The sequence below is a fragment of the Corynebacterium sp. c7Ub_26 genome (assembly GCF_053760365.1).
On record NZ_JBSNBL010000002.1, the window covers coordinates 173,014 to 230,684 of the forward strand.

Consider the following 57,671-nt stretch of genomic DNA (forward strand, 5'->3'; position numbering starts at 1 on the left):
CCAAGGGATATACACCACCGAAAGGCCACGCCACACCTAAACGCAATGACGTCGAACGCCAAAAGGGTGTGCGCAAAACGGCCTATAAGGCGCCTGAGACTCCTGCGGAAGCGCGTAAACAGCGCAAAGAGTTGAAGAACTCAATGAGCAAAGAAGAGTACAAGGCACTCAAGCGCAAGCAGCGCGACGAACGCGCACGGGAACGCGAGCGGAACCGTGAACGCATGATGAGCGGCGATGAACGCTACCTCATGGACCGGGACCGTGGCCCCGAGCGGCGATTGATCCGCGACTGGGTTGATTCCCGCCGTCTCTTTGCCAATACGTTCATGCCCATCGTAGTCGTGCTGCTTATTCTGATGTTCGTCACGACCGCAACGCGCAGCTATCTGCTTAATAATCTGCTCTCCATGGTGGGGATGATTCTGCTCATCCTGATCGTCCTCGACGGTGTTCTATCGGGCCGTCGGGTGTCTCGTTTCGTCCGTGAACGTCACCCGGATACTGCTCTATCGACCTGGTCAATGGGCTTCTACGCCTTCTCCCGCGCGTCGATGATCCGACGGTTCCGTACCCCGCGCCCGCAGGTCAACATCGGCGATAACATTTAACGCCCACTTATAAAACGCACGCACTGCATAGAATCGTAAGCACTGCCCAAGATGAAAACTTTGGTTCTTGGTGGAGCCCGGTCAGGTAAATCTGAATGGGCGGAGCACCTGGTGACACCCTCAGATTCCGCGGCGCCTCACGACGATGTCCATGTCACTTACGTCGCGACTGCACGGCCCTGGGGTTCCACCTTCGACGCCGACTTCGCTCGCCGGATCGAGCGCCATCGTGCACGCCGCCCATCTTGGTGGCACACCGAGGATTCACGGGACCTCGTCGACGTCCTCACCGAATCATCCGACCAGCCAGCAGCCCCTCACACTACTATCCTTGTCGACGATCTTGGCACGTGGTTGACCCACGAACTTGCTGAGGTAGGCATGTGGGATGCGGAGTTCGGGTTGGACGACTGGAACAAAGGATTACACGCCATCGGTGCCCGGCGCGACCGACTAATCACCGCTTTGCGCCACGTTCCGGCGGATGGCCCTAATCTTGTTGTTGTTAGCCCTGAGGTTGGAATGGGCATTGTCCCCAGCTATCCATCTGGCGGTGTCTTCCGGGACGAGCTCGGACGGCTCAATGCTGATGTTGCATCGGTATGCGATCGAGTTGTCCTTGTGGTCGCTGGGTGTGCTCTCGATCTCCGGTCCTGAATACTCCGATGGCAATGCTTAGCACCGACAATAAATAGAGAGAAGCAACAGTGAGCGATTCCTCTTTTCCCCTCATCTCTCCTCCCGACGAACACGTGTATGCGCGGGCTCGTCAGCGGCAGGCGGAACTGACTAAACCCGCAGGCTCACTGGGGCGATTAGAAGACTTGGGCTGCTGGATTGCGGCTTGCCAGGGGCAGTGTCCACCCCAACCGCTTAACGACGTCACCACGGTGGTTTTCGCCGGCGATCATGGAATTGCTTCGAATGGAGTCAGCGCTTATCCGACGGATGTCAGCGTGCAGATGGCGTCGAATATCGAGTCCGGAGGCGCAGCGGTGTCCGTTCTCGCGAAACGCGCAGGCACCTCGGTTCGTGTAATTGATGTCAGCCTGAATAGCGGCTCTGAAGCCGATACCCATATCTGTGACGGCAGCGGGTCGATTGATCGGGAAGACGCCATGAGCCGCGATGAGTACCGACGCGCGCTTCAGGTTGGGATCGACGCTGCTGATCGCGAGATTGACTCCGGGGTTGATCTGCTTATTGCCGGCGATTTAGGCATCGGAAATACGACGCCCGCCGCAGCGCTGATTGGTGCCCTAACCAACACCGAGCCCGTCGTCGTCGTTGGACGTGGCACCGGAATCGACGACAACGGATGGAAACGGAAAACTGCGGCGATTCGTGATGCGATGTATCGCGTCCACAATATTCATGATGAACCCGCCAGCGTGCTCCAGTTCATTAGCTCACCAGATATCACGGCGATGGTTGGCTTCCTTGCACAGGCAGCTGTGCGCCGCACACCGGTTATTCTCGACGGGATCGTTGTGTGTGCGGCCGCCCTTGTCGCCGAAAAGCTTGCGCCGGGCGCGAAGCAATGGTGGGTCGCCGGCCACCGGAGTGTTGAGCCCGCCCAGAAGATTGCGCTGCGCGAGCTAGAGCTGACCCCGGTCGTTGATTTGGGGATGCGGCTCGGCGAGGGTTCGGGGGCAGTCGTTACGCTCATGATCGTCAACGCAGCCGTGGACATCATCCGCAACATGGCGACGTTCGACGAGGCTGGTGTGTCGACGGCCGCGGATGCTGAAGATTCCGGCGCCGAAGACTCCCCTGCCGAAGCCCCTGGCGCCGAAGAATAATGTCTGGTAAAGCAGGATTTTCGAGTGAGCAGCCCGACAACCCCACCCATGGCCACGCTATTCCCGACGGAATATCGACAGCATTTAGTTGGTTAACGGTGCTGCCTTTCCGTGGCTCACGCGTTTTCGACCGCACGACGGGCCGTCGGGCAATGCTGGCGATGCCGCTGGTGGGGGTATTCCACGGACTCGTCGCGGGGTACGTGTTCACACTGACGTGGCTCCTCCAGGTGAACTTCGGCCATAACCTGGACCTCTGGGTCGTTGCGTTCGTAATCGTCGCCCTGTGGGAATTCGGCACCCGACTTATGCATCTCGACGGTTTGAGCGACGTTGCCGACGCGCTCGGCAGCTACGCCCCGCCGCCGAAAGCTCGGGCCATTCTTTCGGACACGAACGCGGGCCCCATGGGCGTTGCAGCCGTCGTGTTTTCCGTGGCAGCCCAGATCATCGGTGTTCACGCGATCATGCAGGGGGCGGGATCAACGAGTCTCAGCGATGCAGGCTCCTCCACCACTTCGGACTTCCCTCCATCCACCGTCATCGGACTCATCCTCGTGCCAACAGTCGCGCGAATCAGCGCCTTGATTCTTTGCACAGAGGGATACCGCCCAGCAAATCCCTCGGGTTTCGGCGCGCTCGTCATCGGAACCGTTCCGAAGCTCGGGACAGCCGCATGGGTTATAGGAGCAGCCATCGCCACATTCGTCGGCGGAGGAATCCTCTGGACGCTGATGGCACTGGCGGTCATCGCCTTAGCGATACCGTGGGCACGTCATTGCAGCCGGCGGTTCGACGGCCTGGCCGGAGACTGCCTCGGGGCGACCATCGAGCTCGCGACCGCAGCAACTGTCGTTCTCTTCAGCCTGACTTCCTAATCAATATGCATAAAGCCCCGCTCACTCATACGTGGGCGGGGCTAGCGCTATAAACGCAAATTGCTTTTTACTTCACCAGGTTTTACTTCACCAGGGTGTAGCGCCAACCGTGGGAATCGTCGACAGAGCCGTGCTGGATCCCCGTCAAGGTTTCACGCAGTTCCATCGAGATCGGGCCTGCTTGTCCACCGTTGATCGTGAACTCCCCTTCGTTGGACTTCACGGTTCCGACTGGGGTGATAACGGCGGCGGTACCGCAGGCGAAGGCCTCACTCATCTCTCCGGACTTCGCGGCTTCACGCCACTCGGCCGTCGAGATCTTCCGTTCTTCCACGGCCATTCCGCGATCTTCAGCCAGCTTCAGCAACGAATCGCGGGTGACACCGGGCAGCAAGGAACCGGACAATGCGGGAGTAACCAGCTTCGCGTCGTCGCCAGTGCCGTAGATGAAGGCGAGGTTCATGCCGCCCATTTCCTCGACATAGTTGCGCTCGATGGCGTCCAACCAGACAACCTGGTCGCAGCCCTTTTCCTCTGCTTGCGACTGGGCAGCCAAAGAGGCCGCGTAGTTACCGGCGAACTTTGCAGCTCCTGTGCCACCGGGGCAGGCGCGGACGTAGTCCTCACACAGCCAAACAGTCACCGGTTTGATGCCGCCACTGAAGTACGACCCAGCCGGCGATGCGATCAAGTAAAAGCGGTACGTCGACGACGGGTGAACTCCCAGGCCCTTCTCGGTCGCGATCATAAACGGGCGCAGGTACAGCGCTGCTTCGCTTCCCGCTTCAGGAACCCAGTCTGCGTCGATCTCCACCAGCTGATGGAGCGATTCCATAAATAATTCTTCCGGCAGTCCGGGCATTGCCAGCCGCTTGGCCGAGTTCTGCATCCGTCGGCAATTTTGGTCTGGACGGAATGTGGCTATGGAACCATCTGGCTGACGGTATGCTTTGAGTCCCTCGAAGATCTCCTGACCGTAATGGAACAGTGTCGTTGCTGGATCCAAGGTGATCGGGCCGTAGGGGACGACGCGAGGATCATGCCATCCTTGCTCCCCATACCAGTCGATAATCACCATGTGGTCGGTAAAGTTCGCTCCGAAGCCTGGGTTCGCGAGCACCTTGGCGATAGCCTCGGGGGATGTCGGGTGTGGATTTTTTTCTACGGTGAAAGTCTTATCGGCCATGGTTCCTACTGTAGACCCTCCCCCATATCCAGGTAACTTTAGCCAGATTTTGACGGCCAAGGCGCGTCTGAGGAGAAGCCACGGTATTGTGGGAGCACGTAAAGTCATGCCGTAATCAGATCCTCATGACACGTTTCAACGATCAGCGTCACAGATCTGCGTTGACTTCTTAACTATCGCTTATTTTAGAGGAGACTTCCACCATGGCGTTCTCTGTTGAGATGCCCGAACTCGGCGAATCCGTCACCGAAGGCACGGTCACCACGTGGCTCAAACAAGTAGGTGACACCGTCGCTGTCGACGAACCGCTTTTGGAGGTTTCGACTGACAAGGTCGACACCGAGATTCCTTCACCCGTTGCTGGTGTGTTGACAAAAATTATTGCCAACGAAGACGACACTGTCGAGGTCGGCGAGGTCATCGCAGAGATTGGTGAAAAGGGCGACGACACCAGCAGCGACGACAGTGGTGCGTTGGAGTCCGCCGATTCTGGCTCTGGTGATTCCGGCGCTGAGGAGAAGAGCTCTTCGAAGGGCGAGCAGGCGGAGAAGTCCTCTAGCTCTGGTTCGGGTGGTGCTGCTTCTGGCGAGGCCACCGACGTTGAAATGCCCGAGCTCGGCGAGTCCGTCACCGAGGGAACCATCACCCAGTGGCTGAAGAGCGTCGGCGACGAGGTTAAGGTCGACGAACCACTTCTGGAAGTGTCCACCGACAAGGTCGACACCGAAATCCCCTCACCTGTGGGCGGAACTCTCGTCGAAGTGCTCGCTGAGGAAGACGACACCGTCGACGTCGGATCCGTTATCGCCCGCATCGGCGACGCCAACGCCGCCTCCAGCAGCTCCTCCGACGACAAGGCCGACAAGAAGTCTGAGGAAACCAAGCCTGAGGAGAAGGCCGAGCCTGACCCCCCTAAGAGCGAGAAGACTGAGGAGACCAAGGACACCTCGGACTCCGCCACCAGCTCCGAAACGGCATCGCCTAAGGCATCGTCCGCCAGCGCGCCCGATCGGGAGGAACCTGCTACTCGCCCGTCGACCAAGGTCAACACCGGTGGCAAGCTCCCGTACGTGACCCCTCTGGTACGAAAGCTGGCGGAGAAGCACGGCGTTGATCTCACCACAGTTGAAGGCTCCGGCGTCGGTGGACGAATCCGCAAGCAGGACGTTCTTGCCGAAGCCGAGAAGGCGAAGGCCGCACCGGACACGTCGTCGACAAGCGGAAAAGCAGACGAGAAGCCGGCGCAGGACGGTCCGCGTGCAGCGTGGTCCACCAAGCGCGTCGATCCGAAGAAGGCAGAGCTGATCGGTACGACCCAAAAGGTCAACCGCATTCGCTCGCTGACCGCATCGAAGACGCTGGAATCTCTCCACTCCTCCGCGCAGCTAACGCAGGTCCACGAGGTCGATATGACCGACGTCGCTGCACTGCGCAAGGCGTCGAAACCCGCGTTCAAGGAGAAGTATGGCGTCAACCTCACGTACCTCCCCTTCTTCGCAAAGGCCGTTGTCGAAGCGCTCATTTCCCACCCGAATGTCAATGCGTCCTACAACGCTGAGACCAAGGAAATGACCTACCACGACAAGGTCAACCTGGGGATCGCCGTCGATACGGAAGCTGGCCTTCTCTCGCCGGTCATTCACAACGCTCAGGACATGACATTGCCGGAACTGGCTGCAGCAATTGCTGACATCGCCGACCGGGCACGGACCAACAAGCTGAAGCCGAACGATCTCACCGGCGGCACCTTCACCATCACCAACATTGGTTCAGAAGGCGCGCTGACCGACACCCCGATCCTTGTACCGCCGCAGGCAGCCATGATGGGGACCGGCGCGATCGTGAAGCGGCCGTCCGTCGTCCCGACATCCGACGGCTCAGAAGCGATTGCCATCCGTCAGATGGTGCTGCTGCCTCTCACCTACGATCACCAGATCGTCGACGGTGCAGACGCAGGGCGGTTCATGACCACCGTCCGCGATCGCCTCGAGACAGCTAATTTCGAGGGGGATCTTGACCTCTAAATCCTGAATGCCGCGACACACGGGTCCGCTCTAACTCTGCGCGACACCGTGTGACCAGCATGTCAGCGTCAACGTGTGGCCGGCCTCATTGGGGGCCGGCCACACGCGTACGATCAACCACATGGGTTATCAGCAAGGATCCATTCGAGCTGTTGACACCGACTACGACGTCGAATGGCTCGGACAAGTTGACTATATGGAGATGTGGCATCGGCAGGCCGAATACGCTCAACAACGGGCTGATGCGGCTGGGGCCACACGTGACGAACCCGACCGTGGCGTCGACAAGTTGTTGTTCCTCGAACACCCCGCGACGTACACAGCGGGTAAACGAACACAACCCGAAGACCTCCCTGACAATGACGACACACCGCTCATCCGCATCGACCGTGGCGGACGCATCACCTGGCACGGGCCAGGGCAGCTGGTGGGGTACCCGATCATTCGGTTAGCTCAGCCGCTCGATGTCGTCGATTATGTGCGACGCCTGGAAGAAGCACTCATCACGACGTGCCACACACTTGGCGTGACCAGTGCTGAGCGCGTTGAGGGCCGGTCGGGAGTATGGCTCCCCACCGACGTCGTCCGCGGGGAAATACGCCCTGAGCGGAAAATTGCGGCCATCGGACTGCGAGTGACGCGCGGAGTCACCATGCACGGCTTCGCTCTGAACTGCGATAACTCGCTCGAGCCCTATAACCACATCGTTCCTTGCGGCATCAGTGATGCCGGGGTGACAACGCTGACAGAAGAACTTGGACGCGATATCCACCCCCATGACATCGTCGGCCTCATGCGGGACTCTCTTATCGCGGCGCTGGATGGGACACAACCGATCACTACCAGCACAATTCCCGACGATGGACATAAGCGCATCAAAGTTCAGTAGGATGTGTACGACGACACACTCAAAAACAAGGTAGAAGACATGGCAGTTGCACCGAACGGACGACGACTTCTCCGCATCGAAGCACGGAACGCCCAAACCCCCATTGAAGCGAAACCGCGGTGGATCCGGACTACCGCAACCATGGGCCCCGAATTCCGCGACATGAAGAAACGCGTCAAAGGCGCTGGTCTTCACACCGTCTGCCAGGAAGCAGGATGCCCCAACATCCACGAGTGCTGGGAAGACCGTGAGGCCACCTTCCTTATCGGTGGCGATACGTGTTCCCGCCGTTGCGACTTCTGCGACATTAAATCCGGTCGCCCTGAGCCACTCGATGAGGACGAACCTCGTCGCGTTGCAGAAAATGTCCGTGAGATTGGGTTGCGCTACTCCACCATTACCGGGGTCACCCGTGATGATCTGCCCGACGAGGGCGCGTGGTTATACGCCGAGGTTGTTCGGCAAATCCACAAGCTCAACCCCAACACCGGCGTCGAGAACCTCACTCCCGATTTTTCGGGGAAGCCCGATCTTCTTCAGACCGTATTTGAGGCTCGGCCGGAAGTGTTTGCCCACAACTTGGAGACCGTGCCTCGCATTTTTAAGCGCATCCGCCCTGCGTTCCGTTATGAGCGAAGCCTGGATGTTATCCGCCAGGCGCGTGATTTCGGCTTAGTCACCAAATCAAACTTGATCCTTGGGATGGGTGAAACGGTTGACGAGGTGAAATCCGCCATGCGCGACCTTCGCGATGCCGGTTGCGACATCTTGACGGTGACCCAGTATCTCCGCCCGTCTAACCTGCACCACCCCATCGAAAGGTGGGTAAAACCCGAAGAGTTCGTCATGTACCGCGATTATGGGCATGACATTGGGTTCGCTAGTGTGATGGCCGGGCCGTTGGTGCGGTCCTCCTACCGCGCAGGCCGGCTGTATGCGCAGGCGATCAAGGCACGCGGCGAAGAACTCCCCGCTAATCTGCGTCACCTGGGTGAGGGAATCGACGACACTGCCTCTCAGGAGGCTTCCACCCTGCTGTCCAAGTACGGGGCCAGCCGCGAGACACCAGTTGACGCTCGTTAACGCTCACTGATTCCACCGACCGGACGTCCATCGCCTATCCTGAACGTATGGCGAAGAACGACCGCGCAAAGGAAGAAAAGAAGGCTCAGCGCTCCGCTAAACGGGCACAGCGTAAACAAACACGCAGCCAGATGTGGCAGGCTTTCAACATCCAGCGCAAGCAGGACAATAAGCTCATCCCCTACATGCTGTTGGCTCTCCTGCTGCCCGCTGTCCTACTTTTCCTACTCGGCTTCGTGTGGGGCAACAAGTGGCTGTGGTTAATCATCGGCCTCATTCTCGGCGCCACACTTGCGATGCTTGTTTTCAGCCGACGCTTACAGCGGTCGGTTTACGATCGCGCATCTGGTCAAGCCGGTGCTGCGGGATGGGCGCTAGACAACATGCGTGATGGCGTTGGCATGAAATGGGTCACCAAACAGGGCGTCCAAGTCAACAACCACATGGATCTTGTTCACCGCGTTGTCGGCACACCCGGTGTTGTCCTCGTCGGTGAAGGGGAGAAGCAACGGATCAAGCTCATGATGGATAACGAACGTCGTCGCCTGGCCCGCATTGTCGGCGATACCCCCATCTACGAAGTGGTGTCGGGCGAGGGTGAGGACGAAGTCCCCATTAAGAAGCTGCAGCGCCATTTGATGAAGTTGCCACGCAACATCAAGAAGCAAGAAGTGGATTCATTGACTAGCCGGATCGAGTCCCTGGACAATGTGCGCGGAAATATGGGAATGCCGAAGGGCCCCGTCCCGAACCAGGCCAAGGTGCAAAAGGGAATGAACCGCCGAGCACGTCGGGCTGCGCAGCGAAACAAGCACTAGGTGCTACGTATTAGGCGCTACGCCCTAATCACCACCGTCCCCGTCGCACGGTCATGCATGCCTCTTAAGTCTGAGTCGCAGATCGCTGCCGGGAGGATAAAGATTGTCAAGAGGGTGCGGACAACGGCACGCCACAAGCCGACGCGAGCATCGCGCTGGTCTACTCGCGCAACTCCCATTCCTAGCATCAGTTGGCCCGGGGTGCGCGCAAAAAGCCATACTGAAACGATCCCTACAACGACATAGACGATGATGTTCGTCGTCGCGGCAAAATTGCCCCACACTAATTCGGTTTGTTTTCCGTCGCTCGAAGTGGGTCCCACGATATAAAACAAGATGCCGGTGATGGCCATGGAAACGAGCCAATCCAGGACAACTCCCCCGCACCGTCGCATAATCGACGCTTGAGACCCAGAGCCTGACTTTGTCAGCCCCAGTTTTTCACCAGGCCATCGCGATTGAACAAGCCCATCGTTTTCGCCGGGGATTTGTGGCCCTTCAAGCCAACTCGTGCGTTCTGATCGCTGGTTTTGTTTCCGCTCGCGTGCCCGATCCTTTGCCATAGAACGCACTTTACCTGCCACATGTTCTCGACGGCAGGTGGCTCGTCGTACGTTCGCCGTTGTAGACGCCCCATTTGGGGGCACAACCGTGCCAGCACCGCCACTTTTGTGGAGGAGATCGCGTCTGTCCAGGACGTAACATTAACGAAACATATCTTTATCCCCAGAGCAACACCTTTACTTTAAAGTGGAAAGTAATGCTCGGTCACTTACAGATATTCCCGACCGACCGAGAGAAATCTGCGAGGAGTCACAGTGGCTTTCACTAATGCTGAAGATGTCACCAAGTACATCAAAGATAACGACGTCGAGTTCGTCGACATTCGCTTCACGGATGTCCCCGGCGTCGAGCAGCACTTCACCATTCCGGCCGATGCTTTCGATGAAGACGTCATCAACGAGGGACTCGCTTTCGATGGTTCGTCCGTCCGAGGGTTCACCACTATCGACGAATCCGACATGGCTCTCATGCCAGACCTGGCGACGGCCCAGCTCGATCCGTTTCGCAAGGCGAAGACGCTGAACATGAAGTTCTTCGTCCACGATCCGCTGACTGGCGAAGCCTTCTCCCGTGACCCACGTAACGTTGCCCGTAAGGCAGAGGAATACCTCGCCTCCACCGGCATCGCTGACACCTGCTTCTTCGGGGCTGAAGCTGAATTCTATATCTTCGATTCCGTCCGGTACAGCACCGACATCAACAACGCTTTCTACGAAGTTGATTCCGTCGAGGGCTGGTGGAACCGAGGCGCGGAAGAAGAGCGTGACGGGTCCGAGAACCTCGGCTACAAGACCCGCATCAAGGGTGGCTACTTCCCCGTCGCTCCGTACGATCACTTCCAGGATCTCCGCGACGACATGTCCCGCAACCTGATCAACGCTGGTTTTGAGCTTGAGCGTGCTCACCACGAAGTCGGTACCGGTGGACAGCAGGAAATCAACTACAAGTTCAATACGCTGCTTCACGCTGCCGATGACCTGCAGACATTCAAGTACATCATCAAGAACACCGCATGGCAGGAAGGCAAGTCCGCCACCTTCATGGCGAAGCCCCTCGCCGGCGACAACGGTTCCGGTATGCACGCTCACCAGTCACTCTGGAAGGACGGCTCGCCGCTGTTCTACGACGAGGCTGGCTACGGCGGACTGTCCGACACCGCCCGCTACTACATCGGCGGCATCCTGAAGCACGCTGGTTCAGTGTTGGCCTTCACCAACCCCACGCTGAACTCCTACCACCGCCTGGTTCCTGGCTTCGAGGCCCCCATCAACCTGGTGTACTCGCAGCGCAACCGCTCGGCAGCGATCCGCATTCCGATCTCTGGATCCAACCCGAAGGCAAAACGCGTCGAATTCCGTGCACCGGACCCGACGGGTAACCCCTACTTCGGTTTCGCCGCGATGATGATGGCCGGCTTGGACGGCATTAAGAACCGCATCGAGCCGCACGCTCCGGTTGACAAAGACCTCTACGAGCTTCCGCCCGAGGAGGCCGCTGACATTCCGCAGGCTCCCACCAGCCTCGAGGCAGCTCTGGCTTCCCTGGAGAAGGATCACGACTTCCTCACCGAGGGCGACGTCTTCACCGAGGATCTGCTGGATACGTACCTCAAGTACAAGTTCGACAACGAAATTACGCCGGTCCGCCTGCGCCCAACCCCGCAAGAATTTGAAATGTACTACGACTGCTAAATAGCAAGGGCATATAGCCAGCTAGCACGCAAAAACCCGTTGTTCTCGCATATCAACGAGGGCAACGGGTTTTCTATGTCTTGCAGGCGATCATCCAATCCCAGCCGTGAGGCTAATTCGTCACATCAGAGTTGGCTATGGACTCGCGAATGAAGTCCTTCACCGCATTAGCGTCATTGGGCAGATCAGCCACATGCCGACCACCCTGCATGATGTCCGCAAAGCGGTCTGGTGTTTCCGGCTCCTCGCCTAAAGCCTCCCGCATTGTGTCAGCAAACTTCACCGGTAACGCTGTCTCCAGGCAGACAATCGGCGTGTGGACCGCCTCTCTCTGCTGCCACGCCACGGTCACGCCATCAGCAGTGTGCGGGTCAATATCGACGCCGTAGTCATCGTGCACGCGTTTGATCGTCGCTAAGCGATCAGCATGGGTCGACTTCCCGGAGCGGAAACCAAATTTCTCCGCCAGCGACGGGAACGCAGGATCGCCTGCGAGATCGAACCCGCCCTCACGCACTCTCTTGCCGAACAGGTCCGCGGTGCGGGCAACGTCGCGCCCCAGAACGTCGAAAATAAATCGCTCGAAGTTGGACGCCCGAGAAATATCCATCGAAGGGCTCGACGTCGCTAAAGTCTCACGCGCTGACCGCACCCGGTAGCTACCCGTGCGGAAGAATTCATCTAAGACATCGTTCTCATTTGTCGCGACAATGAGTTGGTCGATGGGCAGACCCATGCTCCGCGCGATATGGCCGGCGCAAATGTCCCCGAAATTGCCCGTGGGCACGCAGAAGCTGACTTTGCTCTCATTCGACTCGGTGGCGCGAATCCAACACGCCACATAGTAGACAACCTGCGCCATGAGCCTGGCCCAGTTGATCGAATTGACGGCTCCGATATGGAATTCGGCCTTGAAATCAGCATCTGATGAAATTTCTTTCACCACATCCTGACAATCATCGAATACACCATCTAAAGCAATATTAAAGATATTGGGATCATCCAAGTTAAACATTTGCGCTTGCTGGAATGGTGTCATCCGCCCGCGCGGAGTCAACATAAACACACGAATTCCACGGCGGCCGCGCATCGCATATTCCGCCGACGAACCTGTATCCCCCGAGGTCGCGCCCACAATATTCAAAGTGCTGGAGCGTCGCGATAATTCATATTCAAACAGTTCACCCAGCAACTGCATGGCCATATCTTTAAACGCGGCAGTCGGGCCTTCAGACAAATGGCCGATGAACAGGCCATCCTCCAGCTTACTGACCGGCACAATATCCGGGTTCGCAAACCGAGGAACACGATAAGCCCGCTGAGTCATCTGCTCGATATCATCGCGCGGAATATCGTCGACAAAATAGGAAATGATTTCCGCAGCTAAGGATGGATATCCCTGGTCATGAAGAAGGGACCGGAATCGGGATAAATCGGATGAATTCCACTGCGGGTAGGAATCGGGGACATAAAGGCCCCCATCGGGTGCAAGACCGCGGAGCAGAATATCGGAAAACGCCACAGGCGACTGGTGTGGATCACGGGTGGAGATGTATTTCACCCGATCCAGCCTAGCCGACTGTGGCGTTAAACCATGCCCCGATGCAGATTCATCGGGAAATTAACCGAAATGTAGCCAATTTCGTGACTAGCCAATTCCCTTAAATCCGGAAGGACGAGGAATATTACGCAGGTTGGAGTTCGCGATGTTAATCATCTTGCCGACGCCACCGTCGAGCACAGTGCGAACAGCAGCCTTAGTGAAGCCGCTGACCTGCTCCAGGGAGATGTCTGGCGGGATCGACAGCGCGTTCGGATCGGTCTGAACATCGATCAACACCGGGCCTGGGTGGGCCAGCGCCTCTTGGAGCGTCGAGCGGACGTCCTTCGGGTCCTCCACACGGTAGGACTTGATTCCCACCGCGCGAGCAATGTCAGCGTAATTGAACTTCGCGTGGTCGGTCCCGAAATCGGGAATACCCTGGACCATCATTTCGAGCTTGACCATGCCCAGCGTGGAGTTGTTGAAAACCACCATCTTGATGGGCAGCTGGTGGAGCTTCACCGTCAGCAGCTCACCCATCAGCATGGAGAGCCCGCCATCGCCGGACATCGAAATGACCTGGCGCTTACGGTCAGCAGCTTGTGCGCCGATCGCCTGCGGCAAAGCATTCGCCATGGTCCCGTGGCGGTAGGACGCCAGCAGACGACGGTTCGGGCCGGCCATGATGTAGCGCGCGTGCCACACGTTGCACATACCGGTGTCGGCCGTGAAGATGGCGTCGTCGTCGGCCAAGTCGTCCAGGTTGTATGCCAGGAATTCAGGGTGAATCGGCGTGTGCTTGGAGACGTTCTTGGTGTACGCCGAGATGACGTGCTTCAGGTTCCGCTGCTGCTTCTTGAGCATGGAATCAAGGAAGCTGCGGTCGGTCTTTTCCTTCAACAGGGGGAGCAGCTCCGCCATGGTGGACTTCACGTCACCAACAACCGGGTATTCGACGTGGGTGCGTCGGCCGATGTGAGCACCGTTAATGTCGATCTGCGCAGTGGGCGTCGTCGGCAAGAAGTCGGTGTAGGGGAAGTCGGTACCGACCAAGATCAAGAGGTCAGCATTGTCGAATGCTGCAGTACATGCACCGTAACCGAGGAGGCCGGACATACCGACGTCATACGGGTTGTCGTAGTGCAGAACTTCCTTACCGGCGTACGAGTGGCCGACAGGCGACTTAATCTTCTCCGCGACGGCGAAGAGCTCATCGCGAGCACCGGCGCAACCGATACCGCCGAACATTGTCACCTTGTCAGCCTTGTTGATGGCGTCGGCAAGGTCGCGGAGCTGCTTCCGGCTGGGGTGTACTTCCCCGTTCTGAACAGAGAAGTTGCCTTCCAGCGACGGGGTCTCCACGGCCTCCTGCATGGAGATGTCACCAGGGAAGGACACGACAGACACACCGTGACCAGCCAAGGTCGACTGGATGGCGGCGTGAATACAGCGGCCGGCCTGAGCAGCTGAGTTCACCAATTCGCAGTACCCAGAGCATTCTTCGAAAAGCTTCTCGGGGTGCGTTTCCTGGAAGAAACCGGAACCGATTTCCTTCGACGGGATCTGGCTAGCGAGGGCCAAGACCTTGCCACCGTTGCGGTGAGCGTCGTACAGCCCCTGAATCATGTGTGTATTACCCGGACCACACGATCCAGCGCACACGGAGAGCTCGCCGGTAACAACGGAGTGAGCACCGGCCGCGAAAGCAGCAGACTCCTCGTTATAGCAGTGAACCCACTCGATTGAACTTTGCCGGATAGCGTCAACAATCGGGTTAAGACTGTCGCCCACCAAGCCGAACACTCTGCTAACACCCTGCTTTTCTAGGGCATCTACTAGCTGTTCTGCGACATTACGTGCCATTAATTACCTTCCTAAGGTTCTTAACACTTTCTGAGGTACCACAAGCTTGAGGTCTCCAAGGGTCTCCATGGAGGATGTATCGAAAGATCAGCCCGGGTAAACCGTTCGCGATACTGTGTCTACTCCCCTTGCCACATAGAGAGCAACGCGCTTCACCGCGCGTACACACCGCTATTTATGATACATCAACTAACAAAGGTGCACTTTACCTATCTACCTGCGCGAATAACATTCAATTGAGACCTACCTAACATGGCTATATTCAATGTGACTTTCACCGAGAGACATCGCGCGGACCCTAGCCCAGACTTACACAGCGAACGCCACCTACTACACCGTATGATGACAACATGTCCGATTCTTCCGCGATCTGGCTGAGCCCGCAGCAACAACACGTCTGGCGATCGTTCTTACGATTTCATGATGAACTCAACACGGTGATCGCCCGGCAACTACATAACGAGGGCGATCTGTCCCTCGCAGACTTTGAGGTCCTCGTCAATTTAAGCGAAGCCCCCGACGGGGAACTCCGTGTCACACTTCTGGCCGACCGTATGCTGTGGGAGCGCAGCCGACTGTCACATCAGGTCAGCAGAATGCAGAAACGTGGTCTCGTTATTCGTAACGACGACCCCCACGACGGGCGCGCTTCTGTCGTCTCTGTCACCGATAAGGGCCGAAAAGCTATTGAGCACGTCGCTCCCGGTCACGTCGACACTGTGCGCAGGAACCTTTTCGCACAATTAGAGGATGGCGACGTCGACTATCTCTCGGGTGTTTTCGATCGGCTTCTGAACGCTATCCACACCAACAATCCCGAGATACCCACGTGTGCATGCCCGCCAGCGGAGACTACGCGGACTTAGCCTTTGCGGGATAGCTCCCGATCACGGAGTTGTTTTTCGGTCAACAATTCGTACTTGTCGGGCACGCGGGAGACGCGGACAGCTTTGAATGTCCACAGTTTGTTGACCACAAAGTTCACGGGCATGGCCACAAAAATGCCGATCAGGTTGGCCCAGTACAGTTGGTTTCGGACCCCGGTGGAGCTGTCGAAAATGCGGGGTGAGAGTTCCAGCGGGGAGGTCGGGTTCATCAGTAGAGTCATCACGATTTGCGAGACCACCCAGCTCAGCAGGCCGACAGCGAAGAAGGCCAGGAATTCACGGAGCCAGCGGCCGTGGCCATGAGACTTGAACGTCCACCAACGGTTGATTTGGAAATTCCAGGTGTTTGCCACGACGAACGCGATGGTTGCGAAAATGTGGTACCAGCGCAGGTGGAAGCGGGTTCCTAGAAGGTTGAGCACGGTGTCATGTGGTGTGACATCAAACCCCCAGCCGAAGAGCTTGTTCGCGATCACCAAAGCCACCATGTTCACGATGACTCCTGAGCCGCCGACCAGCCCAAACTTGGTGAACTGGATAAGTGTGTTCCCGTACCGGGAAATCACGATCGATGATCGCTCGCCCACATTAACTCCGTACTGTTTTGTCACTCATGTCCTGCATGCGCCGGCCAGGCCCGGCCAGACATGGATACTCTAACGAATCCGCGACACCTGTCGACAACTCCACGCGTGACATTTATCGCTCCTACGATTCCTCTGACGGGGACTCAGCGATGCATAAACTCATCCTCCCCCCAGAAGACCCGATCGATTACTTTCCTCGCTTGGCGGGTAACTTTCAAGTAGTTGTCCAAAAACTCCTGGTAGTGCTCGGGTTCCCACCCCGCGGCGCCAGCTGTGTGCGCCAGCGCAGCACCTGGCTCGGGTAGCTGATCGGTCCGCTTTCCGCGCACCAAGACAAGGGCGTTGCGCGCTTTCGTCGCTGTTTGCCATGCGGTGCGCAAAGTTTCACAGTCCTCAGGATCGAGGAGCCCGACGTTTTCGATAGCGCGGAGGGTCGCCATCGTTGATGTATTGTGCAGCTCCGGGTACTCGTGCGCGTGTTGGAGCGTCAGCAGCTGCACTGTCCATTCAATGTCGGTCAATGCACCGCGGCCCAGTTTCGTGTGGGTGTTGCGGTTGGCCCCACGGGGCAGGCGCTCTTCATCGACGCGGGCTTTCATGCGACGTACTTCCCGTACCGTCGCATCGCTCACACCGCCCTCCGGGTAGCGGAACTTGTCGATCATGTGGAGGAAGCGGCGGCCTAAGTCTTCATCGCCGGCGATCCACGTTGCACGCAGCAGCGCCTGTACTTCCCAGGTTTCGCCCCACCGTTCGTAGTACGCGTGGTACGAGTTCAGTGTCCGCACGGTCGGGCCGTTACGGCCCTCGGGGCGAAGATCAAGGTCGACATCCAACCGTGGGTCCTGCGAGGGCTTCGCTAGCCGACGTCGCACAGCGTCGCCGATGCCGATGGCCCATTTCACGGCGTCTGCCTCGCTCACGTGATCGTGGGCGGGTTCGCAGACAAACAGCACGTCGGCGTCCGATCCATAGCCCAGCTCGCCCCCACCGAGGCGCCCCATGCCTATCACGGTCATCCTCGCCGGGATTGGTTCGTCGGGGTGTGTGGCCGTCCACCCGTGGATCTCCGCGTAGAGGGCTGCTTCCAGGACCGCGTCCCACACGAGAGACAAGCTGTGGCACACGTCGGCCAGGGACATCATCCCCAACAGATCGGCACACGCGATGCGGGCTAGTTCTTTACGACGCAGCGACCGGGCCGCGGCAATCGCTTTATCGGGGTCTTTGTGCCTGCTCGCGGTGGTGACAAGGGACCGCGTCACCGTGGACGCGTTGACCTCCGTGAGCTTCGGGCCGTTGGCGCCGTCGCCAAGAATTTTGACGACGTTCGGCGCGGCCAGAATTAAGTCCGTGGCGTAGGGCGAGGTTCCCAAAATGTGCATGAGGCGACGGCCAACGATCCCCTCATCCCGGAGCATCCTGAGGAACCACGGGTCGTGGTAGAGCACGTCGGAGAGTTTGCGGTATGCCAGGAGGCCCGCGTCGGGGTCGGAGGTGTCGCCCAACCACTCCATGAGGGTGGGGAGCAGCATCGCTTGGATGCGATCCTTGCGAGTTGTCCCCGACGCCAGCGCTTTGAGGTGCTCGTACGCACGATCCGGGAACTGATATCCCAGCACGGCTAGCTGGCGGCGGGCGGCGTCGGGAGACAGTCGCGCGGTTTCGTCGTCGATAAGAGCGACGGCATTAAGCAGTGGCCGGAAGAAAAGTTTGTTGTGCAGGCTGTGAATTTGGCGCGATGCTCGCTCGATGAGCTTTTTGAGCGATTCGATGCTCGTCATGGAGGACGTGGAGCCGATGCCGCACGAGCGCGCGAGCCATCGGAGTGCATCCTCGTCGTCTGGCTCGGGCAGCATGTGTGTGCGTTTGATCCGCTGCAGCTGAAGCCGGTGCTCCAGCAACCGCACGAATTCATAGCAGGCGATGAGTTGCGACCCATCTTCCCGGCCGACGTATCCTCCGCGAATGAGGGCCTGAAGAGCACTGATTGTTGACCGGACTCGCAAATCGGCATCGATCCGGCCATGGACCATCTGCAGCATCTGGACTGCGAATTCAACATCTCGAAGCCCCCCGACGCCGAGTTTGAGCTCCCGCGCTTGCTGTTCTTTGGGAATGTTCTCGATGACCCGGCCCCGCATATGTTGGGTGTCGTCAACGAATGAGTCGCGCTGGGAGGCCTGCCACACGTGCGGCTGGATTGCCTGCACATAGGCTTTGCCTAAATCCATGGCGCCGGTCATGGGACGAGCCTTGAGCTGGGCCTGAAACTCCCAGGTATCGGCCCATCGATCGTAATAGCTCAGGTGGCTCTCGAGCGTGCGCACGAGCGCCCCACTTTTGCCTTCGGGGCGGAGGGCCGCATCCACCTCGAAGAAACACCGGGAGCCGACTTTGATGAATTCGCTGGCAACACGGGTTGTTTTCGCATCGGCGGTCTCACCTACGAAGATGACGTCGACGTCGGAGATGTAGTTGAGTTCGCGCGCGCCGCACTTCCCCATCGCGATGACCGCCAGCCGGGCATCCACGGCGTTGTTGTCGGGGTACACCGTGGCGACGGCTACCGCGAGTGCCGCTGTGAGCGCTGCGTCGGCGAGATCAGATAATGCGGCCGAGACCTCGACGAATCCCATGGGGTGGGCCATGGCGCGCTTGTCGTCGGGCGAGGCCGAGGCTGCTCCTCCGCTACCATCCTCTCCCCCGTGTGTCGCTGAATTGCCAGCCCGCGCTGAGCCACGTCGGCCGTCACCGTCGGGCTGGGATTGCTGAAAGACCCCGGACGGTATGGTGCTGGCCAAATCAGAGGCGGCGATGCGCATTAGTAGCGTGCGATACGTCATCTTGAGCTGGGTATATGCCGCGGTACCGGTTATTCCTGCGCGGTACATCCCGGCGTGAGAAATCCGTGGATCGACCGATCCTTCCCGGGCAGAGCCTTCACCCGACTGCGACGATGGCCTGGACGATGACCTGTTGTCTGGGGCCCCTGCTTCGTTCTTCCCCGGTTCGTTCCCCTCCGCTGAATCCGACGTCTCAGGCGCCTCCGACTCCTCGGTCTCCGGTTTCGCGATCGGCTCCGCCTCAACCGACGACAGCATCGCTGCCATCATTTCCTCCCTATGCGGGATCGGATCGGCGAATGATCTCCACAGGTGGGGGTTCGCCACCAGGTGATCCCCAAGCGCGGCAGAACCCCCGACCAGCGCTAGCGCACGTGACCGCACAACCTCGTTATTCCGCATAGCGTCAAGAAACGCAGTGGCCTCGTCGGAACCCGGCTTGAGATTTTCGTTCAGCCGGTAAAGGGTGTTGAGGGCCAATTCTGGGTCGCCGACATTGGCCAGGAGGTACAGGAGACCAAGCGACTCCTGGTTATCCCACCCCAGTTTTTCGAGGTCAGACGCTGCGTGAGTGCTGGTCAAACCCAAGGTGGACGGCGATGGCACGGCAGATCGTGTTCCGCGGGCCGTCCGGAGTCGCGGTTCGGGGGGTCGGTGGGGAGCGGGGAAGAAAGTCATGGGATCACGTGCTTTCGTTTCTGATCAGACCTGGCTTTAGTAGTCCAGCGTGGTGTCCAACTCCCATGGCGTGACCTGGCTTTGGTAATCATGCCATTCTTGCCATTTGTTGCGGAGGAAATACTCGAAGACGTGCTCACCGAGGGTGTCCGCAACAAGTTCTGAGCGCTCCATTTCACGGAGTGCCTCATCTAACGACGTCGGAAGGTCACGATAACCTAGCGCGCGACGTTCCCTGCGCGTCAGGGACGATATATCGTCCTCAGCCTGGGGCGGCAGATCGTAGCCTTCGCGCACGCCTTTCAATCCCGCTGCCAGGAGCACCGAAAATGCCAGGTAGGGGTTACATGCGCAGTCGGGGCTTCTCACTTCGACGCGACGTGACGAGGCTTTTGTCGAGGTGTATCGGGGTACACGAACCAAAGCTGATCGGTTAGACAGGCCCCATGTTGCCGACGTCGGCGCTTCATCCCCGAAGACCACGCGCTTGTACGAGTTGACCCACTGGTTCGTCACCGCCGAAATCTCGTTGGCGTGCTCCAAGATTCCCGCGACGAAAGACCGTGCGGTGGCCGACAAATTGAATTCATCGTCAGGATCGTGGAACGCATTCGTGTCACCTTCAAAGAGGGACATGTGGGTGTGCATGGCGGAGCCAGCCCTGTTAGCAAATGGCTTTGGCATGAACGTCGCCCGAACCCCGCTTTGCAAAGCGACCTGCTTAATGAGGAAGCGGAAGGTCATAATGTTGTCCGCCATGGACAGCACATCGTCGTAGCGGAGGTCGATTTCTTGCTGACCCGGCGCGGTTTCGTGATGCGAAAACTCAACGGATATGCCCATGGACTCCAGGGCAGTGATGGCATCCCGTCGGAATCCTGGGGCTTCGTCGTGGACGGCCTGGTCGAAGTATCCGCCATTGTCGGTCGGGATAGGTTCTTTGCCTTCCGTCATGAGGCTTCTGACGAGGAAGAACTCAATTTCGGGGTGGACGTAGGAGGTGAATCCGTCGTCGGCTGCTCTATTTAATTGCCGACGGAGGACCTGGCGGGGGTCAGCGTAGGAGGGTTGACCATCCGGCAGGGTGATGTCGCAGAACATCCGCGCGGAGGTGAGTTGACCCTCGTGAGGGAAGGGCAGCATTTGGAATGTGGATGGGTCTGGGCGGGCGATGGTGTCGGACTCTGACACGCGGGAGAAGCCCTCGATGGCTGACCCGTCGAATCCGATGCCTTCGGCGAATGCGCCTTCGAGTTCGGCGGGGGCGATGGCCACGGATTTTAAGTATCCCTGTACATCGGTGAACCAGAGGCGCACAAAGCGGATGTCGCGTTCGTCAAGGGTTCGGAGGACAAATTCTTGTTGCCGATTCATACCTACAGGGTAGTCGGTGGGTGGGACATGGGCGCGTGTTAGCCAGAGAGCGCGTGTATGTGAATAGAGTTTGATGCGTGGGAAAGCCCCCACACCCTTGCGCATCCGGTAGTCACGCCGATAGAAATACCCAGAGAAACCCCGAGACAATCCCTGTTCAGCTGAGAGAGGAACCAGCCCATGTCTGCCCACCCCGACGCTCCGCAACACTCAGAAAAGCCGAGGCGGAAGACTCGGATTCATCACCTCGATCAATTCAAACGCGACGGCAAGCGCTGGGCAATGCTGACTGCTTATGATTTCACGACAGCTCGTATTTTTGATGACGCCGAAATCCCTGTGCTTCTAGTGGGCGATTCTGCAGCCAACGTCATCTATGGGTATTCATCGACGACGGCGATCACGATGGAAGAACTCATCCCTCTGGCTGGAGCTGTGGTGAGAGGTGCTCCCCACGCACTCGTCGTCGCGGATCTGCCGTTCGGCGCCTACGAGCAATCGGATGAGCATGCCGTCGCTAATGCTGTGCGGATAATTCATGGCTCTGGAGCCGACATGGTGAAAATCGAAGGTGGCGAGCGAATCGCACCACGTATTCGGGCGATTACTCAGGCCGGAATTGCCGCGATGGCGCATATTGGGTTTACGCCTCAGTCGGTGTCATCGCTGGGTGGTTTCCGGGTGCAGGGGCGTGGCAGTGGGGCTGAACAGCTCAGCCGCGACGCGAAGGCTGTGTGTGAGGCCGGCGCGTCCGCCGTCGTGCTTGAAATGGTGCCGGAGGAGATTGCCCGGGAGATCACGGAGGAGCTTCCCATCCCCACTATCGGCATTGGTGCCGGCGCTGGAACGGACGGCCAAGTACTCGTCTGGCAGGATATGGCGGCGATACCGGCGGGGCGTCGCACACCGTCTTTTGTCGAGGAATTCGGGCAGATTGGCCAGGAACTGCGCGACGCTGCCCGGCGGTACCGGGACCGGGTAGCCGAAGGCACTTTCCCCGACGCTGACCACGCATTCTCGGACAACCCGAAGGCTTAAACGGCGGCACGCACCTACACTTGGCGTCATGAGTTATACTGATCAGCTGGAAGTCGAAGTTAAATTTGCCGTGGACGACGCCACCCCGGTGCCTGATTTTCCCGCGGTGGAGGGAGTCGCTGGGGTTGGGGCTGAACAGCGGTTTACGCTCTCGGCGACGTATTACGACACACCTGACCTCCAGTTGACCAGGTATAAAATCACGTTGCGACGTCGCAGCGGGGGCCCCGACGAAGGATGGCATCTCAAACTTCAGGGGATGCGCGGGCGTCGCGAAGTCCATGCCCCATTGGACGCGGGGGACGCAACGGACCCCCACCATGTGCATCCGCCTCGCACGCTACTTGAGGCACTTCATGAGGCACTGCCTGCTGCACCGGTGGACGATAACTCGGCGGACTTTATCGCCATCGCACAAGTTGACAACGAGCGGCACGTGACCGATGTGATGGTGGACTACCCCAGCTCGCACGGAGGTGCTGAATCAGTCGGAAGCGCTACCTCATACAAGGGAGCTGAATTCTGCGACGACCACGTCTCATCGCGCGGGCTCCTCGACGGTGGACAAGCCCAGCACTGGCGGGAATGGGAAATTGAACTCAGCCCCGAGATCCTCGACGATCACCACGATGGCGACGCCCAGCGCGATGCTCGTGGCTTTGCTGATGACTTTTTAGACCGACTCTCTCAGCACGCTCTAGCAGCTGGAGCGAAGAAATCGTCGAGTCCGTCCAAGCTCATCATGGCTATGGGCGATACCATGCCCGACTAGTCGTCGGTTAGTCCTCGTCGTCCCACTCTTCATCGGCTTCGTCGGCCTCTTGATTGCGCTCATGAGCTCGCTCAAGCGCGTGCTCGGCTTCTTCTTTGGAGTCATACGGGCCCATTCGGTTGAGCCAGCTCGACTTCTTCCCCTGCGAAACTTCCTGAGTTTCTGAATTGAAGTACCACTTTTGATCATCGGTGGCCATAACAAGTGCCCTTTCTGAAGTATGTGAAAACCGTCACCGCGTAAAAATCGCAATTTTTTCACAGGCGCATAACAAGTTTATTTCACTCTCGTCTACCTCGCCCGCGGTAGACCAATATCTACCTACCATTGTTCGTAGGCCTCAGTCTTTCAATCAAAAGCCTCTCAGCAGAAAGGATTTCATGTCCGGTTCACCCTCCCCTGCTTCGCTTACCGATGCGCATACTCGGGCATGGGGTGTTGATCCGACATGGATTGTTTCTGCACCCGGAACACTGGCGTGGCTGGGCGAATATGTCGCGCCCATTGGTGGAACCACAATTGCGCAGACGATCGAGCCGTCGGTTCAGGTCGCGATCAGTCTCACAACGACTACACCACAGGGCAACCACGATCAGCTAAACACATCTCAAAACGGTATGTCCTTCGGTATTCATTCGGCCGGTCCTTACCCCATTGCCGACGCTGACGACGTGGTGCGCACCGTGCTGGATACTGTGGCACATCAGCAAAGTGGGCTTCGACGGTCGACTCTCCTCTACGTGACGGTCATGTCCTCTATTCCACCCCGCGAAGGTTTCGGGGAACACGCTGCAGCCACCGCCGCGATAACCATGGCACTAGCGACGGCGCTATCCGGCAAGGATGATCCACCGTGCCCACCCACACTGGCCACGCTCACGGCGAAGGCACTCCGCCAGTCCGCGCACGCCCCCACATCCTGGTGGCGGCCGTCAGTCATTTTCCGCAGTCAGCCCGGGACGCTCACTCATCTCACACAGTTCGACGACGCCGTCACCGCGCTGCCTTTTACTGACGAACGGGAGCCTCTCCATCCAGTGATGCTCTCTGCTACGCCTACCGACGAGGACCTCGACCACATCCAGGCCTGGACCTCGAAAGCCCAGCGTAACGAAGCTTTCTTGTGGCGCGCATGTTCCACCTTCGGCGTCGAAGCGCTACGGGACTTGCCCTCTGCTCCGCAGCGTGTCCTGGAGTGGCTTGATATTTCCCGGCGCGACACGACTGCTGATGAACAGCAGCCGGACTATCCATCCGTGTTGGAGACTCGCCAGTGGCTGCAGTTATGCGGGCGGGATAGTTCACGTGCGCGCCACGCAGCGATGGACGTGAAATCGCGACGCACGACCCGGGTGGCCTCGATGCTCACGACGTCAGGCCACGAACTTATCGAGCTGGGTTCTGCTGCGACACCTACGCAGCAGCGAATACTGAGAGCCATTGCGACGCCTCCTGCCCCTGGCGTTATCGCGGAAATCCCTGCCCAGAGGATTTTTTCCGCACGGCCTATTCCCACCGCGTCCACGTCGGTACTCGCGTTGGTGAAGCCGGAGCAGGGTGGAGCTCAGCCAAAAGTTGGCGACAAGATGCAGAGCGACGGCCCACGGAACTGTGGAATTACAGTCACGGAATTGTCTTTCGCCAAGCCGGCACACATACAGCCCCCATACATGTAGCCAACGATGGTGCACCCCGCGCACGAAGGACGAATGAGCCGACCTATAAGCCGGATTTTGTCTGCCATGCGGGTCTCCCCTGGCATGGGAGGTAATCATCTATCTTGGACTGCCATCGCTGGCAGCCTCACGCGGCTTACCCGCGGACTTGGACGAGCAGCCCTCAAACGCCCGCGCCAGCGCACCAAAGCAGCGGTGCGCCATCATGCCTTGCTCCCGGAAGGGTTTACCTAGCCACCGCAGTCACCTGCAGTGCTGGTGCGCTCTTACCGCACCCTTTCACCCTTACCTGCAGATATTGCGTCTGCAGGCGGTCTACTTTCTGTTGCACGTGCCCTCAGGTCGCCCTGGGTTGCTGTTAGCAACATCCGTGCTCTGTGGAGTCCGGACTTTCCTCGACGACGGTCTGCGCAGCATCAGACAGGGTCTCTACAATCAGAGACTCACTGTGCTGTCGATTCCGCCCCCGCGATTACCCGGCCGGCTCAATCGCGAGGCTTCACTCTACCCCATCAACAAGATGCGCGGTGGAATTGATGGCCTGAACGCAGATCGGGCCGTCGTTATAAAAATCAACAATGCTGATCGACGACGTATCCAGGTGAAGCCGAACAAAGAAGTCAGAGTCGGCACACAAAGCGCGACGTAATACCGACTTTATGGGTGTCACATGGCTAACAAGCAGCAGGTTATCTCCCCAGTGCTGGTCAACGAGTTCCGTCACCGCTTGATGCACCCGCTGATCAACGGCCTGAACACTTTCTCCACCCGGTACGGGCAGGGTCCAATCTGTGAACCACTTTTCTTGCGTTTCGGCATAGTGATCGTGAACGTCCTTGAACGTTCTCCCATCCCATTCGCCAAAATCGAGTTCGATGAGGTTATCGACGACGTCGACGGGCAAGTCCGCAGACTGCTCCGCCCCCAGGCCCAGCTCTTCTGTGAGGTCATCGAGGGTTTGACGACAACGCAACGCAGGCGATGTCACTGCCGCGGTTAGGTCGGCATCTCGTAGCCATCGGCCTGCCCAGCGAGCCTGCCGGTGCCCCTCGTCGGTGAGAGGTATATCGGCGCGGCCAGCATATCTACCCTGCGTGGAGTACGGCGTTTGTCCATGCCGAAGTAACACCAACCGGCACCGCTGCGTCTCGGATGATCCCGGTTGCCAGGCAGCCATCAGGACGCTCCTTCCAGTTCAGGGTTGTACCGAATGAGGTATGTATTGCACTCCGGGCATTGGAGGAGTTCGTCGACAGGGGCCTTGCGAAATGCCGTTAACGTGGCGTTATCCAGTGACATGTGGCACCCCTGGCACACGCGGTCTATCAACTGGGCCGCTCCGACTCCGTGATCCTCACGCTGTATGTCATAAGCCTCGACGATCTCGTCGGGCAACTCGTTTTTAATAACCTGAACTTTTCGATGTTTTTCATCTATCCGCCGGCGCACCGCCATGATCGAGTCATCCAGTGCGCGACGAGCAGCGGCAACGGAATCACCCGAATCAATCGTTTCCGGCGGCTGATCTGGGCCATTAGGTCTTTTAAGGTGCTGGTCGCGCTGAGCTTCGATATCGTCGCGTTGAGATTCTAGTCGTGCTCGAATCCGCTGGGCAGCGTTAATATCATGGTTAAGGTCGCGTCGTCGTTCACGGTCTGAGGTCACGGTAAGCCGTTGGCGATCATCGGCTTCACGGCGACGAAGCTTAGCAATGTCACTATTGAGCTTGAATAATTCAGCATCCATCTCAGCGAGCGTGAGCGATGCTGTGACCGTGCGGGACCTCATCAGGGCTTCTCGCCGCAAAACTTCGTCGAGCCGATGTTTTTCTGGCAGATTGACTGCCTGCGCTTCTAGGACCTCAATGTCGTTGTGGAGCCGGGACATATCGAGAAGCCTCTTTTGATCCCGCACTGAGCATTTCATACTGTCCTCCTCCATCGTGACGGTTGATGTGTTAGGCACGACAGCACTAGCAGTTATATCTCTAAAACTAATTCTATGCCTAAGGGAACCGATCTAGAACGCTGCTCTCTAGTAAAACAGCAAACCGGCCCGCCGTGTGGCACTTAATGCCGCGCATCTCGGCAGGCCGTTGAGCTATTCGGACTCGTCCTACCGCTTCTTGGTGGCGTGGACTGTCCAGGGATCCGTCCTCACCTCAATCACCTCGGCGGGCAGACCCAACTGCTCACGCATCATGGTGGCCACGGATGCACACCACGGAAACTCGCTGGCCCAGTGCGCTGTATCCACCAAAACAGGCTTTCCGCGGCGGAGGTGCTCGTCGGCAGGATGGTGACGGAGGTCCGAAGTCACATACACATCGGTACCCACCGCCCGGGCTTGATCCAAGAAACTGTCGCCCGCTCCCGAGCACAACGCCACTGTCTCAATGCGCGTGTCGGGATCGCCAGCTGCTCTGATTCCTTCCACGGTTTCCGGTAGCGCGTCCGCAACCCTCTGGGCGAATTCCTTCAGCGTCGTTGGGCTAGCGAGTTTCCCGACGCGGCCAATCCCGCCGATCACACCGCCGCTCATGGTAACGCAATCAAAAGCGGGTTCTTCATATGGATGGGCGCGGGCAATAGCGTCGATAATGTCGTCGTCGAGGTTTGGACGAGCAACAAATTCCACTCTTACCTCGGTGGCATACTCGATCTTGCCGACGCTACCTAACGCCGGGTGGGAACCATCCTCCGGCAAAAACTGGCCTGTGCCCTCAGCCTCGAAACTGCAGTGGGAGTACTGGCCGATCTTGCCCGCCCCCACGGCGAATACTGCGTCCTTCACTTCCTCAACATGGTCGACGGGAATCATTACGCCCCACTTATGCAGCGTTGCTTTAATGGGCTTGAGTGGTTTCGTCTCTGTCACGCCTAAAAGGTCTGCCAAAATATCGTTGACACCACCCTGAGCAGCGTCAGCATTGGTGTGGGCGGCAAATAGCGCGCAGTCGTTTTTTATCAACCGGTGGAGTAACCGGCCCTTCGGATCATCCGTCGCTACGGAATGAGTGTCCTTCAACAACAACGGGTGATGGACAATAAGCATGTTCGCGCCCCTGTCGATGGCATGATCAACGACGGCATCCGTGGCCTCTAACGCGACGGCGACCCGAAAAACACTCGCGGACGGATGCCCGCAGATGAGGCCTACGCGATCCCACTCTTCTGCCAGGACAGGGGGGAAGGCGGCCTCCAGGGTTTGACAAATATCAGCGACTGTAGTCATAGCCCTATTGTGGCATGAGGCTAGGACACGGCTTAGCCAAAAACGCTTCGCCGGTGTGCGCAAGCACTAGGCGATTGTGTGCTAAGGCCATCTGGTTATGCCCGATGGCCGCTTTGAATGTTCTGCACAGCGTCAATGAGTTGTTCCACCTCACGCGGGGGCCGCACAGCGAGCCGTAGCGCAGTGCCATCGAGCCCTGGGAACGTGTCCGTACGCCGAACCGCGATGCCTTGTGCAGCGAGCTCCTGGGTTAGACGGCGCGTCGACTCCGGCGATGCTGGACCATAGCGTTTCGGAGGAACGACCAGCATAAATGGCGCTGCGGAGGGGTAAACATTCCAGCCGGCACCGGTCAAGGCCTCCACCATTGCCACCCGGTTGTGCACCATCTCTTCTTTATCGTATCGGGACCACTCGATGCCTCGGGGGCTCACCGCTTGCCGCATCGCTTCCAATGCCAGTGTTCCTACCGCCCAAGGCGGCCGCCCGTAGCTAAGTCTCTCGATCACGTCCGCGTCACCGACGAAATACCCACACCGAAGCCCCGCCACCGAAAACGTCTTCGTCAACGATCTAGCCACCACTATCCCGGTGGGCCGATTCGGCACAAGCGACTCAGGACACTCACCCTCGTTCTCAGACTGGTCCTCAACATGCACACCGTCGGATTTATCAGTAGGCCTCGGGGTGGCCATATCGATGAACGCTTCATCCACCAAAACGATCCGTCCGGGGCTCAGCGCTCGCTCAAGATCCTCTCGGCGGTGAAGAACACCTGTCGGATTCGTCGGATTACCAACCACCACCAGATTCACATCGTCAGGAACCACGCCCGGCCAATCCCCGTCAACAAGAGACCACCGAATAACACGCGCAACTGGAATATTAGCGCTGGTCAACGCAAGATCGGGCTCGGTAAAAGAAGGATGCACAACAGCCGCTCGAACGCCATCCTCCCGTCGGCTAGCAGAACCTCCCGCGACAGTAGCTGGACCCCCACCAAAAATCTGGGGAAGCAAAGAAAAACCCTCAGCCACACCATTAAGAAGCATGATTTCCGACGCATCACACCCATGAAAATCGGCGATAGCCTCGCGCGTTTCCCGCTCTTCCCACGGATACGCGCCGAGATCACCCAAGCGATGCGCCAGCGCCTCCTGCAGCCACGTCGGGGGCGCTGGGTGCCGAACATTCACTGCGAAATCAAGATCCGCTCCCCGCGCGGCTTGATCCCCATGAATCTTCATCACGTCATTCACAGTGACCACAGTACCCACGGGCCACAGTCCACATCTCAATCGCGACTTATCCCAATCGCAGCCCATCCAATCACTGCTGATCCCATGCCGCACTTCAGCGAGTCCCACGCCACCACTACGATAGATAGTCGCGTCGGCAATAGGCTATGCCTGCACCGTGGATATCCCCATTGTTGGCGTCAACACCACCACGAAAGGATCACCTGTGACAGGTACCGAAACCTTAAAAATTGTCGTCGTATGCACGGGTAACATTTGCCGTTCGGCAATGGCTGACGTGATGGCGTGTGATGCCCTTGAGCACGAAGGACTCCTCAGCCAAGTGCGCGTGGATTCGTGCGGCCTTGGCGGCTGGCATGTGGGACAAGGCGCCGACCATCGTGCCGTCGAAACCCTCCGTGAGCACGGGCTCGATGGGACTGAGCATCGCGCAAAACAATATGGTCCACAATTTGCCGACGCGAACCTGTTCATCGTCATGGACGACGGCCACCGACGTGCCCTCCGAAACGATGGTGTCCCGTCGCACAAAATTCGTTTCCTTCGCTCCTTCGATCCCGCTGGTGGACGCCATGAACCACTGCAGGATCCCTACTACGGGACGAAAGAAGATTTCACTGACGTTTATCACTCCATCGAGGCCACGCTGCCGGGGCTATTGTCGTGGGTGACACGTGAATTAGAGGATCGATCGGACCGATAAGAATGGCTCAACGGGGTTGGCGAACATTCCTCAAACCAGGATGGGTAATTACCGCAATCCTGGTGATCGCGTTCGCCTATGTGGCGTTCACCGTTCTAGCGCCGTGGCAACTCGGGAAAAATTCACGGACACAGGCGACCAATCACAGGTTGGAAAAAGCGTTCCATGCGGACCCCGTACCTCTGTCGAAGGTCATCACGAAGACGGCGTCGACACCAACCGGGACCATCGACGAATCCAACGAATGGAAGCGCGTCAAACTCCAAGGTTCTTTTCTTGCCGACGAGGAACTGGTGCTGCGCAACCGGCCGGTCAATTCCGATGCCGCCTACCAGATTCTGACGCCGTTCCGTGCCGACGATGGCACGGTCATCATGGCGAACCGAGGCTATGTAAGGCCTGAGTCCGGAAGCAGGATTCCGTCATTTGCTCCGCCGCCCAACGGAAAAGTGACGATCCAAGGCTATGTTCGGTTAGACGAGCCCGCCCCCGAAGAGCCGAAAACAACTCATGACGATGGCTACACCGAGATCACGAATCTATCGTCGTCCTGGTACAAGAAAGAGATCCCCCAGGAAAATTTTGTTAAGGGGTATATTCAGCTGGAGGACAACCAACCTGGGACGCTTAATGCTATTCCGCTTCCGCAACTGGATTCTGGCCCCTACCTGTCGTACGGCATCCAGTGGATTACGTTCGGGATTTTAGCTCCTCTGGGGCTGGGGTACTTTGCGTGGGCTGAGATTCGCGAACGCCGCAAAGCCCGCGAAGAAGAGCAAGAATACGGTGCACTGGGCGACGAGGACATCACCTCAGATGGCACGCCGGCCGACGAGACAGCTGCCGATGAACGGGATGCCGGAGAGAATGCGGCGATTTCCGGCGAGGATGCTAGCTCGGTTAAGCGCGGGGACTCCGAGGAGCGCCTAGGAGCATCGTCGGCACGCGCGCCCTCAGACCGGCGGAGTCAGGACGAGCGATCGGGCGCCGACGAAGACACCGCTGGGCGCGACTCACAGTCGGAACCGACGTATCAGCAAGATTTGTACGACAACCGCTACGGGGGAACTAAACGCCGTAACGCTTTCGCCCAGCGTTTTGAGAAGGACGAAGAGCGGTTCTAGTTGGAGACTGGTTCTAGTTAACGCCGATCCATGCATCGCTGAAGAACAAGCGCGATCCCCAAGGCCGCGTATTGAACACCGCGTGACAGCGTGACCGCCCGTCTGACGTCGGCAATAGTTGGCGCGGGGCCCTCCCCCATGACTGGGCGCATCTCAACTCCGTAGGAGTACTGCGTGGCACCACCCAATTGCACGCCTAAAGCACCCGCGGCGGTGGATTCCACAACTCCCGCGTTAGGGCTGGGATGGTTTTGTTTCCGCCACGCCTTGATCGATCGTCGCCGGCCAACGGCGGAGTGAATGAGCGCTGTCACCCGCGCGACCGGCCAATTTGCCAGGTCATCCAGCTTGGCAGCGGCCCACCCGAAATTCATGTATCGGTCGCTCTTGTAGCCCACCATCGCGTCGAGGGTGTTAATGCACCGGTGCGCCACGACTCCGGGAGCTCCCGCCAGCGCTCCCCAGATCAGGGTTCCGACGCTGGCATCGGACGTATTTTCGGCCAGGGACTCGACCGCAGCGCGAGCAATGCCATCGGCATCGAGCGAGTTCGGATCGCGCGAACACAGCCACGGAACCCACTGGCGTGGCTCGTCGATAGTAGTCATGCCGGATTGGTACTGCTCTAATGCCGAGGCAACTCGGCCACCTGTCCGGGCCAGGCTTGTCCCGCCGAGGCTAAAGAATGTGACGACGCCAAGCACAACCGCGTGCCGTGTGGTGCGACGAGGGCCGGCGAGCGCTGTGGTGACAAGTACGGGGATACCGACTGACAACGCTTCGAACGCAACACCACGGGACCGCGAATCGGCATAAATCCGCTTTTCCAGTGCTTGGGCTGCGCGCCCAAATAATGCCACGGGGTGATAGGACGCCGGGTCTCCGACGATAGCGTCGGCAAGAAAGCCCCCGACTAGCCCATGTTGTTCCGGAGTGAGGCGGAGGAACCGATGCGCACTACGGCCTAGCATGGCGACGGATAACTATCGTCATTGTTGAGCCGACGAGGGAAAGCACCGCTTGTCCTGGAAGCGGCCTCGCAGACAGCATCGAGATCGTTCCCGTAATCGACTAACACGGGATAGACCAGGTTGCCGTTGGAATCCTTCTTCCGCAACGACGGGCAGGCACCCGGGTAGGTGTAATAAGCATCGGAGTTGCTCGCCAACGCTGACCGCAACTTACCTTTCGTGTCCCCACCCGGTTGATCAATGACAGATTGCACGATCAAGACATAATCACCGTCACAGGTGACATTGCGGATGGATCGGGTGCTTCCGTTAACCGACACCGAGGTGATGGTTCCGTCGCTGTTGTTATTGTTCGGGTGCTTTTTCGCTTCTGATGCAGGAGTACACCGGCCAAACATGCGTTGCGTATCTTCCGGAACACCATCGCGCTGCATTCTTTCATCGCTGTAGCATCGGCCACCTATTGGTGAATAAATATTATCTTCATCGGGGTAATATGCCTCCCATTTGGACCCCGTCCAATGAAGAGGGATCAGCCAATCCGAACCGTGCTGAATTGCTCCCGCCCATGTGCCGTCACACCTTTCAGCATCATCAAGCTCCGCGGGAACGACACCGGTTTCGTGCATGTAACCAATGGTGCACCGCTCGCTCACAGAGGGGCCACTCTTATTGTCGCCATCGTCAGCCTCTTCTGTAGAGCTAGTTTCTTGGCTATCTTCAGCCGGCGAGGTCGTAGCTTCTGACGACACCGCACCACCGTCGGCAGACGTATTGTTGCTAGCACGGTTATTAATGAATTGCACCGCAATAACGACGACCGCGGCGATCACAACCAATGCCAGAATCGTCCACAAAATGGGGATGGCACGTGAGCGTTTTTTCGGCTGGTCGGGAACCTGCTGGGGAACCTGTTGAGGAGCCTGCTGGTTCGGTGCACCACCGTCAGCACCCCATTGATCGTTTCCGCCGTTCCATTGATTGTTTCCACTCATCGTTTCATCCTTGGTGGCCTGTCACAGTGTGACTAGCACGGGGAGCTAAAGTCACCACGATCATTGAGGGTTCGTGGATACCAGTTACTTCTCGACCCAGCTTCTTGGCACATGGCGCTTCTGTCGGAACCGAAATCTTCATAGACGGGATAAATGTCATCGCCATTGAGCTGTCCACGTAATGACGAGCAATGTCCCGGCGTCATAAATTCAGAACCAGGGTTGGCCACGAGTGCTCGTGAAATATTTCCGGCTGTAGCGTCTTTGTTCGTATCGACGATTGAATCCTTGATAACGATATTTCTTCCGTCACATGCCGGCGACGAGGCACGCACAGTCCGGCCAGAAACAGTGACCGACGAAATATAGCCATTGGAATCCGTGTTGCTAGACGACGATGACTCATTGCTCTTCGAGGTGTCATCGGGACCACATTCGGTGAATTTCGATCGTATCTCCGATGGCACATGATCAGCGTCTAGCCGTGAACTGAGATAACAGCCGTACCCACTAATCCCGGAAACTCCGTCTCGTTCATACTTGGACCAGTGACCATTCGACCAGTGATAGTGATTTAACCCGTCACTTCGAGGCGCACCGAACAGCAACCAATCGCCCGAGCAATACACCACTTCATGTTCGCCCGTCATCTCCGAGATATTTTTCCGCAGGTAGGATTCATCGCAACGATCAGTCGAAGCTTTTTTGTCGCCATCAGACGCGGCCGGCGATGAGGGGTTGGCGGTCCCGTGCTGCGGTGACTCTGACTGGCTTTCCAACGTTCCACTGCTGGCCACTGCGACGGATTCGTCTTGTCCGCTATTCTTGTCGGCATTCTTCAACGCAACCCAAATAATTGAAGCCCCAATAACGAGGGCAACAGTTATAACGACTGTTATGCTAATGGGCATAAGGTTCCGTTTTTCGGAGGCTTAGACTCGTTATTTTGAGGGGGATAAAAGGATCCCCATTCGCCATCGGTTCCTGAAGTCGAATTCTCCAAACGTCGACCGGGCTCGTGATTCATGGAGAATACCCCTTTATAAACAGTCAGCGCGTGAGCAATGGACGGCAGTTGGCCACAAGCAGTGTACCCAGATGGCCACAGCGACATAGAGTCCGGTACGTGTATCAGCCATTTCCCCTACCCCAGCCTGAGGGTAAAAGCGGGGTCTATATGACAAAAACCTCTATCCGCTGTGCGAATAGAGGTTGTTCTTTTGTTGTGCGCCCTGACGGGTTCGAACCGCCGACCTGCTGGGTGTAAACCAGCTGCTCTTCCAGCTGAGCTAAAGGCGCTTAATTGTTCATGGCTCAAGGCTGTGCTGCTCTCAGGCCGTAGACAAAGCTAGCATATGCCACGTTGGAAAGAGAAAACCGCTGAAAACCGGGCTTTCCACACCGGCCAAAACAGGAATCGAGCACAGTAAACCGGCACCGGCCCAAACCACCTAAGGCCTGCGCCCGCTATAGCTTTAATACCCGCGTTAAGTCCGGCTTTAGTTCCGACGCGTCCCACGCTGAACTAGGCAGGAACCTTGCCAGTCCCCCAGCCGCAATGCGGAGGTCTGCACCAGCCCGGCCAGCTGAGCGTTTTCAGCGATATCCCCCGGCGGAACGGTGCCTGCTTGCCCTGCCCCTGGGGTCACCAACCAGATTTGGCCGTCTTCAGCTAGTGCACGTGTGGCATCTACGAGTCCATCAACGAGGTCTCCGTCGTCGTCTCGCCACCATAACAAGACGACGTCGACGATTTCGTCGGTGTCGGGGTCATCCAAGAGAGGTTCGCCTATGACATCTTCAAGCGATTCGCTTACTGCGGAATCGCAGTCGTCATCCCACCCGAGTTCCAGGATGATATTTCCTTTTGTCACGCCCATGCGATCAGCAAAGTCTTTGTCGCGCGTGGCCGCCTCGCCCACGGTTTGGTGCCTCCTTGACAATACGGATTGAATTATTAGCGAGGTTACCGTTTTTACGTGAAATTATCTCCTCGACTCTCCCACGACGTCCCCCAGATTCCCCCAGAATGACACCCCTGGCGTCAATAATGCTGTCACCCCCACCCAAATTGATTGGTTTCTGCTGGAAAGAGTGCCGCTGCGTAGAATCGATTCAGATAAAGATATCGGCCATTGTCCAAGAGTTTTGGCCACATTCCACAAGTTCAGGAGTACACGTCGATGACTGATACCTCGCCCGATTCGTCGCGAGACAGCAATTTCGCCCTCATTCGTGATGGCGTCGCGTCCTACCTCAATGACAGCGACCCCGAAGAAACTCGTGAGTGGCTCGAGTCCCTGGACGGGATGTTGGAGAACGCAGATAGCGATCGTGCGCGCTACATCATGTTGCGCATGATTGAGCGTGCAACGGCGAAACGCGTTTCCCTCCCGTCCCTCACATCGACCGACTATGTCAACACTATTCCGACGACGATGGAGCCCGAGTTCCCCGGCGACGAGGACATCGAGAAGCGCTATCGCCGGTGGATTCGGTGGAATGCGGCGATCATGGTTCACCGTGCGCAGCGCCCGGGTATTGGAGTCGGGGGACACATTTCCACCTATGCCGGCGCTGCTCCTCTCTACGAAGTTGGGTTTAACCACTTCTTCAAAGGCAAGGACCATCCGGGTGGCGGGGACCAAGTGTTTTTCCAAGGACATGCCTCACCCGGGATGTATGCCCGCGCATTCCTTGAGGGCCGATTGAGCGAAGAGGACATGGATGGCTTCCGCCAGGAACTTTCCCGCGAACACCGGGGCCTCCCCTCCTATCCTCACCCGCATGGGATGCCGAACTTCTGGGAATTCCCGACGGTGTCGATGGGCCTCGGCCCCATGGAAGCGATCTTCCAGGCGCGGTTCAACCGCTACCTTCTTAACCGTGGCATTAAGGACACCTCCCAGCAGCACGTGTGGGCGTTCCTCGGCGATGGCGAGATGGATGAGCCAGAATCACGTGGCCTCCTGCAGATCGCGTCGCTCAATAACCTGGATAACCTCACCTTCGTCGTGAACTGTAACCTGCAGCGTCTCGACGGCCCTGTCCGCGGCAACACGAAGATCATCCAGGAATTGGAGTCCTTCTTCCGCGGTGCCGGCTGGTCCGTCATCAAGGTCGTGTGGGGGCGTGAGTGGGACAAGCTCTTCGCCGCCGACAAAGAGGGCGCCCTGGTCGACCTCATGAACAACACTCATGACGGCGATTTCCAGACGTTCAAGGCCAACGACGGTGCATACATCCGTGAGCACTTCTTCGACCGCGATCCCCGCACCGCGAAACTCGTCGAAAATATGTCTGATGAGGACATTTGGCATCTTCGCCGTGGTGGCCACGACTACCGTAAGATTTTTGCCGCCTACCAGCGCGCTTTTGCGACGAAGGACCGGCCGACCGTCATTCTGGCCCACACGATTAAGGGCTACGGCTTGGGCCACAACTTCGAGGGCCGCAACGCCACCCACCAGATGAAGAAGCTGACCCTCGACGACCTCAAGCTCTTCCGGACGAAGCAGGACATCCCGATCTCTGATGAGGAATTAGAGAAGGATCCGAAGCTGCCTCCGTACTACAACCCCGGCCCCGACGCTCCCGAGATCAAGTACATGCTGGAGCGCAGGAAAGAGCTGGGCGGGTTCCTGCCGGAGCGTCGCAACACGTTCACGCCTCTCTCGGTTCCTGGCGTGGACAAGCTCAAGCAGATGCGTAAGGATTCCGGCAAGCAGGAAGTGGCTACCACGATGGCCATTGTACGCATCATGAAAGCGCTGATGCGTGACAAGGAAATCAAGCGTCGCGTGGTGCCGATTGTTCCGGATGAGGCTCGTACGTTCGGTTTGGATTCGTGGTTCCCGACAAACAAGATTTACAACCCGCATGGTCAGCGGTATACGGCTGTGGATCATGACCTGATGCTGTCTTACACCGAGGCTACCGACGGGCAGATGATGCATGAGGGCATCGATGAGGCCGGATCGGTGGCGTCGTTCCAGGCGGCCGGTACGTCGTATGCCACCCATGGCGAACCGATGATTCCGCTGTATATCTTCTACTCCATGTTTGGGTTCCAACGCACTGGTGATTCGATCTGGGCAGCCGGGGACCAAATGGCACGTGGATTCCTCATCGGGGCCACAGCCGGACGGACCACCTTGACCGGTGAAGGCCTCCAGCACATGGACGGCAACAGCTTGACGCTGGCGACGACCAACCCAGCCGTTGTCTCCTACGACTGCGCGTTCTCCTACGAGTTGGCGCACATTATTCCTCGCGGAATTGAACGCATGTACGGGGACTGCCCTGGTGAAAACGTCATCTACTACCTCACCTGCTACAACGAGCCGATACACCAGCCCGCTGAGCCGGAGAACCTCGACGTCGAGGGCGTACACAAGGGCATTTACCAGTACCAGGATGGTAAGGATGCAACCATTATGGCGTCGGGCATCGGTATGCAGGCTGCTCTGAAGGCCCGCGATATTCTTGCCGACAAGTTCGGCGTCGATGCGGCTATCTACTCGGTGACGTCGTGGACGGAATTGGCTCGTGATGGTGTCCGCCATGATCGCGAACAGTTGCGTCATCCGTCGAAGGATGTGGGCACGGCCTTCCTGGAGAAGCAGCTGAGCGGCGCCCACGGGCCGTTTGTTACTGCGTCTGATTTTGATACGACGATCGGTGAAACAATCCGCAAGTGGGTGCCCGGTGATTACACCGTGCTCGGCTGCGATGGCTTCGGGTTCTCCGATACTCGTGCCGCTGCCCGCCGGTACTTCAACACCGACGCAGAGTCAATCGTCGTCGCTGTCTTAGCTGGGTTGGCTCGGGAAGGGAAGATCGACGTCTCGGTGGCTGATCAAGCTGCGAAGGACTTCCACATCGACGACCCCACTAAGGCATAACAACCTGGGCCGGCTCTGGGTACGGGGCCGACCCGCGGGGCCGACCCGCGACACACCAATTTGTTGACAGTCCACGGGGCACGGCATCAGGCTTCACGCCTGGTAGCCTGGCCTCGTGGACGTTTTTCATGAGGTCAAAAGCATTGTGGCGAAATATGGACACGTTGACCCGGACGACATCACCCTCGACTCCACCGTGGACAGCCTTGGCCTGGATTCGCTGTCGGTGATCGATATCGGCGTGGGTATTGAGGAGCACTCAGGGCGCCAGGTGGACCAAGAACAGATCGATTCGTTCACGTCGATTAGGGACATGGTCGACTTCATGGAGCAGGATTCCTAACCGCCACGGTGTCACCCGCATCCCCGCGCAGCATCACAGGCTTGTCATGTTTGACGCACGAGCGTTGCGTCGTAATCGTGGTCTAAATCCACGTTCGCGCCGTCGTCGGCGGCGGGCACTAGTTCTGGAGCGTAATCCCAGGCTTCACCTAATGCGCTGCGAATGGCAGCGTCGACCTCCTGACGAGTTGTTGCCTCGGCGAGAATCGCGCGAAGCCGATGCTCCGTCAGGACGACATTTCCTAATTCATCAATATCTGCAACATGCAGCCCTAGGCTTGGCGTAAACCTCCACATGCTTTTTCCGTATTCAATAACGCAAAAGGGCTCTCCGGTACGCAAAAGTTGGCGCACCAATTCGGCCCCACCGTTGTCGACGTAAATCATCACCGTTCTCCTTAGGTTGTCACCAAGAAGCGCGGTGAGCTGGCTTCCCCTCCAGCTCCGACGGCTTGCTCTCTCCCATATTCCGGAACAAATTCCCGACGTCGCAACCTCAAGTAGGGCTTTATCCCCCGTGTGGGTTTGCTGCATAAGCGCAGGTCATAACGCATGTTGCGCGTGTTAACTAGCGTGACTGGTGGTACTAGCCGGCGAATCCCTCGTTAGCGTCCCTCTCCCCCGCTCATGGCCCGCTTGGCGCATGAGTTACGGGCCGTATCCGAGTTCACGGGCCCTTTCATCGTTCCATTCGCTCCACAATGGCTTAGCCCAGTCGCCAAAGTCTCGGTCGGTGAGAACCACAGCATAGTGCTCACCTGGGACGGTCCACAGGAATGTTCCGCTTTGCCCAAAATGACCAACGGTGTGTGGGGACAATACTGTGCCGGTCCAGTGTTCGCGGCCCGACCCTCCCCGTTCGCGCGAGAGTCCTTTCTCCCCCTTCACTTCAGGCCCCAGAGCCCACGGGCACAGCTTGAACATCCCGTAACCAGGGACGACGCCGGCCAGATCCGGGTACCACACTTCATAGTGAGGGTCCGCCACCAGTTGGGGATTCATCATTTCCTGGGCGAACAAATCCATGTCGTGCAGTGTGGATCGCGCACCGTGCCCGGCCGATCCATAGAGTTCGGTCTGCGTCATGCCCAGGGGCTGGCATACCGCTTCTTGTAGATACTCCGGGAATGGGATGTCAGTTTCTTTTTCGATGTAGTCCGCGAGGATCTCGTAGCCCGCTGAGGAATAAATACGCCTAGTTTCCGGAGCCTTTTCAGGTTCGGTCGTGGCGAAACCGACACCGCTAGCGTGGGCGAGCAAATGCGCCACAGTCGCTGGACCTACGGGGGTTGTCAGGTCGCAGACTCCCTCTTCCACGGCGACTAGCACAGCGCGGGAAGTCAGGAGTTTGGTGACGCTAGCGAGCTCAAATACTCGAGTGGGATCCCCCGTCATCTTTCCGTCGACGGAGCTTGCGGCGTTGTTTACGGGCCAATCGTTCATCGTGTTCAACCATAGCGCGCGTGAGCATGAGCCGCCGGAGTTGACCTGCTGTCATAGTGACTGGTGCCCAATCGGGGTTATTGGGCAAGCCCCACCCTTTGAAGTAGGCGACGATGGACAAGATGGAGGCAAACGACGCTGAGACCACCATACCCACGGTTTGAAGTTGAAAGCTATTAAAATGCACCATCATCCCGCTACCGAGCAGTGCCGACGTCGCATAAAGGGTGTTACCGCCGAAAATCGCGGGGACAACGCCGATGGTGATATCGCGGATCATCCCGCCGCCGACCGCGGTGATCATGCCAAGGAGCATCGCGGAGGGCCATAGCAACCCGGCGTTGAGGGCTTTTATTGTTCCGGTTACTGCCCAGACTCCGAGAACGATGCCGTCACCGATTTTGAGAAGCTTGTTCCGCTGTTCCCGCTCTAGCGAGACTGTCATGGCGACGAGTCCGCCCGATAATGCGACGCCGAAGTAGATGGGCTCTTTTAATGCGGCGGGGAGACCGTGTTGAAGGAACGTATCTCGGAGCAAACCGCCGCCGAGGCCAGACAAAATAGCAAGGAGGCCGAACCCGATAGCGTCGAATTTTCGACGACGCGCGATGGCGCCTCCCAGAATGCCGTTGATGAAGACGCCGGTTAAGTCGATAATGCGATAGACGGAGATAATGTCCATGGTTATTCACCAATCTGAACCATGTGAAGCTAAAAATCCCTTGCCTACGAGAATAGACAAGGGATGATGTGGGGCCAGCGGGGCTCGAACCCGCGACCAACGGATTATGAGTCCGTGGCTCTAACCTACTGAGCTATAGCCCCGTGAGGATAATAGCAAACGATCGGGAGAATACCGCTATTGCTTCACCCGGTTTCTACGCAGCGTGAGAGACGCGGTTAACCAGCCAGGTACAGAGGGTAAAAATAAAACCACGGGCCGTTGCACCATAGGCCCGTGGATATGAAAAAGCTCCCCCAACTGGACTCGAACCAGTAACCCTTCGATTAACAGTCGAATGCTCTGCCAATTGAGCTATGGGGGATTCTGCGGACGATGTCCGCAACGAGATAGAACTGTACAGAGAGACCACAGTAGAGGCAAATCAGCAGTCTGAACTGGTCTTATATGGGAAAACCATCCACAACATTGTGCAACAGCGAGTATCTCATCCACCGACACGATGCCCACCATAATGCGGGTACCGTACCCTAACGCCATAGACCAAAGTTAGCGAAAGTGATAAAAATGGAATATGTCTGATCTCAACGTTTCTTTGCGCTCCAACGAAAGTGGCGTTCACCTTATTAAGGTTACGTCGAGACCGCTCACCTTCTGGCAGAAAACCACGCTAGCGGTTACTGATCAGCGCATCGCAATTAACCGGCCACGTTTATTGTTCGGTTTAATCCCCATCGGCAATCAGCTCAATAACATCGACTTACGCTCGGTGTCTCATACAGAGACAAAGAAGACATTTGATCTTACCTATTTAATTACTTCGGCGTTCCTTTTTGTTCTCAGTCTGATTTGGTTCATCAGTTCTTTCCATGCAAAGAAACCGGGAATCGACGAATACTACAGTGATTATCCAGAGGGAAAAATCAGTCCCCTTATCATGACACTCTCCGTGATCTGCATGCTTACATCACTCGCTCTGGTCGCTAATTCGTATCGGTCGCGGCTTGTAGTCATCGATAACTTTGACGGTCAGGATGAAGTCGATGTCTCCGCTCTGGCACATACAGAAGTGACTAACTTCTCCAATGGTTTCAACCAGTACGTCGGTTACACCCCACAAAACCAAGCCCCGCAGTCACAGTTCAGCGCTCCGGGACAAGGAGGGAACCAGCAACAGAACCCAGCTAATTATCAGAATCCTGGAGTTGCTAACGGGTACAACCAGCCACAACAGACACAGGGAAATTACTCCAACAACCCGGAAAATAACCAACCACATTAAGCCTAGAACTTTCGTAGCGTAGGTAAAGATTAAATGCCGCTAGCTTAGCCGGAAAACTCTTGACACAGACTAATGAGATTCTCTAATTGTAAGTGGTAGAAGTCCAAGACCTACGAACACTACGTTATAAGGCCTCTAATGAAGGAAAAGTACTTCAAATGCGGAACAAAATCCTCACCCTCGTTAGCATTTCTCTAGCCAGCGTAATTGCACTCTCTGGATGTTCGTCGAACGACAAACTTTCGGATGGCAAGTGGGTAAGCGAATCTAGTGACGGTAAAGCGGTTCTTAAGGTCACCGGAGATGACTTTTTAATGAAATTCTATAGTGACGGTTATTACGCTCCGAAGTTGGCAGGTAAAATAAATCGGCCGAAGAGGGCACTCGAAATACATGAGGGCAACTGGGGCATATTTGGCAGTAGCTCGACGGACTCCGGCGATAAAGATGATATAACGGAGTACAAGTTTGAAGACGATTCACTCATAATTCGAGATTTTGCAAATAAAGACGAAATGAGTTTCACAAAGGACTAGCATTTAGTCCACTACTTGACTCTTCTCTTCGGCGCAGCTCACAGATGACCAACGCAAAACGACCGACTGTCATGTTGCGCGTACAAGAATCGGCCGAGTCCGGTTCGTTTATAGCCCGGTGATCAAGAACCTACTCCACATATTCGATATGGTTCAGATTCACTCATGTTAAAAGCCCCTACCAGCTTTCAGCTGATAGGGGGCTAGCCTAACTCATCGGATTTTGTTTCCACCTAGTAGAGAGGCGTCCTAGTCGTCGGATGAATCCTTCTTTTCAGATTCGTCCGTGTACACCGAACCACGATTCGACCCGCCATCTCCAGGTCGTTCATTGGTGTGAGTGGACTCAGACTCATCTGAAGCTGAGTGGCTAGAACTCGTGCTCGAGCTACCTTGTTGTGAAGACTGCCCCCATTGGTTGGGGTTACTGAATTGACCAGATCCCCACTGCTGGCTTCCACTCTGTTCACCTTGGTTTCCGCCGAAAGACTGTCCACCATTGAACGGCTGGGAACCACTATTCGAGTTCTGTGCACTCTGGTTGCTTGTCGAGAAACCTTGTTGCGAACCACCGAAGCCCTGTTGCTGGCCACCGAAACCCTGCGAGGAATTAGAACCCTGCTGCTGGTTCGCGAACTGCTGAGGCTGGCCACCGAAACCTTGCTGCGGACCGCCAAAGCCTTGCTGCTGGCCACCGCCAAAACCGTTGTGTTGGTTCATCGGATCTGAGTAGCCCTGCATCTGCCACGACGTTCCTGCGTCAGTGGAAGAGTAAATGTACTCATTGGCTTTATTCTTGAACTCTTCGAGTGATCCGCTGTCCAACGGGGAAACGGTGACATCAGATGCTCCACCGCCATTATTCGTAAAAATAATCCCCGAACGCACGGCGTTGGCTGCTAGCGCACCAAAAATAACTGCGGAGAGTAGACCGCCTATAATCCCACCGCCACTGCCATTGCCGATCGAATTAAAGAAAAGGACGATGCTGATCAACGAGATGATCCCAAAGATGAGAAGCGGCGGAACTTTAACCTGTCTCGAGGTGGTCACACCTGCAATTGATCCCATGGGAATGGATCGCTCTTCATACCCAATGGGGATGGCTCCCAACAAAGTATTTAGATATTTGATTGCGATACGGCGATTTGTCACCACCATGGTTGTTGGCAACCAAAACAGGAGCAGATTGGATCGGAATCAACGGGAAAACACACCCTGCTCACCCGGAGTGAGCGTTATATCACTGTCAGCCATGTGGCTAGGTATACCAGACATCAAGTCAGGAGCACAATTATAAAAAGATAGTTTCAGGGTTCGTTATGAAAATGTAACGAGTATTACCCTAAATAGGAGGTTCCTATTCGATAATAATTGTTAAATCCTGACATCCCGTCGGTCGATGTATTATCCTTTCCGCTCTTTCTGGCTCCGAATTTCATAACGGTCTTTGTCTCGAATAAAGATCAGCGCGACAAGAGCGCCAACAGCAGCCAGCACCGCAGCGATAATCAGCACGTTATGTAACCCGTTGATGTACGACTCTAAAGCCTTGTCAGCAAACATCGGGGCGTGCTGGCGAATGAGCGGGAACTGCCCACTCGACGCTAAATCGACAATCTTCTGCGGAGCATCCATCGTGATAGTCGATTTATCCGGCGACAATACCGCTCCCGGTGGCAGCTGAGGCGCAGGCGCCGGAACTCCCGGCGGCAACTGCTGCGCACCCGCCTGCGTATTCATAACCGATGCCGTCGGGAAGGACACTGCTTTCAACCCCGATGACGTTGCCGCTGTCAGAATCGCACCATAAATGGCCACACCGAAACTCGTCCCCAAGGGGAAAGCTGTGTTGGCAATACCAGTCGCGGTACCCGTTTTACGCGGAGCAACAACAGAGACAGCAACGTCCATCAAGTGCGGGAGCATGAGCCCTGTACCGATGCCGACCACGATGTACATCGGAATGATGTCCACCCAGCCAGAGTTGGAGTTCAGCTTCAGGCCGAGAAGCAAACCAGCGGCAATAATGATCATTCCCAGGGCCTGAATAGCGGAGACTTTGATCTTCTTACCCAGCTGAATCGCCACAGGTGAGAACAGAATAATCGGGATAGCGAGCGCCGTCGTCACGTACCCAACTTCCAGAGAGCTTAACCCCACTGCCCCGGATAGCCAGAGAACGATGTACGGCATCATCCCGAAACTGAACAGCCGGGCGGCAAACGCAACGATGGTCACCGCGGAGAAGGACGGGATGGCGAACATGCGGACGTCGATCATGGCCTTGTCTCCCTTGGCCAATTGCATCCACACCATCAGGACCAAACCAGCCAAGCTGACGCCGAAACCGATGAAGACTTTGCCGTCAGTCCAGCCGTCATCCGGGCCGGTAAGGAGAGCATAGTTCAAGGCAAAAAGGAACACCGACGCCACAATGAGTGTAAGCCACGAGATCGGCGGCACCGTCTCTTCAACCTGCTGTTCTTCAAGCTTTTCCACTTCGTCGACGTGCCCTTCAGCGAGCAGGCGTGCTTTCCTGTCTTCCAAAGCCTGCCGACGCCACTGCTGCGCGTCTTTCGGCACACCGATCAACGTTCCCACAATGATCAGTAACCCGATCGGAATGTTGATCGCGAAGATCCAGCGCCAATCGAAGAATTCAACAATGGCACCACCAACGAGCGGACCCAACGCCACCGCCGCAGCACCGGCCGCCATGAAAACAGCCACTGCGCTCGTCCGCTGTTTTTCCTCGCCAGGGCCGAAAACGTCGGAAAGAAGGGGTAAACTGGATCCGAAGACCATGGCACCCCCGGCGCCCTGGATAGCTCGGGCCACAATCATCCAGTTTTCAGCATCCGCCGTCATACACCCGACCGACGCCGCGACAAACACCAACTGCCCGACTATGAAGATGCCACGGCGTCCCACCAGGTCGGATAGGCTGCCGACGCCCAACAATAGTGCCGCGAACGCAAGGGTATACGCGTTGACGATCCACTGTGAGCCCGACAACGACAACTTGAGGCTCTCGCCGATGTCCGGCAATGCCACCAGGACGATCGTCATGTCAAGGGTCATCATGAGCGAGGCAACAGACCCCGCTACAGTGGACCAAAACTTCGCATGAGGATAACGACGGCCGGTCGGTTTCTTCCCCGACTTAGCCGGCTTTGTCTTCGCTGCGGAGGATTTAGCCTTCTTTGTGGAGGGCTTCGTCTTTGTTGCAACAGGCTTGGTCTTCACTGCAGAGAGCTGTGGCGCTGCTGCATCAGCGGCAGGCACGTCATCACTGTCGACGTCTCCGTCTCCACCCATGAGGTCGGCGGGACGGGCATCCGTGTCCCCAACTTCAGAACGATCGAACGTATCTTCCGCGGAATGGGTATAAAGGCCCGGGTCATGTGGAGTGTGATCATCTCGGCCCGGCGCGTCGTCTGCTGCGTCGTCAGTGCCGAGGACCTCGCCCTCCAGGATCTCGCCGTCATAGCCCGACGCATCCGTCGGCGATGAGGGAAACCCTGGATAGCCCGCGGCCGAGGGCTCCGACTCATCCTGCCGTTGACGCTGTCCGCCACCGGTGAGCGGGTACCCCATAAAAGAAACCTCGTCTTCGGTGCGGAGAACATCGACTTCACGGCGCCGGTGGCGACCACCCGACGAGGTCAGTTCCTTCAAACTTGGATCAAACGTAAGAAACGGAAACGCCGGCGCATTCCTCTCTTCCGACGCCGACACGTCATCCGCGCCTGACGGATCACCCTTCCACGGGTCATACGCGCTGTCCGCACTACCAGCTCGGCCAACGAATTGGCTGTCCGACGCAGACGATGGCTCCTTAGAGTCCACGAGGTCCTCCCAGTGGGTAAAGCCGTCCCGGCCCTACGCAAGCACAGTGCGATCACAGCACGCTGCTACCCCGCCACCTATATGGCCACGAGGCAGGCGTCGCCACTAAAAGAAGAGCAACCACCGTGGGTGCGCACCTTCGCTCGCGGCGATACGAAAAACGTAGAACAGAAACGCATTTAAGTTCGCTATCAACACTAGCTGTTCCTTGTCTGCCACGAATAACCGGACAACGTGTTAAACGAACATCGGGCCGATCGGGACGCAGACGTTGGCCCGACGTTGGCCCGACATTGGCGCACCTGAGGCCTACTCGGAGCCCGAAATCCCACGACTTCCCGTGGCCGGGCGTCGGCGAGCGTGGTTACACTAGCCCTATGACTGATTCCTCCGCGACAACTAACCAACAATCAATTCCCATCCTGTCCACAGACCGATACACCGCCCCTGCACTGGGCTTTGGCACGTACCGACTCTGGGGACAAAGCGGTGCGGAGTCCGTTGAAACCGCGCTCACAATGGGCTACCGGCTCATCGACTCCGCCTACAATTACGAAAATGAAGGCACCGTCGGGGCGGGTATTCGCGCGGCCATTGATAAAGGAATTGTTTCGCGCGACGACGTCACCGTCACCAGCAAACTCCCCGGCCGATACCAGGAACATGACCAAGCACTGAGCGCCATCGAGGAGTCCCTGTACCGCACCGGGCTGGACTACATCGACCTGTACCTCATCCACTGGCCCAACCCGAAGCAGGGCAAATACGTTGAGGCCTGGAAAGCATTAATGGAAGCCCGGGACCGTGGGCTTATCCGCAACATCGGTGTCTGCAACTTCACGCCGGAGCACCTGGACACGCTCGAACGGGAAACCGGCGAGCTCCCCGTTATTAACCAGGTCGAGCTGCACCCGTACTTCAACCAGGCTGAAACCCGCGCCTATGACAAGGAGCACGGAATCATTACAGAGGCGTGGAGCCCTCTTGCCCGAGGCGCCGTCTTCGAGGAAGACACCATCGTTTCCATTGCGAAGAACCACGACGCCTCCGTCGGCCAGATTGTTCTTGCATGGCACCGGGCCATCGGGAGCCTCGCCATTCCGAAATCCGCGTCGGAAAAGCGTCAAAAGGAAAATCTTGATTCCTTACATGTCACGCTGACGAGCGACGAAGTCGAGGCGATCAATGCCCTCACCAAGCCCGACGGCCGTGAGAAGGACCAGGACCCCGACGAGTACGAAGAGTTCTAACTCCAACCGACGCCATCACACGAAAGAAAACATATGCGTTTGACTACGTTCATCGCCGGTGCCACAGCGGGCTACGTCATGGGCACGAAAGCAGGTCGGAAGCGTTACGACCAGATCCGACGAGGCTATGAGGCAGCGATTAACTCCCCCGTCGCCAAATCTGCTCTCCACGCGGGGAGGAAGGCATTAGCCAACGCTCTGGACCCGGAACCGCGGATGCGTGAGCTCCGGGCGCGGAATATCCGGACCCGGCACGACAACGACACCACCATTTACGTTCCCGACGAGGACTAACGGGACGACGGCGGACGCCGTGCGGGTGGCGCGGATGGGCGAAGGCGGCGCCGGTGGCACGGGTGGGAACAGGTGCAGCCAGCCGGCCTTATAGAGGCCGCTGTGTCGCCTGCTTAATCAAACCGGTCCTGTATTGCTCGAGCGCCACCAAGTCGCCAAACAGGTTGTTGTACTCGTCGTCGCTCGGCCGCAGGCGTTCCAGCGTCGACTTGAGCTCGGCAATCTGGTTGCCCACCCACACTGCTTGAAGGCGCACCATCGTGCTCCGCACGAACCACTCCATGTTTTCACCCTCATAGTGAATCGGCTCCACCATGAGCTCGGTCACCATCGACTCCCCCATCGGCTGCGGAAGATTCTCAATAACCTTCATCACCCACGAGTTCCCGCCCGACTCCACATCCGCGGCCGCAGCGCACCCCCCGGCGCGACGAATCCCCTCGGATATTTCTCGGTAGGTGGGGTGCCGAAAGCTCTCGGCGGGCAGAACATCGAACAATTCAGCGGCGGCAGCTGGTTCTTGTAAGGCGATCTTGAGAGCCTCGCGTTCGCCTGCGAGTTCACCATTACGCGGGTTTGGCCTGGTGAAACGCGGCTGGTTGGAACTCTGTGGGTCATTCGCGGCTGGGGATTTCGCGCTCCACGTATTCCGCTGCTGGCGTGCTCGTCCACGCTTCAGCCCGGACGATTGTGGCTTGCGGGCGGCCCGTCGTACAGCGGCTTCGACGTCGCTCACATCGTCCCAGCCGAGCCACCCGGACAGCTTCCTGGCGTACGCTTTCTGCAATGTGGTGTCTTTGACGCTTGCGACCGCGGGGGCAACGGCCTCCATGGCCTGCAACCGCCCCTCCGGTGTGTGAAGGTCAAACGAGGCGAGCGTCGTTCGTACGACAAACTCCACCATTGGAATACGGGACATCACCAAATCACGCACTGCGGCGTCACCGCCGGACAAGCGCAAGTCGCACGGATCCTGACCATTCGGTGCGACGGAGACGAAACTCTTGCCCAGGAACTCCTGGTTTCCCTCGAAGGCGCGCATGGCTGCTTTCTGACCGGCTTCATCGCCGTCGAAGGTATAAATCATCTCCCCGCGGAAATGAGAGTCATCCAGCATGAGGCGCCGCACCATCTGCAAGTGGTCCGCCCCGAACGCTGTTCCACACGCGGCAACCGCCGTCGTCACCCCTACGGCGTGCATGGCCATGACATCTGTGTAGCCCTCAACAATGACTGCCTGGTGGCGTTCGGCAATGTTCTTCTTCGCCTGGTCAATTCCAAACAGCACCTTCGACTTCTTGTACAACAAGGTCTCCGGGGTGTTCATGTATTTACCCAGCTTGTCGTCATCGAAGAGTTTGCGGGCACCGAAGCCAATGACATCGTTCGCGGTGTTGCGGATCGGCCAGGTCAGGCGTCGATGAAACCGATCAATCGGCCCCCTTCGGCCCTGGGAGGTCACCCCGGCGGCCTCCAGCTCTTTGACGTCGAACCCCTTGCGGAGCAGGAATTTTGTCAACGTATCCCATCCGCCCGGCGCGTAGCCGCACCCGAACTGCTCCGTGTGGTCCTGAGAAAAACCGCGGTCGAGCAAGAACTGCCGTGCCGGCGCGGCCTCATCGGTATCCAGGTGTTCGCGGTAAAACTCCTGGGTGGCTTTATTTATCGCGACGAGCCGCTGGCGAGTTCCCGGCTCTTCCCGACGTCCGGGCCCGCCACCTTGATAGTTAATGGTGTAGCCAATCCGCTCCGCACACTGTTCGACGGCCTCGGGGAACGACACCTGCTCCATTTCCATGAGGAAGCTGAAAACGTCGCCGCCCTTCCCCGTCGAAAAGCAGTGGTAGTACCCCTTGTTGGGGCGGACATGGAAACTCGGGGTCTTCTCGTCCTTAAAGGGCGATAGCCCCTTGAGCGAATCCGAACCGGCGGGTTTTAGCTGCACATATTCGCCCACGACCTCCTCGATCGGCGTGCGCTCACGGATCGCATCGATGTCACTCTCCGGGATTCGTCCTCTGGCCATGGCAACTATGCTACGTCGTCATGTCAAGCCCTAGGAGTGCCGTGACATTCGCCAGGGTATGACACAATATCGACCATGCCGGGTGCACCTCAGAAGAACACACAGGACGGATCACGGAACGCTCGACGGGGGCGTCACGTGTTGTCCCTTCGTACGTTGACGTCGATTCTTGGTGCTGTGGTGGCGGGTGCGGTTGGCCTGTGGGGATGGGATTCCGTCAACAACCCGAGCCACAACGGATCGGAGGGTGGCGGGTCATCGACTGAGTCATCGAGCGGGTCGTCGGGAGGGTCGCATAAGGGGGCATCAGGCTCCATCCCAGCGTGCAACGCGAACCAGCTGCCTGATCAAGCACGCGTGGTCGTCGACGATATCAAGTCCGGTGGGCCATTTGATTACCCGCAGAAGGACGGTTCCCACTTCGGGAATTATGAGAACGCACTCCCCCACAAGAAGAACAACTATTACCGCGAATATACCGTCGACGAGGATAAAACGGATCACAGCCGCGGGCCTGCCAGGATCATTACGGGTGGTTCGACCGCCACGCACCCCGAAGTCTGGTACTACACCAGCGACCACTACTCATCATTCTGTGAGATGCAGGAAAACTAACTCGCCCCTGCTAGTTCCCCACTAACTCCACCCGGCTGACCAATCCCGAGCCGACCTATCCAACCGCTCGAGCCGCGACTCCGTCATCGAAGCCAACTGGTCAATGACGACGCGCAGCCGCTCGTCGTCCGTCGAGGCCTCATTCCACCAGCCTTGGTACAGAGGATCCAAGCTCGTCGGCGCACCGGCATACAGATAATCCTTCACGCGGAAGAGCCGATCACGTTGACGCTCCTGGTTCTTCTGGTGCAGCGACTGATCCATGACGTAGAGCACGGCCACCGACTTCAGCAGCGTGATTTCGGCCACAATATCGGGTGGCACAACGAGGTCGTTAGAAAACCTCCCCGCGGCCATCTCCTCCGTCCACGCCGACTCGTCCCCATTCGTCATCGCACGGCGAGTCGCAGCGACCGTCGCCGAAATATAGCGACCCACCAACTGCGATGTCATAGCCTTCAAAGACACCGACGCACCCAATGTCCCGTCATAATCAGCAGCCTCGGCAATGACCGGCAGCTGACGCAACCGGTCGGAAGCGTCGACGAGTGCATCGGGATCGCCGCCAAAGACGCCCGCGCCCTCTTCCGCTAACTGGGCAATCTCGACCAGGTCCCACAACACGTTGAGGCTGACGCGACCGGACAACACGGCGTCCTCCACGTCGTGCACCGAGTAGGCGATGTCGTCGCTGACATCCATGATCTGGGCTTCCAGGCACTTCCTGCCCTCGGGAGCACCGCGACGAATCCACTCCAACAGCGGAGCATCCTCGTCATAGGCCGAATACTTCTTCCGCTCCACACCCTGCGGGCTCGATGCCGTCCACGGGTACTTACACGTCGCGTCCAACGAAGCACGCGTCAAATTCAACCCCACACTCACCGGGTGGCCGTCGCGAACATCGCACACCTTCGCCTCAAGACGGCTCAAGATACGCAATGTCTGAGCATTCCCCTCAAAACCACCACAATCCTGGGCGAGCTCGTCCAAAGCCCGCTCCCCGTTGTGGCCATAGGGCGGATGGCCAATGTCATGGCTAAGCCCCGCCAACTCAGCCAAATCAGTGTCCACCCCGACCCCCGCAGCAATGCCCCGGCTGATCTGAGCTACCTCAAGGCTATGAGTCAACCGAGTCCGTGGCGTATCCCCCGTCTGCGGAGTGACCACCTGCGTCTTATCCGCTAACCGACGCAATGCGGCAGAATGCAGCACCCGGGCGCGATCTCGATCAAAATCATCCCGCATCTCCGGCGTCGCCCCCGCCAACTGAGCGCCCTTCGGTCCCTCCACCACACGGCGCTCATGATCCCGCTCTGAATACGGGTACACCTTCCGCAATTTCATACCGCTATTGTCGCACTACACGCCACAAATCATTAGAGGCGCGCCTAGTTCAACAAATCCTCTACATCCTGCTCCGACATAACATTGGAGCGGTGCGTCGCCTGATAAAAAATCAAACCGCCGGTCTCATGCAGAATCCCCGAGAACTGCGCATCACGCGACCACACCGACGGCCCGTGGCGCGTCGATACGGAATGCGTCGTAAACCCTTGATCCCGAACCATCGTCCGAGCACGCAACGCATGCCACGGGTCGGTCACCACCACCGCCGAGGACCAATGACGGTTCTCATTGTGCGGGTACTCCGCAAGAGCCCGCGCAGAGGTCAGGGTATCCGAGCCATCGCTAATCGGAACAATTGCCGACGACGGCACGCCCAGCTTCTCCAAGTACATCTTGCCGGCCTCAGCCTCCGTGTACTGGTCACCCTCCTGCTTGCCACCCAATGTCGCGATAACGGGAGCAGTGCCCTCCTGGTACATCGTGGCGGCCTTGTCTAGGCGCGCGGCAAACCATTCACTCGGTGTCCCGTTATACTGCGCAGCCCCCATCACCACGATCACATCAGAGGGGGTGTCGTCATCATGGCGGGCAAACTGCCAAACCCGCAACGCCGTACCGCAAACCAACACAGCGGTGATCAACACGGCACCAACCACCACACGCCAGAGAGTCCGGCCCAACCAACGCCCCACACGTCCTCCATCCACGACCGCCAGGTACAGCCCGCTAACCTACACCCAAACACATGCGTGTAGGCAAACACTCCACAGTTTTCTCTATTCTTTAGATCATGGCAGTCATCCGGAACGACCACTACACCACTGAGCACACCACCCACGTCGCCCATTCTGCGAACACCGCCCACAGACGCGGTGTGCGGCTCACGGCAACCGCAGCTGCCCTCTCACTCACGGGCGGGGTGCTCCTGGGCAGCACAATCATTCCCGAAGCCGCAGCTCAGGTGGCACAAACCACGCAGACCAACGTCGTCGCTCAAAGTGACTCCACAGGATCAAGTACCGACACTAGCGGTTCCAGTGTGGCCACCCGCGAACGCATCAATGACAGCGTTGGGGCCCTCACCGACAGTCAGAAGAAAGACCTGACGGAGAAAATCAAGAAGCTACAGGTCGACGATGACATCGCCATGACTGTCTACATCGCCAACAGCTTCGGCAGCATGTCGGGGAAAGAATGGGCGTACGAACGGTTCCAGGAGAACCCGCAGTCCAATGTGCTTATTGTGGCTTTCGACGTCACTAAGCGCACGCAGGGGGTGTACGGCGGGCGGAACGTCGGCAATGCCGTAACAAAGAAGACGTACGAGGCCGCCAAGGAACCACTCGCGGAAGATAACCCCGACTGGAATACAGTTATCACCGACAAGATCGACGCCGCGAAGGATGCGAATGATAATTCGGCGGCACTGTTCTGGCTGGGTGGTGGGGCTATCGCCATCATTGCGGCAGGGGGCGGCGTATGGTACATGAACCGGCGACGCACGAAGAAGCAGCAGGAAACGATGGTCAAGGATGCCCAGACCATCAATCCGGATGACACGACGTCGCTCAACGAATTGCCGTATTCCGTGCTGGAGGAACGCGCGCAGGAGGAACTCACAAGTACAGATGCGTCGATTCGGACAGCCGATGACGAACTCCGGCTGGCCATTGCGGAATTCGGAGAAGACCGGGCACGGCCCTTCATCCGAGCCATGGATCACTCGAAGCGGACCCTGGAGAGGGCGTTCCAGCTCCGCAGCGAAATTGATTCGGGGACAGTGCGTTCTGACGAAGAGCGCAAGGCCATGCTTGTGGATATCGTGAGCTCATGTGGGCAAGCCGACCGCGGCCTGGATAAACAATCCGACGAGTTCTCGCGCCTTCGCGGGTTGCTCATCGATTCGGACCGACGGCTCGACGAGCTCACCCAACGCATTGTGTCGCTTCGCGCACGGCTGCCTCAGGCGTCGTCAACGCTGAGCGAGCTGCGCACGAAGTATGCGTCCGATGCCCTCGCCTCCATCGCGGACAATGTCGATATCGCCACCGAGCACCTGGATAACGCCGAGCGGGCCATCGATAAAGGCCGTGCTCTCACCCACCAACCTGCAGGTGAGCAGGGCGGGCTCGTGGAATACATCCGCACGGCGGAAATGACCACCGGCCAAGCCGACGACCTGCTCACAGATATCGAGCAGGCCGACGAGCGGATTGCCGAAGCTCGGGGCAATATTCGCTCCCTTATTGACGAGATCACTGAGGAGCTGACCGAGGCTGGGAAACTTCGTGCGCGGGCGAGTGCTCAGGGTTCGCAGTTCGACTTCGACAAGATGGACGCGATCGCGACTGAAGCGTGGGATGCGGTAGAGGATGCGCGCACTATCGATGCGCCGACGGAGACATCGGCGGCTGTCCTCACTACGGGTGGCGACCAGAACGAAGGTGGATCAAACAACGCAAAGGGCGGAGAGTTGGCACGAACCGGTGCTGATCCTCTGGCGATATATAAGCGGTTGTTGGAGGCGGATGAAAAGCTCGATGCACTGCTTGAACAAGCGCGTGACTCGGATCGCGACCGTAACCGTGCGCTTCGTGTTTTCGATCGGACGCGCGATGATGCCGCCGCGCAGATTGAGGCAGCGGATAGTTTGATCTCGACCCGTGGGCAGGCTGTGGGCTCGCAGGCGCGAACTCTGCTCTCTGACGCTCAACGGCAGTTGAGCCAGGCCCAATCGCTGCGGACCACTGACACACGACGTGCAATCTCGGAGGCACGCCACGCTGGCGAATTAGGCAGGCGGGCCGAACAAGCAGCACGCAACGATATCGATGACTTCACCCGACGCAATCAGAGTTACTTCGGCGGTGGCGGCAACGGCGGCGCCTTCATCGCCGGAATGTTGATCTCGTCACTCTTCCACGGCGGTGGCCACTACGGAGGGTATGGAAACTACGGCGGCGGGTTCGGTGATGGATTCGGCGACGACTTTGGTGGTTTCGGCGGATTTGGTGACGGTGATTTCAGCGACGGCGGCAGCGGATTCGACGGAGCGTTCTGACCCGCCCCGACGATCTTCTGTGGTCGCAGCCGCCGGGTGGCCGCCTTCGATTCTCGGCCACTACCCGGCCGTTATGAGGCCGTATGTTCCTACAGCAAGAAAACCAACAACATAAACGGCAGGAGCACGATCAATAGCACCGTCCACATCCAGGTGCTCGTGACTAACTGTGACTCCAACTGCATCCGGGCAACCCACGCCAGGAACACTTGCTGCTCGGTGGTCATCGCCGACTCCTGGCCGGACTCTAGCTCAACAACCACGTGCCGGACACCACGATTACCGCCGGTGAACTGCCCTAATTTCGTCTCATCGGGCGTTTCGAACACGAAGTCCAATTTGCCACAGTTGACGATATTGACCGCGGGCACGCCCTCCGACGTGCCACGAGGTTCAGACGCGACAGCGCTGCCCGAAGCGGGATCGGCAGATGACGTCTCGGCGCTGCCCATGTCGAGGGCCACGCACTTCGCACGTCCGGTCTGTCCTTCTTTCCCCTCGCGCGGGGATTGCGGATCAGCGTGGAAATTCTGCCCATCGGGCCCCGACGCGGACAGTCTCCCCTTCGTGTGTGGGACGAATGTCCACTCGGGCCATGACTCCGGATCCGCACTCGGTTCCGAGGACGGCTGGCTGCCTCCTCCCGTCGCAGCGCCAGATGGCTTCACCCGCGCCGATGTCAGCTCCCTAGACTGGGAAAACCGCGCGATTAATTCGTCGTCACGGAAAAGATCAAGGTGGGCAACGCCACCGTCTTCTTTACGAGGACCCCACGATAGTCTCATTTAGCACCCTGCCAACCGCTCAGCCAGGTAACCCTGCAACTTGTCAATGCTGACGCGCTCCTGCTCCATCGTGTCGCGCTCGCGGACAGTCACCGCGTGATCATCCAGCGTGTCGAAATCGACGGTCACACAGAACGGCGTACCGATCTCATCTTGGCGGCGGTAGCGCCGGCCAATCGCACCCGAAATGTCATAGTCGACGTTCCACAAACCGCGCAGGTCCTGCGCCACTTTCTCCGCCGTCGGCGTCAACGTGTCCTTCTTCGACAGCGGCAGAACCGCCACCTTCACCGGAGCCAGGCGACGATCCAGACGCAGCACCGTGCGCTTATCCACGCCACCCTTGGCGTTGGGAGCTTCATCCTCGTGGTAAGCGTCGATAAGGAAAGCCATCAACGAGCGCGTCAGACCAAACGACGGCTCGATGACGTAGGGGACATAGCGCTCGCCGGTGGGCTGATCAAAGAAGCTGAGGTCCTCGCCCGAGCCCTTAATGTGGCTCTGCAGGTCAAAGTCGGTGCGGTTCGCAATGCCCATGAGCTCGCCCCAGCCTGAGCCAGCGAAACCGAACTGGTACTCCAGGTCGATCGTCCGATCAGAGTAGTGAGCGCGCTCATCCTCTGGAACATCGAACTTCCGCAAATGATCGGGATCAATGCCCAGGTCAACAAACCAGTTCCAGCAATCCTCAACCCAGCGGTCAAAGTGCTGTGAGGCATCAGCAGGCGGAACGAAGTACTCGATCTCCATCTGCTCAAACTCACGGGTCCGGAAAATGAAGTTCCCCGGCGTGATCTCATTGCGGAAGGCCTTGCCCAGCTGGCCAATACCGAACGGCGGCTTCTTGCGGGACGTCGTCTGAACATTCTTGAAGTTCACGAAAATGCCCTGGGCCGTCTCCGGGCGAAGGTAATGCAGCCCCTCTTCATTGTCGACGGGACCAAGGTAGGTCTTCATCAAACCGGAGAACATCTGCGGCTCCGTCCACTCCCCCGGCTGTCCGGTCTCTGGATCGGGAACATCCGCAAGACCGTTAGCCGGCGGGTGGCCATGCTTGGCCTCATAGGCCTCGATAAGGTGGTCAGCCCGGTACCGCTTGTGCGTGTGCAAAGACTCCACGAGCGGATCGGTGAAGGTCTTCACGTGGCCCGAAGACACCCAGACTTCACGCGGAAGAATAATGGACGAATCCAGGCCCACCATGTCACCGCGGGACTGAACGAATGTCCGCCACCACTGTTTCTTGATGTTTTCCTTCAGTTCAACGCCGAGCGGACCGTAATCCCACGCCGACCGAGTTCCCCCGTAGATTTCACCACTCGGATACACCAAGCCCCTGCGTTTACACAGGTTCACCACAGTGTCAATTACCGATGCAGCCACGCAAATCTCCTTGTACTTCACACGACGCGGTACGCCGAACGACGCGTTCTTCACTTCCGGTACATTCTGCGTCATGCGCCCGGCGATAAGCCGTCGACGCACCACACATAATCGCGTCCACCAGCCTAGCCCACAGGCACGACACGTCCACACACGGACACAGAAGAACCCGCTTGTCATAGGCTCCTAATAGAATTGCCTTCATGGCTTCATTACTTAACGTTGTACCCAGCGCGATAAAAGACCGTTTCTCATCAAAAAAGCACTCTGACAAGAAGTTCGACGACGAGCTCGATGGCAGCGATAACGTCGAGAATGACAACCTCGAGACTAAAGAAAAGCCGTCGCGGATCCTTTCGGCTGTCGAACGCGCCGCAGAAATACAGGTGAGACCCATTGCGCGTTATGTCGACATGGTGAAATCCAAGCACGAAGGCGATAGCCCCGCCCAGGTCCAAGAAGTCATTAATAGGCACTTCCGACGTCTCGCAACGACGACAGGGGTGGGCGCCGGAGCGTCGGCTGCCGTTCCTGGAGTTGGCACACTCGCATCCCTAGGTGTTTCGACGGGCGACGCGTTCTTATTCCTGGAGCTTACGACGTGGTACACCCTGTCCTCGGCGTACCTTCGCGGAATTGACATTTCGCGTCACAAGGACCGCACCGCGCTCGTTTTGCTCGCGATCAATGGGTCGTCGGCAAACGAGGCCATCGCGACAGTGTTGGGCAGCGGGAGCGTTTTCCGGTTGAGGTCTTTGAGCCAACCCGCT

Annotated in this window: 50 protein-coding genes, 3 tRNA genes and 1 other RNA gene (2 of these 54 only partly in view); 24 read left to right on the forward strand and 30 right to left on the reverse strand. The window is 57.8% G+C overall.

The window, feature by feature from the left end:
* The 4 genes in view from ACWORE_RS04105 to ACWORE_RS04120 are tightly spaced (at most 51 nt apart) and all read left to right on the forward strand, a layout consistent with a single transcriptional unit that may run on beyond the window.
* Positions 1 to 611: the 3' portion of a DUF3043 domain-containing protein gene (locus tag ACWORE_RS04105; protein WP_406606044.1), read on the forward strand. Its footprint begins 214 nt before the window's first position; 611 of the gene's 825 nt are visible here — the last part of the coding sequence; its start codon lies beyond the left edge, outside the window; it ends in the stop codon at positions 609 to 611.
* Positions 612 to 662: 51 nt separating this feature from the next.
* A complete protein-coding gene (locus tag ACWORE_RS04110; RefSeq protein WP_296138238.1) occupies positions 663 to 1,268 on the forward strand; it encodes a bifunctional adenosylcobinamide kinase/adenosylcobinamide-phosphate guanylyltransferase in 606 nt (201 codons plus the stop codon).
* A 50-nt stretch (positions 1,269 to 1,318) separates the two neighbouring features.
* Positions 1,319 to 2,413, forward strand: coding sequence for a nicotinate-nucleotide--dimethylbenzimidazole phosphoribosyltransferase (cobT, locus tag ACWORE_RS04115; protein ID WP_455302768.1), 1,095 nt, complete (start codon positions 1,319 to 1,321; stop codon positions 2,411 to 2,413).
* Positions 2,413 to 3,291: an adenosylcobinamide-GDP ribazoletransferase gene (locus tag ACWORE_RS04120; protein ID WP_455302770.1), complete on the forward strand. Its 879-nt coding sequence runs from the start codon at positions 2,413 to 2,415 to the stop codon at positions 3,289 to 3,291. Before cobT ends, ACWORE_RS04120 begins: the two co-directional genes overlap by 1 nt.
* A gap of 82 nt (positions 3,292 to 3,373) precedes the next feature.
* Here the strand turns inward: ACWORE_RS04120 and ACWORE_RS04125 are convergent, their stop codons facing one another.
* Positions 3,374 to 4,477 (reverse strand): branched-chain amino acid aminotransferase, encoded by a 1,104-nt coding sequence (locus ACWORE_RS04125; protein WP_296138244.1) that lies wholly within the window; start codon positions 4,475 to 4,477, stop codon positions 3,374 to 3,376.
* 203 nt (positions 4,478 to 4,680) lie between these two features.
* Here ACWORE_RS04125 and sucB point away from each other — a divergent pair, with 203 nt between their 5' ends.
* The 4 genes from sucB (at position 4,681) to ACWORE_RS04145 (ending at position 9,291) form a co-directional block, all read left to right on the forward strand.
* On the forward strand, positions 4,681 to 6,501 hold the full coding sequence (gene sucB, locus ACWORE_RS04130; protein ID WP_455302772.1) for a 2-oxoglutarate dehydrogenase, E2 component, dihydrolipoamide succinyltransferase: 1,821 nt from the start codon (positions 4,681 to 4,683) through the stop codon (positions 6,499 to 6,501).
* Positions 6,502 to 6,622: 121 nt separating this feature from the next.
* On the forward strand, positions 6,623 to 7,390 hold the full coding sequence (gene lipB, locus ACWORE_RS04135; RefSeq protein WP_296138247.1) for a lipoyl(octanoyl) transferase LipB: 768 nt from the start codon (positions 6,623 to 6,625) through the stop codon (positions 7,388 to 7,390).
* 39 nt (positions 7,391 to 7,429) lie between these two features.
* Complete coding sequence (lipA, locus tag ACWORE_RS04140; protein WP_455302775.1) at positions 7,430 to 8,473, forward strand: lipoyl synthase; 1,044 nt, start codon at positions 7,430 to 7,432, stop codon at positions 8,471 to 8,473.
* Positions 8,474 to 8,520: 47 nt separating this feature from the next.
* Positions 8,521 to 9,291 carry a DUF4191 domain-containing protein gene (locus tag ACWORE_RS04145; RefSeq protein WP_455302777.1) on the forward strand — a complete coding sequence of 257 codons (771 nt, stop codon included), beginning with the start codon at positions 8,521 to 8,523 and terminating at the stop codon, positions 9,289 to 9,291.
* 17 nt (positions 9,292 to 9,308) lie between these two features.
* Here ACWORE_RS04145 and ACWORE_RS04150 read toward each other — a convergent pair whose 3' ends face one another.
* Positions 9,309 to 9,854 (reverse strand): RDD family protein, encoded by a 546-nt coding sequence (locus ACWORE_RS04150; RefSeq protein WP_296138253.1) that lies wholly within the window; start codon positions 9,852 to 9,854, stop codon positions 9,309 to 9,311.
* A 255-nt stretch (positions 9,855 to 10,109) separates the two neighbouring features.
* Between ACWORE_RS04150 and glnA (ACWORE_RS04155) the strand changes: the two genes are divergently transcribed.
* Complete coding sequence (gene glnA, locus ACWORE_RS04155) at positions 10,110 to 11,546, forward strand: type I glutamate--ammonia ligase (protein ID WP_406605850.1); 1,437 nt, start codon at positions 10,110 to 10,112, stop codon at positions 11,544 to 11,546.
* A gap of 112 nt (positions 11,547 to 11,658) precedes the next feature.
* Here glnA (ACWORE_RS04155) and thrC read toward each other — a convergent pair whose 3' ends face one another.
* Both thrC and ACWORE_RS04165 read right to left on the reverse strand, forming a co-directional pair.
* Positions 11,659 to 13,107, reverse strand: a complete 1,449-nt coding sequence (thrC, locus tag ACWORE_RS04160) for a threonine synthase (protein WP_455302779.1) — start codon at positions 13,105 to 13,107, stop codon at positions 11,659 to 11,661.
* Positions 13,108 to 13,194: 87 nt separating this feature from the next.
* Entirely contained in the window at positions 13,195 to 14,952 is a 1,758-nt protein-coding gene (locus ACWORE_RS04165) for a pyruvate dehydrogenase (protein WP_012731341.1), read from the reverse strand.
* Between the two features lie 350 nt (positions 14,953 to 15,302).
* Here ACWORE_RS04165 and ACWORE_RS04170 point away from each other — a divergent pair, with 350 nt between their 5' ends.
* Positions 15,303 to 15,818, forward strand: coding sequence for a MarR family winged helix-turn-helix transcriptional regulator (locus tag ACWORE_RS04170; protein WP_052722329.1), 516 nt, complete (start codon positions 15,303 to 15,305; stop codon positions 15,816 to 15,818).
* Here ACWORE_RS04170 and ACWORE_RS04175 read toward each other — a convergent pair.
* The 3 genes from ACWORE_RS04175 to glnA (ACWORE_RS04185) all read right to left on the reverse strand — a co-directional run bounded on the left by ACWORE_RS04175 (position 15,815) and on the right by glnA (ACWORE_RS04185) (position 21,324).
* The gene (locus ACWORE_RS04175) at positions 15,815 to 16,450 is read right to left on the reverse strand and encodes a GtrA family protein (RefSeq protein WP_448235063.1); all 636 of its coding nucleotides are present in this window, start codon (positions 16,448 to 16,450) and stop codon (positions 15,815 to 15,817) included. The genes ACWORE_RS04170 and ACWORE_RS04175 overlap by 4 nt on opposite strands.
* Positions 16,451 to 16,569: 119 nt before the next feature.
* The gene (locus ACWORE_RS04180; RefSeq protein ID WP_455302782.1) at positions 16,570 to 19,950 is read right to left on the reverse strand and encodes a bifunctional [glutamine synthetase] adenylyltransferase/[glutamine synthetase]-adenylyl-L-tyrosine phosphorylase; all 3,381 of its coding nucleotides are present in this window, start codon (positions 19,948 to 19,950) and stop codon (positions 16,570 to 16,572) included.
* A 36-nt stretch (positions 19,951 to 19,986) separates the two neighbouring features.
* Entirely contained in the window at positions 19,987 to 21,324 is a 1,338-nt protein-coding gene (gene glnA / locus ACWORE_RS04185; RefSeq protein ID WP_303122666.1) for a type I glutamate--ammonia ligase, read from the reverse strand.
* A gap of 180 nt (positions 21,325 to 21,504) precedes the next feature.
* On the opposite strand from glnA (ACWORE_RS04185), the gene panB reads away from it, so the two are divergent.
* Together panB and ACWORE_RS04195 are read left to right on the forward strand one after the other, a co-directional pair.
* A complete protein-coding gene (gene panB / locus ACWORE_RS04190; RefSeq protein WP_455302784.1) occupies positions 21,505 to 22,362 on the forward strand; it encodes a 3-methyl-2-oxobutanoate hydroxymethyltransferase in 858 nt (285 codons plus the stop codon).
* Between the two features lie 28 nt (positions 22,363 to 22,390).
* Complete coding sequence (locus tag ACWORE_RS04195; RefSeq protein ID WP_455302786.1) at positions 22,391 to 23,134, forward strand: CYTH domain-containing protein; 744 nt, start codon at positions 22,391 to 22,393, stop codon at positions 23,132 to 23,134.
* A 7-nt stretch (positions 23,135 to 23,141) separates the two neighbouring features.
* Here ACWORE_RS04195 and ACWORE_RS04200 read toward each other — a convergent pair whose 3' ends face one another.
* Positions 23,142 to 23,333, reverse strand: coding sequence for an SPOR domain-containing protein (locus tag ACWORE_RS04200; RefSeq protein ID WP_296138269.1), 192 nt, complete (start codon positions 23,331 to 23,333; stop codon positions 23,142 to 23,144).
* A 181-nt stretch (positions 23,334 to 23,514) separates the two neighbouring features.
* On the opposite strand from ACWORE_RS04200, the gene ACWORE_RS04205 reads away from it, so the two are divergent.
* Positions 23,515 to 24,810 (forward strand): hypothetical protein, encoded by a 1,296-nt coding sequence (locus tag ACWORE_RS04205; RefSeq protein ID WP_455302789.1) that lies wholly within the window; start codon positions 23,515 to 23,517, stop codon positions 24,808 to 24,810.
* Between the two features lie 30 nt (positions 24,811 to 24,840).
* On the opposite strand, the gene rnpB is transcribed toward ACWORE_RS04205, so the two are convergent.
* The 5 genes from rnpB to cobC form a co-directional block, all read right to left on the reverse strand.
* Positions 24,841 to 25,298: RNase P RNA component class A (rnpB, locus tag ACWORE_RS04210), an RNA gene on the reverse strand.
* 11 nt (positions 25,299 to 25,309) lie between these two features.
* Positions 25,310 to 25,987 carry a histidine phosphatase family protein gene (locus tag ACWORE_RS04215; protein ID WP_455302791.1) on the reverse strand — a complete coding sequence of 226 codons (678 nt, stop codon included), beginning with the start codon at positions 25,985 to 25,987 and terminating at the stop codon, positions 25,310 to 25,312.
* A complete protein-coding gene (locus tag ACWORE_RS04220) occupies positions 25,987 to 26,736 on the reverse strand; it encodes a zinc ribbon domain-containing protein (RefSeq protein WP_455302793.1) in 750 nt (249 codons plus the stop codon). Before ACWORE_RS04220 ends, ACWORE_RS04215 begins: the two co-directional genes overlap by 1 nt.
* Positions 26,737 to 26,925: 189 nt before the next feature.
* Positions 26,926 to 28,044 carry a Nif3-like dinuclear metal center hexameric protein gene (locus ACWORE_RS04225; RefSeq protein ID WP_406605839.1) on the reverse strand — a complete coding sequence of 373 codons (1,119 nt, stop codon included), beginning with the start codon at positions 28,042 to 28,044 and terminating at the stop codon, positions 26,926 to 26,928.
* 95 nt (positions 28,045 to 28,139) lie between these two features.
* Positions 28,140 to 29,444, reverse strand: a complete 1,305-nt coding sequence (gene cobC / locus ACWORE_RS04230; protein ID WP_455303114.1) for an Rv2231c family pyridoxal phosphate-dependent protein CobC — start codon at positions 29,442 to 29,444, stop codon at positions 28,140 to 28,142.
* A gap of 64 nt (positions 29,445 to 29,508) precedes the next feature.
* Between cobC and ACWORE_RS04235 the strand changes: the two genes are divergently transcribed.
* A complete protein-coding gene (locus ACWORE_RS04235) occupies positions 29,509 to 30,006 on the forward strand; it encodes a low molecular weight protein-tyrosine-phosphatase (protein WP_455302795.1) in 498 nt (165 codons plus the stop codon).
* A 2-nt stretch (positions 30,007 to 30,008) separates the two neighbouring features.
* Positions 30,009 to 31,130 carry an SURF1 family cytochrome oxidase biogenesis protein gene (locus ACWORE_RS04240; RefSeq protein WP_455302797.1) on the forward strand — a complete coding sequence of 374 codons (1,122 nt, stop codon included), beginning with the start codon at positions 30,009 to 30,011 and terminating at the stop codon, positions 31,128 to 31,130.
* A 17-nt stretch (positions 31,131 to 31,147) separates the two neighbouring features.
* Here ACWORE_RS04240 and ACWORE_RS04245 read toward each other — a convergent pair whose 3' ends face one another.
* The 5 genes from ACWORE_RS04245 to ACWORE_RS04265 all read right to left on the reverse strand — a co-directional run bounded on the left by ACWORE_RS04245 (position 31,148) and on the right by ACWORE_RS04265 (position 34,976).
* Positions 31,148 to 32,101, reverse strand: coding sequence for a CobD/CbiB family cobalamin biosynthesis protein (locus ACWORE_RS04245; RefSeq protein WP_455302799.1), 954 nt, complete (start codon positions 32,099 to 32,101; stop codon positions 31,148 to 31,150).
* Entirely contained in the window at positions 32,095 to 33,096 is a 1,002-nt protein-coding gene (locus tag ACWORE_RS04250; protein ID WP_455302801.1) for a hypothetical protein, read from the reverse strand. Before ACWORE_RS04250 ends, ACWORE_RS04245 begins: the two co-directional genes overlap by 7 nt.
* A gap of 32 nt (positions 33,097 to 33,128) precedes the next feature.
* On the reverse strand, positions 33,129 to 34,007 hold the full coding sequence (locus ACWORE_RS04255; protein ID WP_406605835.1) for a hypothetical protein: 879 nt from the start codon (positions 34,005 to 34,007) through the stop codon (positions 33,129 to 33,131).
* A gap of 315 nt (positions 34,008 to 34,322) precedes the next feature.
* Positions 34,323 to 34,395: transfer RNA gene (locus ACWORE_RS04260), tRNA-Val, on the reverse strand.
* Between the two features lie 200 nt (positions 34,396 to 34,595).
* Entirely contained in the window at positions 34,596 to 34,976 is a 381-nt protein-coding gene (locus ACWORE_RS04265) for a DUF3052 domain-containing protein (RefSeq protein WP_296138500.1), read from the reverse strand.
* A gap of 303 nt (positions 34,977 to 35,279) precedes the next feature.
* Between ACWORE_RS04265 and aceE the strand changes: the two genes are divergently transcribed.
* A complete protein-coding gene (gene aceE, locus ACWORE_RS04270; protein ID WP_455302803.1) occupies positions 35,280 to 38,000 on the forward strand; it encodes a pyruvate dehydrogenase (acetyl-transferring), homodimeric type in 2,721 nt (906 codons plus the stop codon).
* Positions 38,001 to 38,115: 115 nt separating this feature from the next.
* Positions 38,116 to 38,343: an acyl carrier protein gene (locus tag ACWORE_RS04275; protein ID WP_046203045.1), complete on the forward strand. Its 228-nt coding sequence runs from the start codon at positions 38,116 to 38,118 to the stop codon at positions 38,341 to 38,343.
* 44 nt (positions 38,344 to 38,387) lie between these two features.
* Here ACWORE_RS04275 and ACWORE_RS04280 read toward each other — a convergent pair whose 3' ends face one another.
* From ACWORE_RS04280 to ACWORE_RS04300, 5 genes are all read right to left on the reverse strand, one after another.
* Positions 38,388 to 38,876, reverse strand: a complete 489-nt coding sequence (locus ACWORE_RS04280; protein ID WP_296138293.1) for a DUF3145 family protein — start codon at positions 38,874 to 38,876, stop codon at positions 38,388 to 38,390.
* A gap of 114 nt (positions 38,877 to 38,990) precedes the next feature.
* Positions 38,991 to 39,785: a serine hydrolase domain-containing protein gene (locus tag ACWORE_RS04285; RefSeq protein ID WP_455302806.1), complete on the reverse strand. Its 795-nt coding sequence runs from the start codon at positions 39,783 to 39,785 to the stop codon at positions 38,991 to 38,993.
* Entirely contained in the window at positions 39,709 to 40,467 is a 759-nt protein-coding gene (locus ACWORE_RS04290) for a trimeric intracellular cation channel family protein (RefSeq protein ID WP_455302808.1), read from the reverse strand. Before ACWORE_RS04290 ends, ACWORE_RS04285 begins: the two co-directional genes overlap by 77 nt.
* Positions 40,468 to 40,536: 69 nt before the next feature.
* Positions 40,537 to 40,610: transfer RNA gene (locus ACWORE_RS04295), tRNA-Ile, on the reverse strand.
* Positions 40,611 to 40,758: 148 nt separating this feature from the next.
* Positions 40,759 to 40,831: transfer RNA gene (locus tag ACWORE_RS04300), tRNA-Asn, on the reverse strand.
* Between the two features lie 210 nt (positions 40,832 to 41,041).
* Between ACWORE_RS04300 and ACWORE_RS04305 the strand changes: the two genes are divergently transcribed.
* Both ACWORE_RS04305 and ACWORE_RS04310 read left to right on the forward strand, forming a co-directional pair.
* Entirely contained in the window at positions 41,042 to 41,749 is a 708-nt protein-coding gene (locus ACWORE_RS04305; protein WP_455302810.1) for a hypothetical protein, read from the forward strand.
* Positions 41,750 to 41,907: 158 nt separating this feature from the next.
* Positions 41,908 to 42,285: a hypothetical protein gene (locus tag ACWORE_RS04310; RefSeq protein ID WP_455302812.1), complete on the forward strand. Its 378-nt coding sequence runs from the start codon at positions 41,908 to 41,910 to the stop codon at positions 42,283 to 42,285.
* A gap of 249 nt (positions 42,286 to 42,534) precedes the next feature.
* Here ACWORE_RS04310 and ACWORE_RS04315 read toward each other — a convergent pair whose 3' ends face one another.
* Positions 42,535 to 43,338, reverse strand: coding sequence for a hypothetical protein (locus tag ACWORE_RS04315; RefSeq protein WP_455302814.1), 804 nt, complete (start codon positions 43,336 to 43,338; stop codon positions 42,535 to 42,537).
* A 354-nt stretch (positions 43,339 to 43,692) separates the two neighbouring features.
* On the reverse strand, positions 43,693 to 46,137 hold the full coding sequence (locus ACWORE_RS04320; protein WP_455302816.1) for an MFS transporter: 2,445 nt from the start codon (positions 46,135 to 46,137) through the stop codon (positions 43,693 to 43,695).
* Positions 46,138 to 46,514: 377 nt separating this feature from the next.
* Between ACWORE_RS04320 and ACWORE_RS04325 the strand changes: the two genes are divergently transcribed.
* Entirely contained in the window at positions 46,515 to 47,387 is an 873-nt protein-coding gene (locus ACWORE_RS04325; RefSeq protein WP_406605827.1) for an aldo/keto reductase, read from the forward strand.
* Positions 47,388 to 47,420: 33 nt separating this feature from the next.
* On the forward strand, positions 47,421 to 47,681 hold the full coding sequence (locus tag ACWORE_RS04330) for a hypothetical protein (RefSeq protein WP_406605826.1): 261 nt from the start codon (positions 47,421 to 47,423) through the stop codon (positions 47,679 to 47,681).
* 88 nt (positions 47,682 to 47,769) lie between these two features.
* Here the strand turns inward: ACWORE_RS04330 and dnaG are convergent, their stop codons facing one another.
* The gene (dnaG, locus tag ACWORE_RS04335; RefSeq protein WP_455302819.1) at positions 47,770 to 49,707 is read right to left on the reverse strand and encodes a DNA primase; all 1,938 of its coding nucleotides are present in this window, start codon (positions 49,705 to 49,707) and stop codon (positions 47,770 to 47,772) included.
* Positions 49,708 to 49,782: 75 nt separating this feature from the next.
* On the opposite strand from dnaG, the gene ACWORE_RS04340 reads away from it, so the two are divergent.
* The gene (locus ACWORE_RS04340) at positions 49,783 to 50,322 is read left to right on the forward strand and encodes a ribonuclease domain-containing protein (RefSeq protein WP_406605824.1); all 540 of its coding nucleotides are present in this window, start codon (positions 49,783 to 49,785) and stop codon (positions 50,320 to 50,322) included.
* A gap of 21 nt (positions 50,323 to 50,343) precedes the next feature.
* On the opposite strand, the gene ACWORE_RS04345 is transcribed toward ACWORE_RS04340, so the two are convergent.
* Together ACWORE_RS04345 and ACWORE_RS04350 are read right to left on the reverse strand one after the other, a co-directional pair.
* The gene (locus ACWORE_RS04345) at positions 50,344 to 51,654 is read right to left on the reverse strand and encodes a deoxyguanosinetriphosphate triphosphohydrolase (protein ID WP_406606042.1); all 1,311 of its coding nucleotides are present in this window, start codon (positions 51,652 to 51,654) and stop codon (positions 50,344 to 50,346) included.
* 59 nt (positions 51,655 to 51,713) lie between these two features.
* Complete coding sequence (locus ACWORE_RS04350; RefSeq protein ID WP_455302821.1) at positions 51,714 to 52,364, reverse strand: YdcF family protein; 651 nt, start codon at positions 52,362 to 52,364, stop codon at positions 51,714 to 51,716.
* Positions 52,365 to 52,462: 98 nt separating this feature from the next.
* On the opposite strand from ACWORE_RS04350, the gene ACWORE_RS04355 reads away from it, so the two are divergent.
* Complete coding sequence (locus ACWORE_RS04355; RefSeq protein WP_455302823.1) at positions 52,463 to 54,733, forward strand: TPM domain-containing protein; 2,271 nt, start codon at positions 52,463 to 52,465, stop codon at positions 54,731 to 54,733.
* 89 nt (positions 54,734 to 54,822) lie between these two features.
* On the opposite strand, the gene ACWORE_RS04360 is transcribed toward ACWORE_RS04355, so the two are convergent.
* The gene (locus tag ACWORE_RS04360; RefSeq protein ID WP_455302825.1) at positions 54,823 to 55,518 is read right to left on the reverse strand and encodes a hypothetical protein; all 696 of its coding nucleotides are present in this window, start codon (positions 55,516 to 55,518) and stop codon (positions 54,823 to 54,825) included.
* Positions 55,519 to 56,901, reverse strand: a complete 1,383-nt coding sequence (locus tag ACWORE_RS04365; RefSeq protein WP_406606041.1) for a glycine--tRNA ligase — start codon at positions 56,899 to 56,901, stop codon at positions 55,519 to 55,521.
* A gap of 203 nt (positions 56,902 to 57,104) precedes the next feature.
* Here ACWORE_RS04365 and ACWORE_RS04370 point away from each other — a divergent pair, with 203 nt between their 5' ends.
* Positions 57,105 to 57,671, forward strand: partial view of a hypothetical protein gene (locus ACWORE_RS04370; protein WP_455302827.1) — the 5' portion only. The gene runs 324 nt beyond the window's last position; only the first 567 of its 891 coding nucleotides appear in the window; its start codon is at positions 57,105 to 57,107; the stop codon falls past the right edge of the window.

Coding starts and splice junctions, on each gene's coding strand:
- panB (WP_455302784.1), top strand. CDS start 21,505: ATGTCTGCCCACCCCGACGCTCCGCAACACTCAGAAAAGCCGAGGCGG.
- ACWORE_RS04325 (WP_406605827.1), top strand. CDS start 46,515: ATGACTGATTCCTCCGCGACAACTAACCAACAATCAATTCCCATCCTG.
- ACWORE_RS04355 (WP_455302823.1), top strand. CDS start 52,463: ATGGCAGTCATCCGGAACGACCACTACACCACTGAGCACACCACCCAC.
- ACWORE_RS04245 (WP_455302799.1), bottom strand. CDS start 32,101: ATGCTAGGCCGTAGTGCGCATCGGTTCCTCCGCCTCACTCCGGAACAA.
- ACWORE_RS04220 (WP_455302793.1), bottom strand. CDS start 26,736: ATGAAATGCTCAGTGCGGGATCAAAAGAGGCTTCTCGATATGTCCCGG.
- ACWORE_RS04170 (WP_052722329.1), top strand. CDS start 15,303: ATGTCCGATTCTTCCGCGATCTGGCTGAGCCCGCAGCAACAACACGTC.
- ACWORE_RS04195 (WP_455302786.1), top strand. CDS start 22,391: ATGAGTTATACTGATCAGCTGGAAGTCGAAGTTAAATTTGCCGTGGAC.
- ACWORE_RS04240 (WP_455302797.1), top strand. CDS start 30,009: ATGGCTCAACGGGGTTGGCGAACATTCCTCAAACCAGGATGGGTAATT.
- ACWORE_RS04360 (WP_455302825.1), bottom strand. CDS start 55,518: ATGAGACTATCGTGGGGTCCTCGTAAAGAAGACGGTGGCGTTGCCCAC.
- sucB (WP_455302772.1), top strand. CDS start 4,681: ATGGCGTTCTCTGTTGAGATGCCCGAACTCGGCGAATCCGTCACCGAA.
- ACWORE_RS04330 (WP_406605826.1), top strand. CDS start 47,421: ATGCGTTTGACTACGTTCATCGCCGGTGCCACAGCGGGCTACGTCATG.
- aceE (WP_455302803.1), top strand. CDS start 35,280: ATGACTGATACCTCGCCCGATTCGTCGCGAGACAGCAATTTCGCCCTC.
- ACWORE_RS04255 (WP_406605835.1), bottom strand. CDS start 34,007: ATGCCCATTAGCATAACAGTCGTTATAACTGTTGCCCTCGTTATTGGG.
- ACWORE_RS04280 (WP_296138293.1), bottom strand. CDS start 38,876: ATGCAGCAAACCCACACGGGGGATAAAGCCCTACTTGAGGTTGCGACG.
- ACWORE_RS04145 (WP_455302777.1), top strand. CDS start 8,521: ATGGCGAAGAACGACCGCGCAAAGGAAGAAAAGAAGGCTCAGCGCTCC.
- glnA (WP_303122666.1), bottom strand. CDS start 21,324: ATGAATCGGCAACAAGAATTTGTCCTCCGAACCCTTGACGAACGCGAC.
- lipA (WP_455302775.1), top strand. CDS start 7,430: ATGGCAGTTGCACCGAACGGACGACGACTTCTCCGCATCGAAGCACGG.
- ACWORE_RS04305 (WP_455302810.1), top strand. CDS start 41,042: ATGTCTGATCTCAACGTTTCTTTGCGCTCCAACGAAAGTGGCGTTCAC.
- ACWORE_RS04285 (WP_455302806.1), bottom strand. CDS start 39,785: ATGAACGATTGGCCCGTAAACAACGCCGCAAGCTCCGTCGACGGAAAG.
- ACWORE_RS04110 (WP_296138238.1), top strand. CDS start 663: ATGAAAACTTTGGTTCTTGGTGGAGCCCGGTCAGGTAAATCTGAATGG.
- ACWORE_RS04290 (WP_455302808.1), bottom strand. CDS start 40,467: ATGGACATTATCTCCGTCTATCGCATTATCGACTTAACCGGCGTCTTC.
- ACWORE_RS04120 (WP_455302770.1), top strand. CDS start 2,413: ATGTCTGGTAAAGCAGGATTTTCGAGTGAGCAGCCCGACAACCCCACC.
- ACWORE_RS04150 (WP_296138253.1), bottom strand. CDS start 9,854: ATGGCAAAGGATCGGGCACGCGAGCGGAAACAAAACCAGCGATCAGAA.
- ACWORE_RS04205 (WP_455302789.1), top strand. CDS start 23,515: ATGTCCGGTTCACCCTCCCCTGCTTCGCTTACCGATGCGCATACTCGG.
- ACWORE_RS04225 (WP_406605839.1), bottom strand. CDS start 28,044: ATGACTACAGTCGCTGATATTTGTCAAACCCTGGAGGCCGCCTTCCCC.
- ACWORE_RS04165 (WP_012731341.1), bottom strand. CDS start 14,952: ATGGCACGTAATGTCGCAGAACAGCTAGTAGATGCCCTAGAAAAGCAG.
- ACWORE_RS04125 (WP_296138244.1), bottom strand. CDS start 4,477: ATGGCCGATAAGACTTTCACCGTAGAAAAAAATCCACACCCGACATCC.
- lipB (WP_296138247.1), top strand. CDS start 6,623: ATGGGTTATCAGCAAGGATCCATTCGAGCTGTTGACACCGACTACGAC.
- ACWORE_RS04340 (WP_406605824.1), top strand. CDS start 49,783: ATGCCGGGTGCACCTCAGAAGAACACACAGGACGGATCACGGAACGCT.
- ACWORE_RS04200 (WP_296138269.1), bottom strand. CDS start 23,333: ATGGCCACCGATGATCAAAAGTGGTACTTCAATTCAGAAACTCAGGAA.
- dnaG (WP_455302819.1), bottom strand. CDS start 49,707: ATGGCCAGAGGACGAATCCCGGAGAGTGACATCGATGCGATCCGTGAG.
- ACWORE_RS04265 (WP_296138500.1), bottom strand. CDS start 34,976: ATGGGCGTGACAAAAGGAAATATCATCCTGGAACTCGGGTGGGATGAC.
- ACWORE_RS04180 (WP_455302782.1), bottom strand. CDS start 19,950: ATGACTTTCTTCCCCGCTCCCCACCGACCCCCCGAACCGCGACTCCGG.
- ACWORE_RS04215 (WP_455302791.1), bottom strand. CDS start 25,987: ATGGCTGCCTGGCAACCGGGATCATCCGAGACGCAGCGGTGCCGGTTG.
- ACWORE_RS04250 (WP_455302801.1), bottom strand. CDS start 33,096: ATGAGTGGAAACAATCAATGGAACGGCGGAAACGATCAATGGGGTGCT.
- ACWORE_RS04310 (WP_455302812.1), top strand. CDS start 41,908: ATGCGGAACAAAATCCTCACCCTCGTTAGCATTTCTCTAGCCAGCGTA.